We start from the raw sequence: 57141 nt of genomic DNA, 5'->3' as shown, positions 1-57141 counted from the left end.
ATAATAAAAATTATCTGCTTATAGTATTTCTTCATTCTACCTGAACAGATCGTTAATCAGATTTGCGAGCCTGTACCACAACCTGCACGAAACCACTGCAACAGCTGATGAAAAGCCGGAACGCGTACAGCATTGCGCACATTTCAGGGATGAAGTGAATATAAATTGAGCCGTAGTATCCACACCAAGCCGGAGTTATCCGGTGAGGCGCAATGTTGTGGGGGCTTTATCCCTGGCGGCATTGGTTGCTGGAAAGAGAAAACCCCTGCACGTTGAGAGGTCAAACCTGACAACAGAACGGGGGCTAATCTTGAACCAGAACAATTCAAGAATAGCCGCGAAATGTTGTCATTACAACAAAAAGGCGGTTATATGACGCTCGCGCAGTTTGCCGTGATTTTCTGGCACGACCTGGCAGCACCGATCCTTGCGGGAATTATTACCGCAGCGATTGTCAGCTGGTGGCGTAGCCGGAAGTAAGGTAAAACGAGCGTCAGGCTGCCGTAATGGCAATATGCGCCCGAAACCGGCCGCAGGGTTAACAGCCTGCGGCCTTTTTTGTATTTATCTCTTCCACAAGTAGACACTGGCAACCAGATCTGGAAGCTCATCCAGTGCACTCATGAAACGACTGCAACAGCTGATGAAAAGCCGGAACGCATACAGCATTGCAAACATTTCAGGGATGAAGTGAAGATGAATTGAGACGTAGTATCGACACCAAGCCGGAGTTATCCGGTGAGGCGCAATGTTGCGGGGGCTTTATCCCTGGTGGCATTGGTTGCTGGAAAGAGAAAACCCCCGCACGTTGAGAGGTCAAACCTGACAACAGAACGGGGGCTAATCTTGAAACCAGACACTTCAAGAATAGCCGCAAAATGTTGTCATTACAACAAGGCGGCTATATGACGCTCGCGCAGTTTGCCGTGATTTTCTGGCACGACCTGGCAGCACCGATCCTGGCGGGAATTATTACCGCAGCGATTGTTGGCTGGTGGCGTAGCCGGAAGTAAGGTGAAAACGGGCGTCAGGCTGCCGTGATGGCAATGTGCGCCCGAAACCGGTCGCAGGGGTAACAGCCTGCGGCCTTTTTTGTCTTCTTTGACCATGAAAAAAGCCCTATCGTATAACGATAAGGCTTTTGTTTTCAAAGCAGAAAAGATTACTTGCTGGTATCCAGTTCTTCGAAACCTTTAACCAGATCATCAATCGCTTTCATCTGCTTGAGGAACGGCTCCAGTTTAGCCAGCGGCAGCGCGGATGGACCGTCACATTTCGCATGTTCCGGATCCGGATGCGCTTCAATAAACAGACCAGCCAAACCTACAGCCATACCGGCACGTGCCAGTTCGGCAACCTGGGCGCGGCGACCACCAGAAGCTGCACCAAACGGATCGCGGCATTGCAGTGCGTGGGTAACGTCGAAAATTACCGGGGAGTTGCCAGAGACTTTCTTCATTATGCTGAAGCCCAGCATATCAACGACCAGGTTGTCGTAACCAAAGTTAGCGCCACGGTCACAAAGAATCACTTTATCGTTGCCGCCTTCTTTGAATTTATCAACGATATTACCCATTTGGCCTGGGCTCACGAACTGTGGTTTCTTGACGTTAATTACCGCGCCAGTCTTCGCCATTGCTTCCACCAGGTCAGTCTGGCGAGCAAGAAATGCTGGCAACTGAATAACATCTACCACATCAGCAACAGGCTGTGCCTGGCTTGGCTCGTGAACGTCAGTGATAATTTTTACGCCAAATGTCTGTTTCAGTTCCTGGAAGATTTTCATCCCTTCTTCCAGTCCTGGTCCACGATAAGAGTGGATGGAGGAACGGTTGGCTTTGTCAAAAGAGGCTTTGAACACGTAAGGGATACCCAGTTTCTGGGTTACGGTTACGTAGTGTTCGCAAATGCGCATCGCCAGATCGCGAGATTCCAGCACGTTCATACCACCAAACAGCACGAACGGCAGGTCATTTGCTACGTTGATGTCGCCAATGCTAACCACTTTTTGTTTCATAGGATCGCCTTAATCTTAAGTAAAGTGTCGATTAATTAATGCAGCACAATATGTTTATGCGCGATGTTGTTAATTTGCGCACGTATCATTTCGCTGATCGGGTCTTCCGGACACTGTTCAACGAAATAATTTAAATCATTCAACGCAACGTGTTCGCAATCCAGTTGCGCGTAAATCAACCCACGATCGCGAATTTCATACGGATCTTCCGGGTTAAATTGTAATAAGGCCTCGCTGGTGCGTAATGCCAGTTCCATCTGATTTTCTTCCATCAGCGACGCTTTCAGCGTATCCAACAGTTTACGGATAACCTCAATGTTATCGGCTTCATCCAGGTCTTCATAAAACAGTTCCGCAGACGGGCTGATATTTCCCTTTAACCACACATCCAGCATATGTTCGCTTAATGATTCACCGTTAAAAGGGTTAATCAGCCAGATTTCTCCGTCCGGGCATTCTATGCGCAATATAAGCTGCGTTGGGAATATCACCGGCAATAGTGGCAAATCGAGACGATTAGCAACCCACAATAAAACGGCGCCTAACGATACCGCACTGCCCTGCCGATTTTTTAGCACTTGATCAAGCCATAATGCATCGGAAAGACGATAAACACCACGTGAGGCTTTAAACCCCCATTCGCCGTAAAACAGCGCGATTAATTTTTCCAGCTGCTCTTCTAATGGCAGAAGCTGGCTAATTTCTTCCTTCGCCAGACTAACGAGACGCTCCAGTTCGTCGTAGACATCTTGCGAGGGAAAATCGCGGCGGATTGCTTCGCAAGCCAGGATCATGCCTTCGCACAATGGTGCTTTATTAAATTCGAAATCAGCTAACGATCTCATGACTTACCCCAGTAACGGTACTTTTGTGGTGGCGAGTTTAATGATGATGTACAGCACCACCAGCGCCAGCGGGAAGGCAATAATGCGCGCCTGCTGACTGTGCATCCGACGATAATCGAGTGCAATAAAACCCAAAACGATATAAATGATAACTCCAAACAGCTTTTCAGTCAGCCATTCAGCCTGCCCGGAAAATGGCAGGATGTGCGCTTTAGCCATCAGCGCGATGCCGCTAAGCAATAACACCGTGTCGACAACCGGCGGCACAATGCGCGTCCAACGAGCGAATGCCAGTGGATGCTCCTGGTAACGTAGCCAGAATCGTAGGGTTAAGAGCCCAACAGAAAGCGCAATGCTAATGAGATGAACGCTAAGCAGCGTAGTAAAACTTAACATCGATAATAGCGACCGAGCGTTACACGCTCGTTATCACCATAGTCCCGACAGGTTTTGACTTCATGATATCCCGCGTGGATAAATGCCTGTCGCACAGCTTCGCCCTGCTGCCAGCCATGTTCCAGAAGCAGAATACCGCCGGATACCAGCGCGTTACGCGACTGTTCGATGATATGCACGATGTCTGCCATTCCGCTGTCTGCCGCAACCAGCGCAGTGAGTGGCTCAAAGCGAACATCGCCTTGTTGAAGATGTGGATCCTGCTCGTCGATATACGGCGGATTGCTGACAATCATCGTAAACTGCTGCCCGGCTAGCGCGCTAAACCAGTCGCTTTGCAGGATGTGGATATTTTTGATTGCCAGATTTTGCGCATTGCGCTTCGCAAGAGCGATAGCGTCAGGCATTCGGTCAACCGCCGTAACATCGCAATCCGGGCGTTCGCTGGCCAATGCCAGTGCAATTGCCCCTGTGCCAGTTCCAAGATCGAGAATGCGACAAGGTTGTTCAGGCAATCGCGCCAGTGCCTGTTCCACCAGACATTCCGTATCCGGGCGCGGAATTAAGGTCGCTGGCGAAACAAATAACGGCAACGACCAGAACTCACGCACACCGGTTAAATGAGCAATAGGTTCACCGGCACGGCGACGGGCTAAAAGCGCGTCGAGTTGCTCACATTGCTCTTCAGTCAACTGCGTTTCACCAAAGGCGAGAATATAAGTGCGCCCCTTGCCGGTAACATGCTCCAGCAGGATTTCAGCATCGCGCCGCGGGCTTTCGCTCGCCTGAAGTTGGCTTATTGCTTCACGTAACCAGTGTTGATATTCCATTATTCCTGCTCGGACAACGCCGCCAGTTGGTCGGCCTGATGTTCCTGGACGATCGGTTCTATCAGCATATCCAGTTTACCTTCCATTACTTCATCCAGACGGTAGAGCGTCAGGTTGATGCGGTGATCGGTAACACGCCCCTGCGGGAAGTTATAGGTACGGTTACGATCGCTGCGATCGCCGCTACCCAGCAAGTTGCGACGGGTGGAAGCCTCTGCCTGCTGGCGTTTTGCCATTTCCGCCGCATGGATACGAGCACCGAGCACTGAAAGCGCCTTCGCTTTGTTTTTATGCTGCGAACGTTCGTCCTGACATTCAACAACAATACCGGTCGGCAAGTGAGTAATACGAATTGCCGAATCGGTGGTGTTGACGTGCTGACCACCTGCGCCTGAGGAACGGAAAGTATCGATACGCAAATCTGCCGGGTTGATATCCGGTAGTTCCGCTTCCGGCAGCTCTGGCATTACCGCTACGGTACAAGCAGAAGTATGAATACGCCCTTGCGATTCCGTCGCAGGAACACGCTGCACGCGATGGCCGCCAGATTCGAATTTCAAACGTCCATACACACCATCACCGCTAATTTTGGCGATGATCTCTTTATAACCGCCATGTTCACCCTCGCTGGCGCTCATGATTTCTACACGCCAGCGGCGGGCTTCGGCGTAGCGGCTGTACATACGGAACAGATCGCCAGCGAACAGCGCCGCTTCATCACCACCAGTTCCGGCACGCACTTCAAGGAAGGCGTTACGTTCGTCATCGGGATCTTTTGGCAGCAAAAGAACCTGTAACTGTTGTTCCAGTTGCTCGCTTTTTTCTTTGGCTTCACGCAGCTCGTCCTGCGCCATTTCACGCATTTCCGGATCGTCGAGCATTATCTGCGCGGTTTCGATATCTTCCTGAACCTGTTGCCAGTCGGTAAAACAGCGCGAAACATCACTTAATTGCGCATATTCACGTGATAATGCGCGAAAACGTTCCTGGTCGGCGATGGTTTGCGCATCACCCAGCAGTGCCTGAACTTCTTCATGGCGTTCATGCAGGGCTTCCAGTTTGGCAACGATAGAAGGCTTCATAGGCGTAAATGCACCCTGTAAAAAAGAAAATGATGTACTGCTACTCCAGCCCGAGGCTGTCGCGCAGAATATTCAGGCGTTCGTTATCCCCGTCACGGGCGGCCTGTTGAAGTGATTTCGTTGGCGCATGGATCAGGCGGTTAGTCAGTTTCCATGCCAGATCCTGCATTATGGCTTGCGCGTCGCCGCCCTGTTCCAGGGCCGCTAACGCTTTGGCGGTTAACTCATCGCGAACTTGTTCAGCCTGGCTGCGATAATCGCGAATGGTTTCGCTGGCGCTTTGTGCGCGTAGCCACGCCATAAATTCGCTGGTTTCCTGGGCGACGATAGTTTCCGCCTCAACTGCGGCGGCTTTACGTTGCGCCAGGTTGTGCGAAATAATGCTTTGCAGATCATCAACGCTGTAAAGGTAGGCATTCGCCAGTTTGCCAACTTCTGGCTCAACATCGCGTGGAACGGCAATATCGACCAGCAGCATCGGTTGGTTGCGACGACTTTTTAATGCGCGCTCCACCATGCCTTTACCGATAATCGGCAACGGGCTAGCGGTGGAACTGATGATGATATCGGCTTCACACAGACGCTCGTCGATATCGCTCAGGGCAATCACTTCCGCGCCGACTTCATCTGCCAGAATTTGGGCACGTTCGCGAGTACGGTTGGCGATAATCATCTTCTGTACTTTGTGTTCGCGCAGATGACGTGCCACCAGCTCGATGGTTTCGCCCGCGCCAACCAGCAATACGGTCACCGTAGAGAGCGATTCAAAGATCTGCCGCGCCAGCGTACAAGCCGCAAATGCAACAGATACCGCACTGGCGCCAATATCCGTTTCAGTGCGAACGCGTTTCGCCACGGAGAAAGATTTCTGGAACATACGCTCCAGTTCGCTGGCCTTCATATGGCCTTTTTGCGAATCGGCAAAGGCTTTTTTTACCTGGCCGAGGATTTGCGGCTCGCCCAATACCAATGAGTCCAGGCCACTGGCAACACGCATTAAATGGCTGACTGCGTCGTTATCCTGATGCCAATAGAGGCTATTACGCAGATCTTCTTCGTTGAGATTATGGTAATCGCACAACCAGCGAATGAGCGCCTCTTGCAGGTTATCCTGCTCTTCAACGCTAAGATAAAGTTCTGTGCGGTTACACGTCGACAGCACCACGCCGCCCTGCACCATCGGCTGCGCAAGCAGGCTGTCCAGCGCCTGATCGAGCTTATCCGGCGAAAACGATACACGTTCTCGCAGCGATACAGGTGCCGTTTTATGGTTGATACCGAGTGCTAAAAGGGTCATGTCTGCGGGAAATAATACCAACGTTGATATGGTTAGTCTGCTCGCATCATACAGGATGCGCGGGATCAATAAAAGAGAGCGCCCCCTTTTGGAGTAATTGCCTAAACCCGTTAGATTCTGGCAATTAAGACAACTTGAACATAGACGATGGCTGACGGTAACGCTAGCATTAAGGGTTATAACTGCAACGTATCTCAAGGACTTGTCATTATTATGCCCCTGCCCGATTTTCGCTTTATCCGCCTGCTACCGCTGGCTGCTCTCGTGCTCACGGCCTGTTCCGTTACGACGCCGAAAGGTCCGGGCAAAAGCCCGGATTCGCCACAGTGGCGTCAGCATCAGCAAGACGTGCGCAACCTGAATCAGTACCAGACACGCGGTGCGTTTGCCTATATTTCTGACCAACAAAAAGTGTATGCCCGTTTCTTCTGGCAGCAAACTGGCCAGGATCGCTACCGTCTGCTGCTGACTAACCCATTGGGCAGCACTGAGCTGGAGTTGAATGCCCAGCCGGGTAATGTGCAGTTAGTGGACAATAAAGGCCAGCGTTACACCGCCGATGACGCCGAAGAGATGATTGGCAAATTGACCGGAATGCCGATTCCGCTCAACAGTTTGCGCCAGTGGATTTTAGGTTTGCCAGGTGATGCAACCGACTACAAACTGGACGACCAGTACCGCCTGAGCGAAATTACCTATAGTCAGAACGGTAAAAAATGGAAAGTGGTATACGGCGGTTATGACACTAAAACGCAACCTGCGATGCCTGCCAATATGGAACTCACCGAAGGCGGTCAGCGCATCAAGTTAAAAATGGATAACTGGATAGTGAAATAATGCGGACTCAGTGGCCCTCTCCGGCAAAGCTTAATCTGTTTTTATACATTACCGGTCAGCGTGCGGACGGCTACCACACGCTGCAAACGCTGTTTCAGTTTCTGGATTACGGCGACACTATCAGCATTGAACTTCGCAACGATGGGGAAATCCGCCTGTTAACGCCAGTTGAAGGTGTGGAACACGAAGATAACCTGATTGTTCGCGCGGCACGGTTGTTGATGAAAGCAGCCGCCGCCAGTGGGCGTCTTCCGAAAGGAAGTGGTGCAGATATCAGCATTGACAAGCGTTTGCCTATGGGTGGTGGTCTGGGCGGTGGTTCATCCAATGCCGCAACAGTTCTGGTAGCTTTAAATCATCTGTGGCAATGCGGACTGAGTGTTGATGAGTTGGCAGAAATCGGTCTGACGCTGGGCGCAGATGTTCCGGTTTTTGTCCGTGGTCATGCTGCTTTTGCCGAAGGGGTCGGCGAAATATTAACGCCGGTGAATCCACCAGAGAAATGGTATCTGATTGCGCACCCTGGCGTGAGTATTCCTACACCAATGATTTTTAAAGATCCCGAACTCCCGCGCAACACGGCGAAAAGGTCAATAGAAACGTTGCTAAAATGTGAATTCAGCAATGATTGCGAGGTTATCGCAAGAAAACGTTTTCGCGAGGTTGATGCGGTGCTTTCCTGGCTGTTAGAATACGCCCCGTCGCGCCTGACTGGGACAGGGGCCTGTGTCTTTGCTGAATTTGATACAGAGTCTGAAGCCCGCCAGGTGCTAGAGCAAGCCCCGGAATGGCTCAATGGCTTTGTGGCGAAAGGTGTCAATCTTTCCCCATTGCACAGAGCCATGCTTTAAGCCGGGCAAGCTGAGTTTCGGTGACAACGTCACCTTGTTCCAGACGTTGCATCGCGCTCTTTAATACACCGCCTGGAAAGAATATTGCCTGGCCCGCACAGTTTTCGGCAGATTCTTTCCACCAATGGACGCATGCCTGAGGTTCTTCTCGTGCCTGATATGAAGCTTTTTGCTGGTAACGCCACCCCGGAACTAGCACAACGTATTGCCAACCGCCTGTACACTTCACTCGGCGACGCCGCTGTAGGTCGCTTTAGCGACGGCGAAGTCAGCGTACAAATTAACGAAAATGTACGCGGTGGTGATATTTTCATCATCCAGTCCACTTGTGCCCCTACTAACGACAACCTGATGGAATTAGTCGTGATGGTTGATGCCCTGCGTCGTGCTTCCGCAGGTCGTATCACCGCTGTTATCCCCTACTTTGGCTATGCGCGCCAGGACCGTCGCGTCCGTTCCGCTCGTGTACCAATCACTGCGAAAGTGGTTGCAGACTTCCTCTCCAGCGTCGGTGTTGACCGTGTGCTGACAGTGGATCTGCACGCTGAACAGATTCAGGGTTTCTTCGACGTTCCGGTTGATAACGTATTTGGTAGCCCGATCCTGCTGGAAGACATGCTGCAGCTGAATCTGGATAACCCGATTGTGGTTTCCCCGGACATCGGCGGCGTTGTGCGTGCCCGCGCTATCGCTAAGCTGCTGAACGATACCGATATGGCAATCATCGACAAACGTCGTCCGCGTGCGAACGTTTCCCAGGTGATGCATATCATCGGTGACGTTGCAGGTCGTGACTGCGTACTGGTCGATGATATGATCGACACTGGCGGTACGCTGTGTAAAGCTGCTGAAGCTCTGAAAGAACGTGGTGCTAAGCGTGTATTTGCGTACGCGACTCACCCGATCTTCTCTGGCAACGCGGCGAACAACCTGCGTAACTCTGTAATTGATGAAGTCGTTGTCTGCGATACCATTCCGCTGAGCGATGAAATCAAATCACTGCCGAACGTGCGTACTCTGACCCTGTCAGGTATGCTGGCCGAAGCGATTCGTCGTATCAGCAACGAAGAATCGATCTCTGCCATGTTCGAACATTAATCGAACCCGGCTCAAAGACCCGCTGCGGCGGGTTTTTTTGTCTGTAATATCCATTTGTATGACCTATGCCTCCTTCACCTGCCATTTAGTTGACAGATGATGCGCTCACGGATGAAACATTATTGTGAACAAAATATTTTCCTCACATGTGATGCCTTTCCGCGCTCTGATCGACGCTTGCTGGAAAGAAAAATACACTGCCGCACGGTTTACCCGTGACCTGATTGCCGGGATAACCGTTGGGATTATTGCTATTCCTCTGGCGATGGCGTTGGCAATTGGCAGTGGTGTGGCTCCTCAATACGGTTTATATACCGCTGCCGTTGCGGGGATTGTCATAGCTCTGACGGGTGGGTCGCGCTTTAGCGTTTCCGGTCCGACTGCAGCATTTGTAGTAATTCTCTATCCCGTTTCGCAACAGTTTGGACTGGCAGGCCTGCTGGTTGCGACGTTGTTGTCGGGGATCTTTTTGATCCTGATGGGTCTGGCGCGCTTTGGTCGTCTGATTGAATATATTCCGGTTTCCGTCACCTTAGGTTTTACCTCGGGTATCGGGATCACCATCGGTACCATGCAGATTAAAGATTTTCTCGGTCTGCAAATGGCTCATGTCCCGGAACATTATCTACAAAAAGTCGGCGCATTATTTATGGCGCTGCCGACCATTAATGTGGGTGATGCTGCTATTGGTATCGTGACACTGGGCATTCTGATTTTCTGGCCACGTTTGGGTATTCGTTTACCTGGTCACCTTCCGGCCTTGCTGGCTGGTTGCGCGGTGATGGGGATTGTTAACCTGCTTGGCGGACATGTTGCTACCATCGGATCGCAATTCCACTACGTTCTGGCCGATGGTTCTCAGGGTAACGGTATTCCGCAACTGCTGCCGCAACTGGTGCTGCCGTGGGATCTGCCTAATTCAGAATTCACGCTAACCTGGGATTCTATTCGCACTCTGCTGCCTGCGGCATTCTCAATGGCAATGCTCGGGGCAATCGAATCTCTGCTCTGCGCCGTCGTACTGGATGGTATGACCGGGACTAAGCACAAGGCGAATAGTGAACTGGTCGGTCAGGGGCTGGGGAATATCATCGCTCCATTCTTTGGTGGTATTACCGCTACTGCTGCCATCGCACGTTCTGCCGCTAACGTCCGTGCTGGGGCAACTTCCCCTATCTCGGCGGTGATCCACTCTATTCTGGTTATTCTCGCCCTGCTGGTACTGGCACCACTGCTCTCCTGGCTGCCGCTTTCCGCCATGGCTGCCCTGCTGTTGATGGTGGCGTGGAACATGAGTGAAGCGCACAAAGTGGTCGACTTGCTGCGTCATGCGCCGAAAGATGACATCATCGTCATGCTGCTGTGTATGTCACTGACCGTGCTGTTTGATATGGTTATTGCCATCAGCGTGGGGATTGTTCTGGCATCGTTGCTGTTTATGCGCCGTATCGCCCGTATGACTCGTCTGGCGCCGGTGGCAGTAGACGTTCCTGATGATGTGCTGGTCTTGCGTGTTATTGGCCCGCTGTTTTTCGCGGCGGCTGAAGGTCTGTTCACCGACCTGGAATCACGTCTGGAAGGAAAACGGATTGTTATTCTGAAGTGGGATGCCGTTCCGGTGCTTGATGCCGGTGGTCTTGATGCGTTCCAGCGTTTTGTGAAGCGCCTGCCTGAAGGGTGTGAACTGCGCGTGTGTAACGTGGAATTCCAGCCTCTGCGTACAATGGCCCGATCCGGTATTCAACCGATTCCGGGACGTCTGGCGTTCTTCCCGAATCGCAGCGCAGCGATGGCTGATCTGTAAGAAAGGCATTAAATTGACCAGTCAGCGCAAACTGACTGGTCAGCAAACTACTTTAGTTGTTAGCTATGACGGCGATTATCGCTACGGCGGCAACGTTTGTCATAGTGGCGAACCCACCAGTAACGGTCGCACACCTGTTCATGCCCGCCAACACGGGCTCCCGCCAGCCAGAGAATGGCACCGACGAAAATACTCAGCACTGCACCGTGTGCGAAATACTGGGGCATATCAAACTGTGGTAATTGGTTGAGGATTGAATACCCCACGCCGACCACCATCACCACCAGACCCAACCCCATAAGCACGTTACCGAGTAACGAAGCGTTTTTGCGTTTCATGTGTCACCTCCGGAACTTTCTGGGTTGTAACAGGGAATACCCCTCTTCCTTATGTGTAAAGTATAGACAACACCCTGTGGCTTATGTGCGGGCGTGATCACAATTACAACCCTTATTTCAACAAAACTTTACAAATAACCGTCTGAGCACCTTGACTTTCTAATAGTCGATACTGGCAATTATTATGTTATCTGCGTTTAACACGCTGTTTTTTGTCAAGCGGGGCCGCAACCAGTAAACTACGCGCCAGTTATGTACTCACTCAGGACAAAAAAACGTGACGATTAAATTGATTGTCGGCCTGGCGAACCCCGGCGCTGAATACGCCGCAACGCGACATAATGCTGGCGCCTGGTTCGTTGACTTACTGGCGGAGCGTTTACGCGCTCCCCTGCGCGAAGAGGCTAAATTCTTTGGTTATACCTCGCGAGTTACCCTCGGAGGCGAAGATGTCCGCCTGTTAGTCCCGACTACATTTATGAATCTCAGCGGCAAAGCCGTCGCAGCGATGGCCAGTTTTTTCCGCATTAATCCGGACGAAATTCTGGTTGCTCACGACGAACTGGATCTGCCTCCGGGCGTCGCCAAATTTAAATTGGGCGGTGGCCACGGTGGTCACAATGGACTGAAAGACATCATCAGTAAATTAGGTAATAACCCTAACTTTCACCGTTTACGCATCGGAATCGGTCATCCGGGCGATAAAAACAAAGTTGTCGGGTTTGTGTTAGGCAAACCACCTGTTAGTGAACAGAAGTTAATTGATGAAGCCATCGACGAAGCGGCGCGTTGTACTGAAATGTGGTTTACAGATGGTTTGACCAAAGCAACGAACCGATTGCACGCCTTTAAAGCGCAATAAGTCGTTGTCTGCGGCATTTTTGCCGAGTGCCGTGTATAATAGGCAAAGTTATTTCCATTTCTGCAATCTGTTTGTGATAACAGGTTGATTATTAAGATATTAAGGTGATTTAAATCATGGGATTCAAATGCGGTATCGTCGGTTTGCCCAACGTCGGGAAATCTACCCTGTTCAACGCGCTGACCAAAGCCGGTATTGAAGCGGCCAACTTTCCATTCTGTACCATCGAGCCGAACACGGGCGTCGTACCAATGCCTGACCCTCGCCTGGATCAACTGGCTGAAATCGTAAAACCGCAGCGTACGCTTCCCACGACCATGGAATTTGTCGATATCGCCGGTCTGGTAAAAGGCGCGTCGAAAGGTGAAGGTCTGGGTAACCAGTTCCTGACCAACATTCGTGAAACCGAAGCGATCGGCCACGTTGTTCGCTGCTTTGAGAATGACAATATCATTCACGTTTCCGGCAAAGTTAACCCGGCGGACGATATTGAAGTTATCAACACCGAACTGGCGCTGGCGGATCTCGACACCTGCGAACGTGCGATTCACCGCGTACAGAAGAAAGCCAAAGGTGGCGATAAAGACGCGAAAGCCGAGCTGGCGGTACTGGAAAAATGCCTGCCACAGCTGGAAAACGCAGGCATGCTGCGCGCGCTGGATTTAAGCGCTGAAGAGAAAGCGGCGATTCGTTACCTGAGCTTCCTGACGCTGAAACCAACGATGTACATCGCCAACGTCAACGAAGACGGTTTTGAAAACAACCCGTATCTTGACCAGGTGCGTGAAATCGCGGCGAAAGAAGGTTCTGTTGTGGTTCCGGTTTGTGCTGCTGTTGAAGCTGACATTGCCGAACTGGACGACGAAGAACGTGACGAGTTTATGCAGGAACTGGGACTGGAAGAACCAGGCCTGAACCGTGTGATCCGTGCCGGTTATAAACTGCTGAACCTGCAAACTTACTTCACCGCTGGGGTGAAAGAAGTACGCGCATGGACCATTCCGGTTGGTGCAACCGCGCCGCAGGCAGCTGGTAAAATCCACACCGATTTTGAAAAAGGCTTTATCCGCGCACAAACCATCTCGTTTGAAGACTTCATCACTTACAAAGGTGAACAAGGTGCGAAAGAAGCGGGCAAAATGCGTGCAGAAGGTAAAGACTACATCGTTAAAGATGGCGATGTGATGAACTTCCTGTTCAACGTCTAATTCCACGTAATATCCTGGCGGTTAATAACGAGCCATTATGTGAGTCGCACATAATGGCTTTTTTACGCCTGCTACGCTGCTTCTTTCAATTCTGAGTTACCGAAACCCATAATCAGACTCCTGGCAATATTAACAATGCGGCTTTTATGTGATAACAATCACAGTGCATTAACCGTTCAAGAGTTTGTCATGAAAAAAACATTTACCTTCAGTCTGTTAGCAATTGTCTTTGCGAGCCTGTTAAGTGCTTGTGTTCCTCACCATCATCACCGCCACAACGATGGCCCGCGTGGCCCTGCGGCTTCCGGTAAGCCAATGCCACCTTCAAATGGTGGGCCAAATCATGGCAGTCATGGTCGCTATTAATTAGCAAGTCATACGCGGGAGAGTGCCTACTTTCCCGCTATCCACGGCGCTTAAACTGACTCGCATCAATGCCGTATTGCTTCATTTTTCGCCACAGCGTAGTGCGACCAATCCCGAGTAAAACCGACATTTCCTGAATACGTCCGCCAGTAACCTGGGCCGCGTTAATAATCGCTTCTTTTTCAACTTCCGCGAATGACAGACTGGTAGAAAGGCGTGTAGCGCTGGCATCATCTGTCGCCTGTTCAGTAAACAGGTGTTCCGGCAAATCACTGACACGAATGCGTCCGTTTTCGCTACTCAGCGCAAGATTCTCGATGACGCTGTAAAGTTCAAAATCATTGCCAGGCCATGCGCAAGAAACCAGGCGAGTAAGCGCATCGTCATCAATTTTCAGACGCGTAGAGAAGCGTTTTTCAAGACTGCGTAATTTGTTATTCACCAGCGCCGGAATACTGTCGCGCCGCATCCGCAAAGGAGGGATGGTAATTTCAAATGCATGAAGCGCGTAATAAAGCTGGCGACTAAAGCGATTTTGCTCCACCAGCATCGCCAGGTCCGCTGTTGTAGTGGCAATCACTTTGACATCAATGGGTATTAAACGCCGCGCATCCAGTCTTGTGATGACGCCTTGTTTGATGACCTGGAGCAACGCAGACTGTAACTCTGCCGCCAGATATTCAATCTTTTCAAGGAACAACGTGCCGCCATGTGCCAGTTCCAACCGACTCAGACGACCATTTTCATTCTCCGTGCGATCGCCACCAATAAATTCTTCCGCCAGCGCCGCATCGCCATATAACTCGCAATTAACCGCGATATAGGGACCCGCCGCACGCTCGCTTTCATTGTGAATGGCCTGGCTTAACAGTGCTTTGCCAACGCCTTCTTCTCCACAGAGTAGCACCGGGAAACTGCTGCGCGCCGCCTGGCGGCCAAAATGGATCAACCGGCGGGTTTGCGGATCGTCCTGTGGCATATGAGCAAAGGTATGGCTGACTTTTCCTAATTGACTGGTCATCAACTGCCGCATCTGTTCTACCGGATGGAGCAACAGAATAAAGCTGGTCCCTTGCGTTTCAATTATCGGTTTAAGGGTAATGACCGCATCAATAAACTGGTGTTGACTTTCAAAAGTCGCTTCCACATGTTTGAGAGGATGAGCTTGCTTTATTGCCTGTTGCAATACGGTTGGTAGCGTTAATAGCTCAGTGATCGCCCTTCCCTGACTTGCCGTCGCGTCCAGACACAAAACACGCGCCGCCTGGGCATTGATAAATTGCAAATTACCCTGCTCATCCCAGCTAATCACGCCATCATCCATACTTTCCAGCAAGGCGTTAAGCTGATTTAAATGCCGGTTTGTTTCAGCCAGTAAACTGTCTGTCAGCAGTAAATTTCCTACCTCACGCGCAATTGCCAGCGTCAACGGCAAATCGGCTGCGGTGGTTTGCTCAACCGGACACGCCAGCGCTATCGTTCCCGTTAATCGGCCCTTGCTGTCAAACAGTGGCGTCGCACAAAATGCCCGATCCCATAGCGCCTGCTTGAAATGTTGATCGGCCATCGTTTTCACTGCCTGACCGGAGATAGCCGCTAACGATAGCGCACAAGTACCAATAATTCCCTCTGCGCAATACGTGCCGTCATTGAATCCCAGGACACTAAGCTGGTGCAACGTTTGTGGATCGCCATAACGACTAAGGATGCAGGCGGTTTCATCAAGGATGAACAGTCCGCACGCCCGCGATTCCATATATTCCCAGGCATCTTCCAGTGCCGCTTGCCCGAGTGCCAGCATCGCTTCCTTACGCCGATAGATAGAAGCAAATGTCACGCCCCGAGCCTGATGCGGTACGCTCCATGACTCCCGTTTCATCAGCTTGCGGCATCGCTCCCAGGATGCTGCTATCAAGGGAGATACGCTCTGTTGCTGGTTGTTAAAACCGTCATTCATATTTGCTGCCCTTATGACAAAAAGGTGTTCCGCATCGCAAATTTACTTATCCAGATTCGGCATTGTTCCGTTATGGAACATTTATTAAAGCATATGTTTCATTGTGAAACATAATTTGGGTTAATTTTCTTTTCCCCTCCCTGATGCACAATGGATTTATCGGCAGTCAGTGGTCGCCGTGTCGTTGAACATCATCCATGCCCTACCCTAATTGCTGGAGCAAAATAATGAAAAAATTGATCAATGATGTGCAAGACGTACTGAACGAACAACTGGCGGGACTGGCGAAAGCGTATCCTTCGCTGGCACTGCATCAGGATCCGGTGTATGTCACCCGAGCCGATGCGCCAATTGCAGGAAAAGTGGCGTTATTGTCGGGCGGCGGCAGCGGACACGAACCCATGCACTGTGGTTATATTGGCCAGGGTATGCTCTCGGGGGCGTGTCCGGGCGAAATATTCACCTCACCGACGCCCGATAAAATTTTTGAATGTGCCATGCAAATCGATGGTGGCGAAGGTGTACTGCTGATTATCAAAAATTATACCGGCGATATTCTTAACTTCGAGACAGCGACCGAATTACTGCACGATAGTGGCGTAAAAGTGACCACCGTGGTCATTGATGACGACGTTGCAGTAAAAGACAGTCTTTATACCGCCGGGCGGCGCGGCGTTGCCAATACAGTATTAATTGAAAAAATTGTTGGCGCAGCGGCAGAACGCGGCGACTCACTGGAGGCTTGTGCACAACTGGGGCGTAAGTTGAACAATCAGGGCCACTCTATTGGTATCGCCCTCGGTGCCTGTACCGTTCCTGCTGCAGGCAAACCTTCTTTTACGTTGGCAGATAATGAAATGGAATTTGGTGTTGGCATTCATGGTGAGCCGGGTATTGACCGCCGCCCCTTCTCCTCTCTTGATCAAACTGTCGATGAAATGTTCGACACGCTGCTGGAAAATGGCACATACCACCGCACGCTGCGCTTCTGGGATTATCGACAAGGTAGCTGGCAGGAAGAGACGCAAACTAAACAACCGCTTCAGTCTGGCGATCGAGTGATTGCGCTGGTCAACAATCTTGGCGCGACACCGCTTTCTGAACTGTATGGCGTCTATAACCGCCTGACCACGCGTTGCCAGCAAGCTGGCTTGACTATCGAGCGCAATTTAATCGGCGCGTACTGCTCCTCACTGGACATGACCGGTTTTTCCATCACCTTACTGAAAGTTGATGACGAAACGCTGGCGTTATGGGACGCCCCGGTCCACACCCCGGCGCTTAACTGGGGTAAATAAGGAGATAACCATGTCACTGAGCAGAACTCAAATTGTTACCTGGCTCACTCGCTGTGGAGAAATTTTCAGCAAAGAGAGCGATTATCTTACCGGGCTGGATCGTGAAATCGGCGACGCTGACCACGGGCTAAATATGAATCGTGGCTTTAGCAAAGTGGTGGAAAAACTCCCTGCCATCGCGGATAAAGACATCGGTTTCATTCTCAAGAATACCGGCATGACGTTGCTTTCCAGCGTCGGCGGTGCCAGCGGCCCACTGTTCGGTACGTTCTTTATCCGTGCGGCACAGGCAACTCAGGCACGTCAAAGCCTGACGTTGATAGAGCTTTATCAGATGTTCCGTGATGGCGCAGACGGCGTAATCAGCCGGGGGAAAGCAGAACCAGGCGATAAAACCATGTGCGATGTCTGGGGGCCGGTGGTTGAGTCGTTACGCCAGTCCAGTGAGCAAAACCTTTCTGTTCCGGCGGCGCTCGAAGCCGCCAGTAGCGTCGCGGAATCCGCCGCACAAAGCACGATTACGATGCAAGCCCGCAAAGGCCGCGCCAGTTATCTCGGTGAACGCAGTATTGGTCACCAGGATCCTGGTGCAACCTCCGTGATGTTTATGATGCAAATGTTGGCGTTAGCCGCAAAAGAGTAAGGAATTGGTGATGGTAAACCTGGTCATAGTTTCACATAGCGCCCGACTGGGAGAAGGTGTCGGTGAATTAGCTCGCCAGATGTTAATGGGCGATAGTTGTAAAATCGCCATTGCCGCAGGAATTGACGATCCGCAGAATCCCATCGGTACAGATGCCGTCAAAGTGATGGAAGCCATCGAATCCGTTGCCGATGCCGACCATGTGTTGGTCATGATGGATATGGGTAGTGCGTTATTGAGTGCAGAAACCGCACTGGAATTGCTGGCGCCAGAGATCGCCGCGAGGGTACGTTTGTGCGCTGCACCGTTGGTCGAAGGAACGTTAGCAGCCGCCGTCAGCGCAGCCTCGGGGGCGGATATCGACAAAGTCATCCATGACGCCATGCATGCGCTGGAAGCCAAACGAGAACAACTGGGTTTACCATCATCCGCCACTGAAATCTCCGACATATGCCCCTCGCACGATGAAGAAGCCCGTTCTCTGGCAGTGGTGATTAAAAACCGTAACGGACTCCACGTCCGTCCAGCCTCCCGACTGGTCTATACCTTATCGACATTTAATGCAGACATGTTGTTGGAGAAAAACGGTAAGTGCGTAACACCGGAGAGTATTAACCAGATTGCGCTGTTACAAGTCCGCTGTAACGATACGCTGCGCCTGATTGCAAAAGGGCCAGAGGCTGAAGAGGCGTTAGCCGCTTTTCGCCAGTTGGCTGAAGATAACTTTGGTGAAATGGAAGAGATAGCACCGCCAACTCTGCGTCCAGTTCCGCCTGTCACAGGCAAAGCCTTTTATTATCAACCGGTTTTATGCACAGTACAGGCAAAATCATCACTGAGCGTGGAAGAAGAACAGGAACGGTTACGCCAGGCAATTGACTTCACGTTGTTAGATCTGATGACGTTAACGGCAAAGGCAGAAGCAAGCGGGCTCGACGATATCGCAGCAATTTTTTCCGGCCACCATACACTATTAGACGATCCTGAACTGCGGGTAGCGGCAAGCGAACTCCTTCAGCATGAACATTGCACGGCGGAGTATGCCTGGCAGCAGGTTCTTAAAGAACTTAGCCAGCAATACCAGCAGATTGATGATGAATATTTGCAGGCTCGCTATATTGATGTGGACGATCTTCTGCATCGCACCCTGCTCCACCTGACACAGACAAAAGAAGAACTCCCTCAGTTTAGCGCGCCGACCATTTTACTGGCGGAGAACATTTATCCCTCCACGGTACTTCAACTGGATCCGACAGTCGTTAAGGGCATCTGCCTTAGTGCCGGAAGTCCGGTATCCCACAGCGCTCTAATTGCCCGTGAACTGGGTATTGGCTGGATTTGTCAGCAGGGAGAGAAGCTGTATTCGATTCAACCTGAAGAGACGCTAACGCTAGATGTAAAAGCACAATGCTTCAGGCATCAGAGTTAAATTAGATTTGTCTGTCAGTTCGCAGAAAAAGATTTCAATCATGCTCTTACGGCGATCCTGAACTAAGGTTTTCTGATACTTGAATACCGTTTTGTTCGGTATCGCCAAAGGAGAATGATTGATGAAACCACTTGTCCCTCGTCGCTCGCAGAAAGTGGCGTTAATACCTGCTGCCGTATTATTGTGTGCCACCGCGCTATCTGCACAGGCAGAAGAAACACCGGTGACGCCACAATCGCCTGATATTTTGTTAGGCCCTCTGTTTAACGATGTGCAAAACGCCAAACTTTTTCCTGATCAAAAAACTTTTGCCGATGCCATTCCTAACAGCGATCCATTAATGATCCTCGCAGACTACCGGATGCAGCAGAATCAGAGCGGGTTCGATCTGCGCCATTTCGTTAACGTCAATTTCACCCTGCCGAAAGAGGGAGAAAAATATGTGCCTCCAAAGGGGCAGTCACTGCGCGAACACATTGACGGACTTTGGCCGGTGTTAACCCGTTCTACCGAAAGTACCGAACAATGGGATTCTCTGTTGCCGTTGCCGAAACCCTATGTCGTGCCGGGAGGTCGTTTTCGCGAAGTGTATTACTGGGACAGTTACTTCACCATGCTGGGGCTTGCCGAAAGCGGTCACTGGGATAAAGTGGCGGACATGGTGGCAAACTTTGGTCATGAAATAGATACTTATGGGCATATTCCAAACGGTAACCGCAGCTATTATTTGAGCCGATCGCAGCCGCCCTTTTTTGCCTTGATGGTAGAGTTACTCGCGCAACATGAAGGTGACGACGCGTTGAAACAATATCTGCCGCAACTGCAAAAAGAGTACGCGTACTGGATGGACGGTATTGAAAACCTGCAGGCCGGGCAACAGGAAAAACGCGTTGTTAAACTCAAGGATGGCACTATTCTTAACCGCTATTGGGATGACCACGATACGCCACGCCCGGAGTCGTGGGTAGAAGATATTGCCACCGCCAAAAGTAATCCGAACCGCCCTGCCACTGAAATTTACCGCGATCTGCGTTCTGCCGCCGCGTCTGGCTGGGATTTCAGTTCACGCTGGATGGACAACCCGCAGCAGTTAAATACGTTACGCACCACCAGCATCGTACCGGTCGATCTCAATAGTCTGATGTATAAGATGGAGAAAATTCTCTCCCGCGCCAGTAAAGTTGCCGGGGATAACGCGATGGCCAGCCAATATGAAACGCTCGCCGACGCCCGTCAGAAAGGGATCGAAAAATACCTGTGGAACGATCAACATGGCTGGTATGCCGACTATGATCTGAAGAGCGATAAAGTACGCAATCAGTTAACTGCCGCCGCCCTGTTCCCGCTTTATGTCAATGCAGCGGCAAAAGATCGCGCGACCAAAATGGCTGCTGCCACTAAAACACATCTGTTGCAACCTGGCGGACTGAACACCACATCGGTTAAAAGTGGACAGCAATGGGATGCGCCAAATGGCTGGGCTCCGCTGCAATGGGTCGCGACCGAAGGGTTGCAAAACTACGGGCAGAACGAGGTGGCGATGGACATTAGCTGGCACTTCCTGACCAATGTTCAGCACACTTATGACCGGGAGAAGAAGCTGGTCGAGAAATATGATGTCAGTACCACCGGAACAGGTGGCGGCGGTGGCGAATACCCGTTGCAGGATGGCTTTGGCTGGACCAATGGCGTCACGCTGAAAATGCTCGATTTGATCTGCCCGAAAGAACAACCGTGTGACAACGTTCCGGCAACGCGTCCGACCGGTAAATCAACCACACAGCCGGTTAAACAAAAAGAAGCGGAACCTACGTCTTAACTTTGCTGTATATCGGGCAATGCCATTGCGCTCATAAAATTGGCATTGCTCTTTTTTTCCACGAAAAACCAAACATCGATTATTATACGATCTATGTCTTAATTTTCTTATATCAGAGAAGATATTAATTTTACATTATCAATTTATTAATCATTACTCTTCTATTTATATTTTTCCGCCACTCACGCATTCTCCCTGACAATTTTCTTGTTGAACAAAGCGTTGTTTAGCAAATAAGCAGATCATTCTGTTTCTTTAGACAAATCTTGACATCAAACATGATCTTTATCGGTATATATGTAAATATATAGCGGTTTTAATTGTCAGGATATTACTTATGTCACTAACCAGACGGATGTTTACGCAGGCTCTTGCGTCTACCTTGTTCCTGCATCATCTGCCGTCCTTTGCACAATCAGTTAAATTCTGGGCCTCATTGACGCTTCCTGAAGCCAAAAAAATTACGCGTATTGTCAGTGCCGGTGCGCCTGCCGATCTGCTTTTGCTGGCTGTCGCGCCAGAAAAACTGGTCGGTTTTTCTTCTTTTGACTTTGCTCGCGAGGCGGCAATTCCATTAACTCCGGCAATACGTCATTTACCTAAACTTGGACGACTCGCCGGGCGCGCCAGTTCGCTTTCAATGGAAGGGCTTATGGCATTGCAGCCCGATTTGGTCGTTGATTGCGGCAATACGGATGAAACCTGGCTCTCCCAGGCACGGCAGGTTAGCGAACAGACACAAATCCCCTGGTTATTGCTTAATGGGAAACTGGAGCAATCGGCAGAACAGTTAACAACGCTGGGCAAAACATTAGGCGAAGAGCACCGCACCGCAGAACAAGCCAATCTCGCCAGCCGCTTCGTCGGTGAAGCTCAGGCATTCTCCACCTCACCCGCCGCTAACCTCCGCTTTTATGCTGCGCGCGGTCCCCGAGGGCTGGAAACGGGCTTACAGGGTTCGTTGCATACCGAGGCGGCGGAATTATTAGGTTTGCACAACGTCGCGCAAATCGCCGATCGCCATGGCCTGGCACAGGTTTCCATGGAAAATCTACTGCGCTGGCAGCCGGATATTATTCTGGTTCAGGATGCTGTGACTGCAAACTTTATCCGTAACGATCCTCTCTGGCAGGGCGTAAAAGCCGTTGCGGAACATCGCATCCTGTTTTTGAGTGGCTTGCCTTTCGGCTGGCTGGATGCCCCGCCGGGAATCAACCGTCTTCTGGGATTGCGCAGACTCCACGCCTGGCTGGATCCCGCAGTCAACAGCCAGTTTAAAAACGATATGCAACGTTACGCTCAACTGTTCTGGCATTGCCCATTAAGTGACGCCGACTATCAAAAAATGGTGGCGAGCTAATGAGAACCGCGAACGGATGTATTCTGCTGCTGGCAGCTATCAGTATCACTTTTGCCGCCGTAAATGGGGCTTATCATCTCGATATGCAGCAACTGCTGGCGCTAATTCTTCGTCAAGAAGATGTTCCTGTGCAGGAACAAATTGTCTTCTGGCAAATCCGCGTGCCGCGCATTCTGGCGGCGTTGTTACTGGGCGCTGCGCTGGCAGGCGCCGGAACCACCTATCAGGGGATGTTTCGTAATCCCTTAGTTTCACCGGATATTTTAGGCGTCTCCGCCGGTGCCGGACTTGGTGCTTGCGCTGCAATCCTGTGGGGATTATCGATAGCTTACATCCAACTCTATGCATTTTTCGGCGGTCTGCTGGTGGTCGCGGGCGTCTGGCTGATTACATGTCGGGTGACTCGTCACGATCCGGTGCTCACGCTGGTGCTGGTCGGCATTGCGTTAGGAACGCTGTGTGGAGCGGGGATATCGCTAATTAAAACGCTGGCCGATCCCTATACCCAGTTGCCCTCGATTACCTTCTGGCTACTCGGTGGCCTGTCTACGGTAACCTTACGCGACCTTTACTACGCGGCACCGCTCATTCTGGCTGGCACCGTTCCTCTGCTATTCCTCCGCTGGCGCATGAATTTACTCACGCTTTCTGATGACGAAGCCCGTTCGCTGGGGCTGAATGTTGCGCGTCTGCGATTAGGATTGATTGTCTGCGCCACACTAATCACCGCCAGCACGGTAGCAATAGCGGGCATTATTGGTTGGGTTGGTCTGGTCGTTCCGCACATTGCCCGCTTGTTGACCGGTCATAACCATCAGCAACAGTTGCCCATGGCAATGTGTACTGGCGCGATTCTGCTCCTGCTTACCGATACGCTGGCGCGCAGCATTGGGACAACAGAAATCCCGCTCGGCATTCTGACCGCTTTTGTTGGCGCACCGTTTTTCCTGCTTTTGTTGTTACGCGGAGGTCGCCAGTGACTTTGCTTGCCGTCCGTCATGCGTCTCTGGGTTACTCCCGCCATCCGGTGCTAAGCGACGTTTCCTTCGCCCTGTCGCAAGGAACAATTTGTTGTCTACTTGGCGCCAATGGTTGCGGCAAAACCACACTCATGCGCTCCATTCTTGGCGTTATTCCGTTATTAAAGGGCGAGATCTTACTGGATAGCATCCCTGTTCAGACACTTAGCCATCGCCAGCGCGCGCAAGCAATTGCCTGGGTACCGCAGGCGCACGACGGTATTTTTGCTTTCAGTGTGCTGGATATGGTGTTGATGGGCCTGGCCCCCACCATGGGCGCTTTTTCCCTTCCCGGTAAGCAAGAACGCCTGAAAGCAACGGAACAACTGGAAAAGCTGGGTATTTTGCATCTGGCGACAAGACGCTGGAATACCCTTAGCGGTGGTGAACGCCAGCTGGCTTTAATCGCCCGTGCACTCGTCCAACAACCGCGCTTGTTGTTACTGGATGAGCCCGCCTCCAGCCTCGATTTCGGTCATCAGATCCAACTTCTGGACACGCTGGCGCAGCTAAAAAATAACGGCATGACAATGTTAATGTCGACTCACCATCCGCTCCATGCCAACGCCATTGCCGACAGCATTATCCAGGTAGAGCCAGATGGACGAGTAACACAAGGCTTACCGACCGAACAGTTAACAACGAACAAACTGGCGGCCCTGTATCGGGTTTCTGCCGACCAAATTCATCATCACCTCTCTGCAATTAGCCGCTAAGGAACAATCATGCTCATTGATGATATTGATTTTGCAGACCTTTATCTGCAGCAACTCAAACTAGCTCACCGCACAGAAAAAACGCCCGATCACTGGGATCAACGGGCGGAGAAAATGGCTGAAAATTGTGCCTCGCCAACGGACAGCTACCTGCAACAACTGATCGCTAAAATTGACCTGCAAGGCGCGCAGACCTTATTCGATATGGGCTGCGGACCAGGTACCGTATCGCTGGCGCTGGCTGACAAACTCACTACGGTTTATGGCGTTGATTACAGTCAGGGGATGCTGAACGTTGCCGCCCGCCGCGCCGCCGCGCTGAAGGCAGACAATGTCCACTGGATCCAGCGCGCCTGGGAAGAGGACTGGAGTGACCTGCCACGCTGCGATATTGCCGTGGCTTCCCGATCCACACTGGTGGCTGATATGCGCCAGGCAATGAGCAAACTGAATAATCAGGCACGGCTGCGCGTCTACACCACCCATCTGGTCAGCACCTCGTTCGTCTCCCCGGCCATTCAGCGGGCGGCAGGTCGGGAAGTGATCGAATTACCCAACTATATCTTTGCGCTCAACGTCCTGTATCAAATGGGAATTTATGCTCACGTCGATTTTATCCGTGGACAAAATTGCCAACAGGATAACAGCACCTGGGAACGTTTTGAGCAGAACGTCAGCTGGAGTCTTGGCGCGCTTAACGACGATGAGCGTGAACGGTTATATCGCTGGTATCAACAACAAGATGCTCGTGCCCTCGCCCCTGCCAGCCGCGACTGGGCGCTCATCTGGTGGGATAGCGTGCCGCCGGAGGCACTGCGATGATCTTCATTTCTCAGGCACAAATCGATGCGTTACTTCTGGAAGATATCCAGGGCGGTGACCTGACCACGCGGGCATTAAATATTGGACACCAGCCTGGCTATATTGCGTTTTTTCACCGCCAGGGCGGCTGCGTCAGCGGCGTTTCTGTCGCGTGTAAGATGTTAACCACGCTGGGGTTAACCATTGATGACGCGGTCAGCGACGGTTCACAAGCGGATGCAGGTCAGCGGCTGATCCATGCCCACGGCGACGCTGCTGCACTTCATCAGGGATGGAAAGCGGTCCAGAACGTACTGGAGTGGAGTTGCGGCGTCTCAGAGTATCTCGCGCAAATGCTGGCGTTGCTTCGTGAACGTTATCCTGACGGCAATATCGCCTGCACCCGAAAAGCTATCCCTGGAACCCGGTTGCTGGCAACACAAGCTGTCATTGCCGCTGGCGGGCTGATTCACCGTGCCGGATGTGCGGAAACTATATTATTGTTCGCCAACCACCGTCATTTTCTTGCTGACAATCAGGACTGGTCGGGCGCAATCGCCCAGTTACGTCGCCACGCCCCCGAGAAGAAAATTGTTGTTGAAGCCGACACGTCTGAAGAGGCTATCGCCGCGTTACGCGCGCAACCAGACGTACTTCAGCTCGACAAATTTAGTCCGCAGCAGGCAACTGAAATTGCGCAAATAGCGTCGTCGCTGGCTCCCCACTGCACGCTGGCTCTGACCGGCGGAATTAATCTGACGACACTCAAAAATTACCTCGACTGCGGCATTCGCCTTTTTATTACTTCCGCGCCTTATTACGCGGCACCGGCTGACATCAAAGTCAGTCTGCAACCCGCAGCCTCTTTTTAATTCTTTGTTAAACGGAATTTATTCTATGAGACTCAAAAAACGTTATCTCTGCACAGCACTATCACTTGCCTTTACCCAGCAGGCCGTAGCGGCTCAGGAGAGCGACACGCTGACCGTATGGTCCAGTCCGGTATCATCGACGACGACCACCGTTCTCGATCACCCCACCATGAAGGCCCTGGATAAGCAGAATGTCGCTCAGGCATTAAGCGTCGTCCCTGGCGTAGTGCTGCAAAAGTCAGGCAGCCGCAACGAAGAACAGGTCAAAGTTCGTGGTTTTGATAGCCGTCAGGTACCGGTCTATTTCGACGGCGTGCCGATTTATGTTCCCTATGACGGCAACCTCGATCTGGCGCGGATTCTGACCAACAATCTGGGCGCGGTCGAAGTTTCCAAAGGGTATTCGTCGCTGCTTCAGGGGCCTAATCAGATGGGCGGTGCCATTAATATCACCACCCAAAAGCCAACGAAACCTCTGGACGCAAGTCTGGGATATCGCCAGGGATGGAGCCGTAGCCAGGACAATGCCTACGATATGCATGCTTCATTTGCCGCCAGCAGCGATCTGGGGTATTTGCAAGTCAGCGGTAGCCAGCTAAAGCAGGATTTTCTCGGCCTGCCGCATGGTGTGAATAACGATATTGCAGGCAAACACGGCAAGATGATTAATTCATCGGCTGATGATAAACGCGGCATTGTGAAGCTCGGTTTTACACCGCGCGAAAACGATGAATACACACTGACTTACATTAAGCAGGATGGTGAAAAAGATAACCCGCCATACAGCGGAAACAGTGGTCAGAAATCACGCTACTGGCAGTGGCCGGAGTATGACAAAGAAAGTTTTTATTATCAGGGAACGACCCAGCTAAACGAGCGTTTTACTTTGAAAAGTCGGCTGTATCGCGACACCTTTGAAAATACGCTGATGATGTACAACTCGCTGGCTGATTTGAAAAATAAAAAAGGCAGCTACAGCCATTATTCCGATTACAGCGACGGTGCCGGATTACAACTGGCAGCCGATGTGCGTGAAAACGATCTGCTGTCGTTTGCCGTTAACTGGAAAGATGACGTACACCGGGAAAAAGGTGCGCCGCACGCCGCTTACGATCGCTATGAAGATCGCACCTGGTCGCTCGCCAGTGAATATCAATGGGCTGCCGCCGATAATGTCGATGTCGTGGCGGGAATCAGCTATGACTGGCGCGATAGCGTAGAAGCGAAAAAACATGAGAACGATGGCAGCATCACCCATTATGACGACAACAATCAGTCAGCTTTTAACTGGCAGGTGATGGGGAAATACCACTTTGCCAATGAAGACACGCTGGCGCTTTCGTACTATGACCGCACACGCTTTCCGACGCTGAAAGAACGCTATACCACGTCCAAACCAGCGTATAACCAGATAGCGATTGTTAACCCGCAGCTCAAGCCGGAACGCGCACGCGGGGTAGATTTAACCTGGAATGGTGCCTTCACGCGCGACTGGGGATTTGAGGTCAGCGTTTACTATAATCGGGTGAGTGATGCCATCCTCTCGCACAATATCGATGCCGATACCATTCAAAACCAGAACAGCGGCACGGTGGATTACAGCGGTCTGGACGCCGGTATTAAGGGGAAAATCAGCAATATACTGGATGTAGGGTTGAGCTACGCCCTGATCCACGCTGACGCCAAACGCAAAGACATCGGCAAGATAACCGATCTGCCAACGCAGACAATGACCGCATGGATGACTCTCAAACCGTGGGAGCCGTTAAGCGTAACACTGTCGGAAGAGGCGCGTTCCTCCAGCTACAGCAACAGTGACGGTTCACAAAAAGCCGCCGGTTTTGCGGTGACCCACATTCGAGCCGATTACGCCTTAGGTCATGGCTTCAGCGTCAATGCGTCGATCAATAACCTGTTTGATACCCAATATGCCTACAGTGAAGGGTTTATTGAAGAAGGTCGCAATTTCTGGGCAGGTGTCGAGTATACGTTCTGATGTGAAAGCGGATAGCGGCATCTGTATCGCTATCCGCCTTATGAAAATCTTATTCTCTTCGCAGGAGGCGGAATACGCCCAGAACGAGAATAGCTCCCACTACCGCCACCAGGAAGCTGTGCAGATTAAAACCGCTGATGGAGCCGCCAATGCCAAACATGGTCGCCAGCCAGCCGCCGACCACCGCACCGACTATCCCGAGAATACAGGTCAGGAAAAATCCACCACCATCACGCCCCGGCATGATTAGCTTGGCGATAATGCCGGCTATCAGGCCAAAAATAATCCAGGCAATAATTCCCATGTTCAGGCCCTCGTTTCTATGAACAGGACGCAAGAAATGCTTACGTCAACGCTCTAAGTATAGGCAAGGGTAAGTTTGATGTTGGGCGTCTGGCGGTTGATTTGCAGCCAATATGTAAAAAAAATTCTCATTTGTATAAAGTTTTGTTAATTGCTACCGATAAACCAAAGACAGTTTGTCGGTCAGGAGTTTTTCCGCGTGAGTCACTACCATGAGCAGTTCCTGAAACAAAATCCTTTAGCAGTGTTGGGCGTTTTACGCGATTTGCATAAAGCCGCAATTCCCTTGCGTATCAGTTGGAGTGACGGTCAACTGATCAGCAAAATACTGGCAATAACCTCGGATAAGCTGGTGCTGGATTACGGCAGTCAAGCAGAAGACAACAATACCGTGCTTAAGGCGCGGCACATTACCATTACCGCCGAAACTCAGGGTGCGAAAGTCGAGTTTACGGTTGAACAATTACAGCAAAGTGAATACCTGCAGCTTCCGGCCTTTATTACCGCACCACCTCCCGCGCTATGGTTTGTGCAGCGACGCAGATATTTCCGCATCTCCGCCCCGCTCCATCCGCCTTATTTTTGCCAGACCAAACTGGCGGATAACAGCACGTTACGTTTTCGCCTGTATGATTTGTCGTTAGGCGGCATGGGCGCATTACTGGAAACGGCAAAGCCTGCCGGATTGCAAGAAGGCATGCGCTTCGCACAGATTGAAGTCAACATGGGACAATGGGGCATTTTTCACTTTGATGCCCAGTTACTGACGATCAGCGAGCGTAAATTGATTGATGGTAAAAATGAAACCGTCTCCACTCCCCGTCTGAGCTTTCGTTTTCTTAACGTCAGCCCGACGGTGGAGCGGCAATTACAGCGAATTATTTTCTCACTGGAGCGGGAAGCCCGTGAGAAAGCGGACAAAGTACGCGACTGAGTTACATTGCGTCCAGAGCCTGCTCGAGTTTGTAGATATAGCGTGGAGCCTGCGGCGCGGGGTGATTTCTCGCGACGTGATCGAGGAACTCCTCAGCGTCCAGATCGTTGATTTTGCTGATCGCCTTTTTCCGATCTGAGGAGAAAGTCCGTAGCAGTGCGCCTGCCCCGTTAGCGTATGACACTACCAGCGCATATTGCAGTACTTTCGGATCTTCAATACCTGCCAGCGGGCCGGTTTCCAGAATATTCAGGTAAGCTGCCCCCATTGAGATATTACGCTCTGGATTTTTCAGCTCACTGGTCGTCGGCTCACCACTCCAGCCCATACGGCGATAAACATCGCGTCCGGACGTGGAGGCTTTTAACTGCATCAAACCAATGGCATTCGATTTACTCACCGCGTTCGGGTTACCGCCCGACTCGATAGCGATAATCGCCGTGATCAATTGTGGATCGACACCCCAGGCAGCACCGGCTTTCTGACTTATTGGCATCCACTTCATTGCACGTTGTACCGGAACTTTTGCGTTCCACGGAGGATTCGTATAGTCATGTTTTGATGAACAACCCGCTAATAACACAATCAAAAAGGCAAACCATCTCAATTTCACTTCATCTATCCTTATAGCCTGGAATCGCCGTTGAGGTGACAACGGCACACCTAAGCGGCATGATATACAATTCGTTTCTGTTGTCAGCAAGGAATTGCCATGTCTCAGTTTCACTTAATCGCCCCGTCGGGTTACTGCATTAATCAGCACGCCGCGCAGCGCGGTATTCAACGCCTGATGGATGCGGGTCATCAGGTCAATAACGTAGAGGTCATTGCCCGTCGCTGTGAGCGGTTTGCAGGTACGGAAACGGAGCGTCTGGCGGATATTAATTCCCTTGCAGGGCTGACATCACCCAACACTATCGTACTGGCGGTTCGCGGCGGTTACGGCGCCAGCCGCTTACTGGCGGATATTGACTGGCAGGCGCTGGTTGCTCGCCAACAACATAATCCGTTGCTGATCTGCGGGCATAGCGATTTCACAGCCATCCAGTGTGGACTGCTGACCCAGGGTAATGTCATCACCTTTAGCGGCCCGATGCTGGTGGCGAATTTTGGCGCGGAAGAGCTGAACGCCTTTACCGAGCACCATTTCTGGCTGGCATTACGCAATGAAACATTCACCATTGAATGGCAAGGGGAAGGCCCGACGTGTCGGACCGAAGGCACGTTGTGGGGAGGCAATCTCGCGATGCTGATTTCGCTGATTGGTACGCCGTGGATGCCGCAAATTGAGAACGGTATTCTGGTGCTGGAAGATATTAACGAGCACCCTTTCCGCGTCGAACGTATGCTGTTACAGCTCTATCATGCCGGAATTTTACCGCGTCAGAAGGCGATTATCCTCGGTAGCTTCAGTGGTAGCACGCCCAATAATTATGACGCGGGTTACAACCTGGAGTCGGTGTACGCGTTCTTGCGTTCCCGCCTGTCTATTCCACTCATAACTGGCCTCGATTTTGGTCATGAACAACGCACAGTTACGCTGCCGTTGGGCGCACATGCCATCCTTAATCACACCCAGGAAGGCACACAGTTGACGATTAGTGGTCATCCTGTTCTTAAAGTGTAAAAAAATCACGTTTCAGGGCTAAGTAAAACGCTGTTTCTGCCGCTAATATGGTAGGGTTTATATAAGAGACAGCGTAATCAGGAGTAACCGACCGTTGGATGCCACAACAATAATTAGCCTTTTCATCTTAGGATCCATCCTTGTCACCAGCAGTATTTTACTTAGTTCATTTTCTTCCCGTCTTGGCATTCCCATTCTGGTTATTTTTCTGGCGATCGGCATGCTGGCGGGGGTTGATGGCGTCGGCGGCATCCCGTTTGATAATTATCCTTTTGCTTACATGGTAAGTAACCTCGCGCTGGCGATTATTTTGCTCGATGGTGGGATGCGTACCCAGGCCAGTTCATTTCGCGTGGCGTTAGGTCCGGCGCTGTCACTGGCGACGGTGGGCGTGCTGATTACTTCTGGTTTAACCGGCATGATGGCGGCGTGGCTGTTTAATCTCAATTTGATTGAAGGCTTATTAATCGGCGCCATTGTCGGTTCCACGGATGCCGCTGCGGTATTTTCTCTGCTTGGCGGCAAGGGGCTTAACGAACGTGTTGGCTCGACGCTGGAAATAGAATCCGGCAGTAATGATCCGATGGCCGTGTTTCTGACCATTACCCTGATTGCGATGATCCAGCATCATGAGAGCAATATTAGCTGGATGTTCATTGTCGATATTCTGCAACAATTTGGTCTGGGCATTGTAATAGGTCTTGGTGGCGGTTATTTACTGCTGCAAATGATCAACCGCATCGCCCTGCCTGCCGGATTATATCCATTGCTGGCATTAAGCGGCGGTATTCTGATTTTCTCATTAACCACTGCGCTGGAAGGTAGCGGTATTCTGGCGGTGTATCTGTGCGGTTTTCTGCTGGGTAATCGCCCTATTCGCAACCGCTACGGCATTCTGCAGAATTTCGACGGCCTCGCCTGGCTGGCGCAGATCGCCATGTTCCTGGTGCTTGGGCTGTTGGTTAACCCAAGCGACTTACTGCCTATTGCCATTCCGGCGCTCATTTTGTCCGCATGGATGATTTTCTTCGCTCGTCCCCTTTCGGTATTTGCCGGATTGCTGCCGTTCCGTGGCTTCAATTTGCGCGAGCGCGTATTTATCAGTTGGGTCGGGCTGCGCGGCGCGGTGCCAATTATCCTGGCGGTGTTCCCGATGATGGCGGGCCTGGAGAATGCACGGCTGTTCTTTAATGTCGCCTTCTTCGTGGTTCTGGTTTCGCTGTTGTTACAGGGAACGTCGCTCTCGTGGGCGGCGAAAAAAGCCAAAGTGGTGGTTCCGCCCGTCGGACGCCCGGTATCACGCGTTGGCCTTGATATTCATCCGGAAAACCCGTGGGAACAGTTTGTTTATCAGTTGAGTGCCGATAAATGGTGCGTGGGCGCGGCGCTGCGCGATCTGCATATGCCAAAAGAGACGCGTATTGCGGCACTATTTCGTGATAACCAATTGCTTCATCCCACTGGCAGCACCCGACTGCGTGAAGGCGACGTCTTGTGCGTGATTGGTCGGGAACGCGATCTCCCGGCGCTCGGTAAACTGTTCAGCCAGTCACCGCCAGTCGCGCTGGATCAACGCTTCTTTGGTGACTTCATTCTTGAAGCCAGTGCCAAATATGCCGATGTGGCGCTGATATATGGTCTGGAAGACGGTCGGGAGTATCGCGATAAACAGCAAACGCTGGGGGAAATTGTCCAGCAATTGTTAGGCGCGGCTCCGGTTGTCGGTGATCAGGTGGAGTTTGCCGGGATGATCTGGACGGTGGCCGAGAAAGAAGATAATGAAGTGCTGAAGATTGGCGTTCGGGTAGCGGAGGAAGAAGCCGAATCTTAAGTTTGATCCGTCTTGTATCGCCGGATACGACATTGGTCGCATCCGGCTACAACAAGTTACACCGTCACAACAGGCACACGTAACGCCAGCGCGCACATCAACTCATAGCCAACGGTTCCGGCAGCGGCGGCGACATCATCAATTTTGATCTCTCTGCCCCACAGCTCAACCGGTGTACCAATACCCGCCTGCGGGCAAGGCGTTAAATCGACCGCCAGCATATCCATCGAGACAGTCCCTACCGTCATGGTGCGTACGCCGTCGACTAAAACCGGCGTACCGGTTGGCGCGTGACGCGGATAACCGTCAGCGTATCCGGCGGCAACAATGCCAATTCGCTGTTCATCGCGCGCGGTATAGCGACCGCCATAGCCCACACGATCTCCCGCTTTTAGCGTCTGGATACCAATAATCTCGCTGCTTAACGTCATTACCGGACGTAATCCGGTATTGGCGATATCGCGCCACTGACCGGACGGCGATGCACCATACAAAACAATCCCCGGACGCACCCAGTCAAAATGCGCTTCCGGATGCCACAGCGTCGCGGCCGAGTTAGACAACGAACGTCGACACTCAAGCCCTTCCGCCGCCTGGTCAACACGCGCCATCGCCTCGGTAATCCCATCAGGATGCTCGGCCTCGGCAAAATGCGACATCAGGGTCATTTCGCCAACATTCGCCATCGCCAGCAGCTGCTGCCAGACGGTGGACACGCGATCGGGCAGGAAGCCCAGCCGATTCATTCCACTGTTCACTTTAAGATAAATATCCAGTGGTGCTTTTAGTCGCGCGTTTTGCAACGCTTTGAGCTGCCAGTTACTGTGAACGCAGGTAGTCAGGCGATACTGGTCATAAATCTCCAGATCCTGGGCGTGGAAAAAACCTTCCAACATGAGGATCGGCCCTTTCCAGCCGCGCTCACGTAGGGTAATGGCCTCTTCCAGATTAAGTAAGGCAAAGCCATCAGTCGCCCCGAGCGCACTCCAGATACGTTCAATACCATGCCCATACGCGTTCGCTTTTACCACCGACCAGACGCGCGCATGCGGCGCGGCCTGGCGGACAATGTTCAGATTCTGTTTTAATGCCTGTAGATCGAGGCTGGCCTGTATCGGTCTGGTCATCTCGATTCCTTAGCTGTGCGCGCCATGTAAATGGCCCGGGCGTGATGGCGTAAATCCACGGCTGTAGCGCGCTACGCTTAAATCCTCATACGGGATAGCAGGCGTGCGCCCCGAGAGCAGATCGCTTAACAGCTGACCGGAACCGCAAGCCATCGTCCAGCCGAGCGTACCGTGACCGGTATTCAGCCACAGATTTTTAAAGCGTGAACGACCAACAATCGGCGTGCCGTCTGGCGTCATCGGGCGCAGACCGGTCCAGAAAGTAGCCTGCTCGACATGACCACCGCGCGGATAGAGATCGCGAACGACCATTTCCAGCGTTTCACGACGCGGCTGTAACAGTTCAGTGTTAAAGCCAACAATTTCCGCCATTCCGCCAACGCGGATGCGGTTATCGAAACGGGTAATGGCGATTTTGTAGGTTTCATCCAGAATGGTGGATACCGGCGCGCCATCTTCCTGCGCAATTGGAATGGTCAGGGAATACCCCTTCAGCGGATATACAGGAATATCAACAATGCCTTTAAGCATCGCCGTCGAGTAAGAACCAAACGCCATCACATACGCATCGGCCTTAATCACTTCATCACCACACTTCACGCCATAGATTTGTTCGCCGTCACAAAGCAGCTGATCAACTGGCGTATTAAAGCGGAATTTAACCCCTGCCTGCTCCGCCATCCGCGCCAGATTCTGGGTAAACAGCTGGCAGTCTCCGGTTTCGTCATTGGGCAGTTGCAGACCGCCAGTCAGTTTGTGCGCCACTTCTGCCAGCGCGGGCTCCACCTCCGTCAGGCGGCTGGATTCCAGTAATTTGTACGGCACACCAGCATCTTCCAGCACGGCGATATCGCGAGTGGCATTTTCATACTGTTGTTCGGTACGGAACAGTTGCAGCGTCCCGCCCTGCCGACCTTCATACTGGATATTTGTCTCTGCGCGTAATGCTTTCAGGCAATCACGGCTGTATTCCGCCAGGCGCACCATCCGCCCTTTATTTTCCATATAGTGGCTGGTGTCGCAGTTACGTAACATTTGCCACATCCATTTCAACTGGAACTGCGTACCGTCGAGACGAACGGCCAGCGGCGCATGGCGCTGAAACATCCATTTAATCGCTTTTAAAGGCACGCCTGGTGCTGCCCACGGCGCGGCATAGCCGGGGGAGATTTGCCCGGCATTCGCTGCGCTGGTTTCAAGAGCCGCCCCCGGTTCCCGATCAATGACGGTGACCTCATGTCCTGCCTGATTCAGATACCAGGCGCTGGCAACGCCTACCACACCACTTCCCAGTATGACAACTCGCATAGCCACTCCGATAACGGTAGATACAGTAAAAGAATAATAATCTAATTACATCTTGATAACTCAGTTGAAAATATTATTCAACATATGGGTTTTTTATGGTGAGCCAGCTCACATCTCCCTGACACAGCGGGAATATGCTGTCTTTGGCATCTCCTGCTGAACGTGCTTTTTATCCAGCAGAAAATTCCGTTGAGACGCTAATTATTGGCACTCCGATAATAAGAAATCGCAAAGAAAAAAATTCTCCGGCGACGCGGTTTTTAACAGGTGTTCTATGCTTGAAATGAGGCGTTCCACACAGAGAGCGCCGACAACAATGAGGTGCGCGTATGGCGACGATCGATTCTATGAATAAGGACACCACACGTTTGAGCGATGGACCCGACTGGACGTTCGACCTGCTGGATGTTTACCTTGCAGAGATAGACCGGGTGGCGAAACTCTATCGGCTGGATACCTACCCGCACCAGATTGAAGTGATCACTTCGGAACAGATGATGGATGCCTACTCCAGCGTCGGCATGCCGATTAACTATCCGCACTGGTCATTCGGTAAAAAGTTTATCGAAACCGAACGTCTGTATAAGCACGGTCAGCAAGGGCTGGCCTATGAAATTGTCATTAACTCTAACCCGTGCATCGCTTACCTGATGGAAGAGAACACCATTACCATGCAGGCGCTGGTGATGGCACACGCCTGCTATGGTCACAACTCTTTCTTCAAAAACAATTACCTGTTTCGCAGCTGGACTGACGCCAGTTCCATTGTCGATTACCTGATTTTTGCCCGTAAATATATTACCGAGTGCGAAGAGCGTTATGGCGTTGATGAAGTAGAAAAGCTGCTGGACTCCTGTCATGCCCTGATGAACTACGGCGTGGACCGGTACAAACGTCCGCAAAAAATCTCTCTCCAGGAGGAAAAAGCCCGGCAGAAAAGTCGCGAGGAGTATCTGCAAAGTCAGGTCAACATGCTGTGGCGTACCCTGCCGAAGCGCGAAGAAGAGAAAACAGTCGCCGAAGCGCGCCGCTATCCTTCCGAGCCGCAAGAAAACCTGCTTTATTTTATGGAGAAAAATGCCCCACTGCTGGAATCATGGCAGCGTGAAATCCTGCGCATCGTGCGAAAGGTGAGCCAGTATTTTTATCCGCAAAAACAGACCCAGGTGATGAATGAAGGCTGGGCGACCTTCTGGCACTATACCATCCTTAACCATCTGTATGATGAAGGGAAAGTAACGGAACGTTTTATGCTGGAGTTTTTGCACAGCCACACCAATGTGGTCTTCCAGCCGCCCTATAACAGCCCGTGGTACAGCGGAATAAATCCGTATGCGCTTGGTTTCGCCATGTTCCAGGATATTAAACGGATTTGTCAGTCGCCGACGGAAGAAGACAAATACTGGTTCCCGGATATCGCCGGTTCTGACTGGCTGGAAACATTGCATTTTGCGATGCGTGATTTCAAAGATGAGAGTTTTATTAGCCAGTTCCTGTCACCGAAAGTGATGCGTGATTTCCGCTTCTTCACCGTGCTGGATGACGATCGCCATAATTATCTGGAAATTTCTGCCATTCATAATGAGGAAGGTTATCGGGAGATCCGTAACCGGTTATCGTCGCAATATAACTTAAGTAATCTGGAGCCGAATATTCAGATCTGGAACGTGGATTTACGCGGCGACCGTTCACTGACGCTGCGCTACATTCCGCATAACCGCGCTCCGCTGGACCGGGGGCGTAAAGAGGTGCTGAAGCATGTGCATCGCCTGTGGGGATTTGATGTGATGCTCGAACAGCAAAACGAAGACGGCAGCGTCGAGTTGCTGGAACGTTGCCCGCCAAGAATGGGTAATCTGTAAAAACAACAAAAAACCCCTCGTTTGAGGGGTTTGCTTTTTAAACGGAAGGGATTATCGCCCCTGAATGGCTAAATCACCCGGCAGATTTTTCTGCATCCGGTGCCATATCTCGCCACTCTCATGCCCATAGCGGCGCACTGTTTCGTAAACCTGATCATGCGCGCCTTCAGTGCACAATGCCGATAGCTTGTGATAGAAGCCCAGTGCCAGACTGCGCGCCTCCGGATTAGCGAAATAGTGACGACCAATTCGCGTATACAGCCCTTTCATCCCGTTAATGATCAGACCGTAAATTGGGTTACCGGAAGCAAACGCCAGACCGCGGAAAATGTTGTAATCCAGATCAGCAAAGGCGTCGGCGTGATCGGCCACTTCATTGGCGGTTGCCAACACTTCTTGCGCTTTATCAGGATGCTGACGAAACGCGGTGCGAATAAAAATGGTTGAAATATTGGTACGCACCGACAGCAAATTATCAATAAGCTGCGGCACACTTTCGTGATCCAGTCGCGCCAGCGTCTCAAGAATATTCAACCCGGAGGTTTCCCAGAAATTATTCACCTTCGTCGGTTTGCCGTGTTGAATAGTCAGCCAGCCGTCTCGCGCCAGGCGCTGCAACACTTCGCGTAACGTAGTACGCGTTACGCCAATTAATTCTGAAAGTTCACGTTCTGCGGGCAAAATAGTCCCGGGAGGGAAGCGGTTATTCCAGATACTTTCAATAATGTACTCTTCCGCGAAACCCGCCGGGCTTTGCGCCTTAATGACCATAGTGAGATTTCCATAACACAGCAAAACAAAGTTGCACTCATCATACCAGAGGGCTAATCACGCTGATAGCAGACAAAAAGAAGAAAAAAGGGATCAAGGCTTCATTTTCTGCATCTCTTTCTCCTTGATCATCAATACTTGCCTCACTCCTGCCCGACCGTTAAGCTTTGCGCTTAAACATAAAAACATCATTGATTATTACTAAGGTAAGGGAAACCATCATGGAAATCTCCTGGGGCCGCGCGTTATGGCGCAATTTTTTAGGCCAGTCACCCGACTGGTACAAACTTGCCCTCATCATTTTTTTAATTATTAACCCGCTCATTTTTCTCGTCAGTCCTTTTGTTGCTGGCTGGCTGCTGGTAGCGGAATTTATTTTCACGCTGGCAATGGCCCTGAAGTGCTATCCGCTACTGCCAGGTGGTCTGTTGGCTATCGAAGCCGTATTTATTGGCATGACCAGCGCAGGACATGTTCGGGAAGAGGTGGCTGCAAACCTTGAGGTTTTGCTGCTACTGATGTTTATGGTTGCGGGGATCTATTTTATGAAACAGCTATTGCTGTTCATTTTTACCCGCTTGCTGTTAAGCATTCGCTCCAAAATGCTGTTGTCGCTCTCTTTTTGCATTGCGGCAGCATTTCTCTCCGCGTTCCTTGATGCCTTAACCGTCGTGGCGGTGGTGATCAGCGTCGCTGTCGGTTTTTATGGTATTTATCACCGCGTAGCCTCTTCCCGCACGGAAGATACCGACCTGCAAGACGACAGCCATATCGACAAACATTACAAGGTGGTGCTGGAGCAGTTCCGTGCTTTTCTACGTAGCCTGATGATGCACGCGGGCGTCGGTACCGCATTAGGCGGCGTGATGACTATGGTAGGCGAACCGCAAAACCTGATTATCGCCAAAGCCGCTGGCTGGCATTTTGGCGATTTCTTTCTGCGCATGTCGCCGGTAACCGTTCCGGTCCTGATCGGCGGCATGTTAACCTGCCTGCTGGTGGAAAAAATGCGTTGGTTTGGCTACGGTGAAACACTGCCGGAGAAAGTCCGCGAAGTGCTGCAGCAGTTTGACGATCAAAGCCGCCAACAGCGTACCCGCCAGGATAAAGTTCGCCTGATTGTCCAGGCCGCCATCGGCGTCTGGCTGGTTATCGCGCTGGCACTACATCTGGCAGAAGTTGGCTTAATTGGTTTGTCTGTGATCATTCTGGCGACATCACTGACCGGTGTGACTGATGAACACGCTATCGGCAAAGCCTTCACCGAATCACTTCCGTTTACCGCATTGTTGACGGTCTTTTTCTCGGTAGTTGCGGTGATTATCGACCAGCAATTGTTCTCGCCAATTATTCATTTTGTCCTACAGGCATCGGAACACGCCCAGTTGTCACTGTTCTATATTTTCAACGGCCTGCTGTCATCCATTTCGGATAACGTCTTCGTGGGGACGATTTATATCAACGAAGCGAAGGCAGCTATGGAGAGTGGCGTTATCACCCTGAAGCAATACGAGCTGCTGGCGGTCGCTATTAACACCGGGACCAATCTGCCCTCCGTCGCTACACCGAACGGACAGGCTGCATTCTTGTTCCTGCTGACCTCCGCACTCGCGCCATTGATTCGCCTCTCTTATGGCCGCATGGTGTGGATGGCCCTGCCTTATACCCTCGTACTGACTCTCGTCGGACTGCTCTGCGTCGAGTTTACTCTTGCCCCTGTAACCGAATGGTTTATGCAAATGGGGTGGATAGCAACGCTTTGATAACAACTTACCGGGCATATTTATGCCCGGTTTGCCTTTTCGCCCGATAATTGTTCAATTACATCCTATTTTTACTCCCTCCTGGTGGCGCAACGAATGAATTGGTTTAAACTGCGCATTCGATGCATATTGCAGGGAAATTATTATGTTGCGATTTTTGAACCAATGTTCACAAGGCCGGGGTGCGTGGTTGTTAATGGCGTTAACCGCTCTGGCACTGGAACTGACGGCGCTGTGGTTCCAGCATGTGATGTTACTAAAACCTTGCGTGCTCTGTATTTATGAACGTTGTGCGTTATTTGGCGTTCTGGGCGCTGCACTCATTGGCGCCATCGCCCCGAAAACTCCGCTACGTTATGTAGCAATGATTATCTGGTTATACAGTGCGTTCCGCGGTGTACAGTTAACTTACGAACACACTATGCTTCAACTCTATCCCTCACCGTTTGCGACCTGTGATTTCATGGTTCGCTTCCCGGACTGGCTGCCGCTGGATAAATGGGTGCCACAAGTGTTTGTCGCCTCTGGCGATTGTGCCGAGCGTCAGTGGGAATTTTTAGGTCTGGAAATGCCACAGTGGTTGCTCGGTATTTTTATCGCTTACCTGATTGTCGCGGTGCTGGTGGTGATTTCCCAGCCATTTAAAGCGAAAAAACGTGATCTGTTTGGTCGCTAATCAATTCGGCGCTCCTGCGGGAGCGTCTTTTTCCTGCCGCTATGTTTATTTGACCCGCAGTAAATCAGAACTTCGCGTTGTATAACGTGGTGAAAGCATGGCTCGCTTCATCTGCCATTGTTGCTGGATCCCCTGCCCGGCAAAATAGAGTGTTCCCCTGCCATCCTTAGCATTCAGCATATCCATTACCGCCATCAATTGTTCACTACCGGGACGCGGTGCGTTGTCATCGAACAAATTTAGCTGCGCCACTCCCTGACTGAAAAAATCGCCCAGCATCACTCCCGCTTTTTGGTAGCGATGGCCCGCTTGCCAGATGGCGTCCAGAGATCGCGTAGCCGCGTTAATAATGTCTCTGCTGTCCTGGGTAGGCGTCAGCAGTTTTACCGACGCACTATTACCGTAATAGGATTCATTGAGCGCAAATGGCGACGTTTTAATAAACGTGGAGATAAACCGACAATATTGATGCTCACTGCGGAGTTTTTCTGCCGCCCGGGCGGCGTAACTACAAATGGCCTGCCGCATCGATTCATAATCCGTGATACGTTCGCCAAACGAGCGGGAACAGATAATTTCCTGCTTCGTCGGTGCAAACTCTTCCAGCTGCAAACAGGGTTCGCCGCGCAGTTCACGCACCGTTCTTTCGAGCACGACATTAAAATGTTTACGGATAAACCGGATATCAGTATCCGCCAAATCCAGAACGGTTTTGATACCCATCGTGTTCAATTTTTTGCTGATGCGCCGTCCAATTCCCCAGACTTCATCTACGGGTAAAGCGGCCATTAATTTACGCTGGCGTTCCAGATTAGATAAATCCACCACCCCACCGGTCTGCCGCTGCCATTTTTTTGCCGCATGATTGGCAAGTTTTGCCAGCGTTTTGGTCTGAGCGATACCCACCCCCACGGTGAGATGCGTTCGTTGCAGTACCGTTGCGCGAATTTCTCTGCCAAAGTCAGTGAGATCGCGGCAGTTACGTACCCCCGTCAAATCGCAGAACGCTTCATCAATACTGTAAATCTCCACGCGAGGAGATAGCTCTTCCAGCGTCGACATCACCCGATTGCTCATGTCTGCGTAAAGCTCATAATTGCTGCTAAAGCAGACAACGCCACAGCGACGAAACAGCTCTTTTTGTTTGAACCAGGGATCGCCCATTTTAACGCCCAGCGCCTTTGCCTCAGCGTTTCGGGCAATAACGCAACCGTCATTATTCGATAGCACAACCACCGGTTTACCCCATAAGTCAGGGCGAAACACCGCTTCACAACTGGCATAAAATGAGTTCACATCGCAAAGGGCAAACATCAGCGCATCGCCTTTATTACATGGACAACTACGCCAAAGACATCCAGCGTATCCTCGCTGCCGAGGGTAATCGGCGAGTACGCGCTATTCATGGGAATAAGCTGTACCGTCGGGCGCAACTGCAATTTTTTCACCGTAAACTCGCCATCGACAGCAGCGATGACGATATCACCGTGGCTGGCGGTAATAGCGCTATCGACAATCAATAAATCACCGTCACTAATCCCACCGTCAATCATGGAGTCTCCGCTCGCTTTGACGAAGTAAGTCGCGCTGGGATGCTGAATAAGCAATTGGTTCAGATCGATACGCTGTTCAACGTAATCCGCTGCCGGTGAAGGAAAGCCACACTGAACAAGATCGCTAAATAGCGGAAAAGTCACAATTTCGCGGAGATCCGCAGGCTTGATAAACAACATAATAATCTGCCTGAAGCTATACTGTTTTTATATACAGTAGTCTGTTCTTACCAGCAGATCAATACTGATTCAGACTATCAATATCTGTCGCTGCGTAGGCTGATCCTTAAGGATTGCCGCCCCACTGTTAACCGTCTGAACGCGGTATGGATATGTCGGTAAGCATTACCTAAAAATACGGTTAATTTTATAGTTTAAACCTTTTTTAGTTATTAGTAAGATACCTGTGCTTCCAAAAAAGCTGGGAAATTCAACGACTCTTGGAAATTTTTGGACCTTGTCCCGCGGCTACAATCCGACAGCCGCGTTTCTTTTTACTATCTAACCCACCGTAAACCTACGGACCTTGCTCTACGGCTCATCCTGTACCCGTGTGATCCTGGCCACGTAATGAATGGATAGCAGTGAGTTATCCGGTTACGACATCAACCAGTTCTTTGGTTTCATCACTTTGGACTCTGCCCACCACAATAAATCTGAGAAGATGGACAACGAGAGCAATAACACAGACCATAAATAAGCCTCAAAAAAAAAATAATAAAAGAAGCCATTTGTTTTATTAACAACGAGGATTTAATGATCAATAGAATTACAGATGTTTTAGTTAATGGGATATCTTCGATATTAAAATAATATAAAGAGTAGTTATTATTTTCCTGACACATTATTCCCGGTGGCGGCCTTCAAGATGGTCATTGATAATGATCAAGTCAATAATATCTTCCGATATTTATATTTTTATCGTGAAGCGTTTTTACTATAGCCCTAAAGTTTATCGATCAGCTAAAGACACGTTACCATGGATTAACAGTATGAATGGAGCTTTTTCAGCACGGCGTGATATTAATCACGCCAGAGTTGGATAATGAAAAGCAATATGACAGACAAAAAGTTAATGCAGGACTTTTCCATGCGTGGGGGGGAGTTGCGTAACGTTGGGTATTTACGCTCAGGAAGATGGGGGTATTTATTATGTTGAAAATCATAGGGTAGATCAGGATCTTGCTGTGGCCTATCCTGCTCAGGTAGTAGCATTCTACGGCGAATCCATCGCCTGATGGCGCTTCTTTGTCCACTGTCATTTGCATTATTGTAGAGTAAACATAGACTGGAATTGAACAATCTCACGTAATCAGAATCACCCATTCTCAGTTTCAACCGCCAGTGCATAGCGCTAAATAAAGCTAACAATATAAAAGGACTTTATGAATTTTTTACATATTCTACAAGCATATTCACGAGTATTTTTATATCAACTACCTGTATCTCGGATATATAACGGCGTCGTTTGATGTCCGAATTTACCGTCTTTCATTTTATACCCACCAGAACACCTGAGTAGAATAAGCATGCATGTTCAGGCAGTCTAATAAATGTGTCCATTGGTTACGGCATTTAAATTATTGTCATACCGTAGATTATCTTTTTTCGCGTGCTGCAATTTACTTAGAAACAGCGATGACGCTCTCACTTTTTAGCTCGAAAATTTTTTGCAGGATTCAGGATTAATACGTCAGCCCACCAGTACAAAATATTTCATACTTCCAATATACCGCCAGCCCAAACTTCATCGTGGCACTCTGGCGACACGTCTGGGAAATCGGTTCATTTCTTCCCGGGTAGCAAATCTCTAATACACTGTGCGCCAGACCTTGTTATTGATGACCAGAAAACCGCAAGGACCATTTTCGCGGCGGTTTGACTGATGCGGATTATTGCGCCCAGTCAGGTTTATTTAAGATATGGTCCTGCCAGTCAATCACTTCCGACTCTTTCACCGCGATATGGCGCACTGAAATGCGTTCGCCATGCATGGCTGCTTTTGAACCGGTAAGTAGCGGATGCCACGCAGGTAAATCTTTACCCTCCGCCAACAAGCGATAAGCACAAGTCATCGGTAGCCATTCGAACGTGGGCAGATTTTCACGAGTTAATTTAATGCAGTCGGGTTCAAACTCGAAGCGGCGTTCGTAGTTCCGACATTGACAAGTTTTAATATTGAGCTGACGGCAGGCAACGTTAGTGAAGTAGATTTCGTCGGTGTCTTCATCCATCAGTTTATGCAGGCAGCACTGACCACAACCATCACACAACGACTCCCATTCTGCATCGCTCATTTCGTCCAGGGTTTTACTTTGCCAGAAAGGTATATCGCTCATCAGGTGTTCCACCATTACGTTAAAACGCACCTTATAACCAGTCTGGCACGGCGATGCAAGCTTTGCCGCCCCTTTCAGGCGGCAAAAGTATTACAAAACGCGAGTTGTCAAAGAATGACCGCCGAAAGTAACCGTCAATTCATCGCCACTGTGCAGCGGACCAACACCATCAGGCGTGCCTGTCAGCACAACGTCACCGGCCTTAAGGGTAAAAAACTTGCTCATATAAGCAATCAGTGGAACGATTTTGTGGATCATGTCCGCAGTCGTACCTTGTTGGCGTTGTTCGCCGTTTACACTTAGACCCAGCGACGTATTTTGTGGATCACCGCTGAACTCTACTGCAGGAATGAATCCGGAAAGTGGACACGAGTTATCAAACCCTTTGGCCTTTTCCCACGGCTGTCCGGCTTTCTTCATTTTTCCCTGAACATCACGTAATGTCAGATCGAGCGCCACACCGTAACCTGCAATAGCTTTGCGCACATGCTCTTCCGTGGCCTGACGTAGCGTCGCGCCAATCAACACCGCCAGTTCAACTTCATGATGAACCGAGCCGAAATCAGAGGGGATAGCCAGGGGCTGGCGCAGATCACACAGTGCCGTTTCAGGTTTAATAAACAACACGGGCTCTTCGGGCACTTCACTCCCCATCTCTTTAATATGTTTGGCATAGTTACTGCCAACACAGACGACCTTACTCACCGGATAATCCAGCAGCGCACCTTGCCAGTTGTGATGTTGATACATAACGTTCCTCTCACTTCATCGTGGTTCTTAAAGTCCGCTCCAACGAATATGATGCCACCGCCGGATATCGGTTATTTGTCAGTACTGTCTGTATTTTTCGCCATCACAGAAAGATGTTGTTTAAGCAAATCTTCAGGTGGTGGTGGTAACTGGAGATAATAACCTTGCTCGGCTAATGCCTGCTTAACTTTCTCAATATCGGCATTAACCAGTTTTTTCCGCCCATCCAATGGCAGAATCATCGCGAGTTGAGGTTGGCCAAACCCTTTCATCAGCTCCTCTGGAACACGCGAAAAATCGTCTTTTTTTTCGACATATAAATAGGTCTGGTCACGTTTGCTACTTCGATAGATCACACAAAACATAATTTTACTCTGAATAAATGTGGGGGTGACTTGCCTCAATATAATCCAGACTATAACATGCCTGATAGTCTTCGTAATATCATCGCTCGCTGATGATGATAATTAGCTAATTGAGTAAGGCCAGGATGTCAAACACGCCAATCGAGCTTAAAGGTAGCAACTTCACCTTATCCGTGGTTCATCTGCATGAGGCAGAGCCTAAGATTATTCATCAAGCGCTGGAAGACAAAATCGCTCAGGCCCCGGCATTTTTAAAACATGCACCCGTCGTACTCAATGTCAGTGGCCTCGAAGAACGGGTCAACTGGTCAGCAATGCACAAAGCTATCTCAGCAACTGGCTTGCGGATAATTGGCGTCAGCGGTTGCAAAAATGCGAAACTGAAAGCTGAAATAGAAAAGATGGGGCTACCAATCCTGACTGAAGGAAAGGAAAAAGCGCCACGTTCAGCTCCCGTTCCCCAGGTTCCAGCGCAAAATACGATCCCGGACACAAAAACACGTTTAATAGATACTCCTGTACGTTCCGGTCAGCGCATTTATGCTCCACAATGTGATTTGATTGTTACAAGTAATGTAAGTGCAGGAGCAGAATTGATCGCAGATGGTAACATTCATATCTATGGCATGATGCGCGGTCGTGCGCTGGCCGGGGCAAGTGGTGACCGGGAAGCGCAAATATTTTGTACTAACCTGATGGCCGAACTAGTATCTATTGCTGGTGAATACTGGCTGAGTGATAAAATCCCAGTAGAATTTTATGGCAAAGCGGCACGGCTGCAATTAGTCGAAAACGCTTTGACCGTTCAATCGTTAAATTGATCCCTTTTTAACAAGGAATTTTTATGGCACGCATTATTGTTGTTACTTCGGGGAAAGGGGGCGTTGGAAAGACCACCTCCAGCGCGGCCATCGCCACTGGTTTGGCCCAGAAGGGAAAGAAAACTGTCGTGATCGATTTTGATATCGGCTTGCGTAACCTCGACCTGATTATGGGTTGTGAGCGTCGGGTCGTGTACGATTTCGTCAACGTCATTCAGGGCGATGCAACGCTAAATCAGGCGCTAATTAAGGATAAGCGTACTGATAACCTCTACATTCTCCCGGCATCGCAAACTCGCGATAAAGATGCCCTCACCCGCGAAGGGGTGGCCAAAGTTCTTGATGACCTAAAAGCGATGGACTTTGAGTTTATCGTTTGTGACTCACCGGCGGGTATTGAAACCGGTGCATTAATGGCTCTTTATTTCGCTGATGAAGCCATTATTACCACGAACCCGGAAGTCTCATCAGTTCGTGACTCTGACCGTATTTTAGGTATTCTGGCGTCGAAATCACGTCGCGCAGAAAACGGCGAAGAACCCATTAAAGAGCACCTGCTGTTAACGCGCTATAACCCTGGTCGCGTGCACAAAGGAGACATGCTGAGTATGGAAGACGTGCTGGAAATCCTGCGCATCAAACTCGTCGGTGTGATCCCAGAGGATCAATCCGTATTGCGCGCCTCTAACCAGGGTGAACCGGTCATTCTCGACATCAATGCCGATGCGGGTAAAGCCTACGCAGATACCGTAGAACGCCTGTTGGGTGAAGAACGCCCTTTCCGCTTCATTGAAGAAGAGAAGAAAGGCTTCCTCAAACGCTTGTTCGGAGGATAAGTTATGGCATTACTCGATTTCTTTCTCTCACGGAAGAAAAACACGGCCAACATTGCAAAAGAACGGCTGCAGATTATTGTTGCTGAACGTCGTCGCAGCGATGCAGAACCACACTATCTGCCGCAGTTGCGTAAAGATATTCTTGATGTCATTTGTAAATACGTACAAATTGATCCCGAGATGGTAACCGTACAACTCGAGCAAAAGGATGGCGATATTTCCATTCTTGAGCTTAACGTGACCTTACCAGAAGCAGAAGAGCTGAAATAAGCTGTATTAGCTCAAACCTGATCTGACAGTTACCGGTTGTTTATACTGGTATCTGTCAGATTGCATTTGGTCTAAATTTTGTTCTCCCCTTCTATTGTCAGCTCAAATCGCCGCTAATTCACACTATTGCCACCAGAGCGAAATTACTTATCCTGCCTTTTTTGATAAATATTTTTTACATTTAAATCACACAACAATATTGATATTTCAGATCGCATAACCTTTACAATACCATGTTAACACCTGATGACATTTCTTGAAGAAAATATTTCAAATCAATGAGTTAATCCTTATTTAAGATTATTCCCATTCAAGCATAAAACACAATTACTATTATACCATTCGCGCTCATTTTGAATTATCTGAATAATAGCGAGCGTTCTTTAGTTAAGTTAATATTAATTAAAGACGAAATTATTGTGTGTGCAACTTACTTAATACCGGACATCTAAGTTGAAGAAAAAAATACTCGCCTTCGGGCTTATCTCAGCATTGTTCTGCTCCGCACCAGCAATGGCGGATATGAATCGCACCACGAAAGGTGCGCTGTTAGGTGCAGGCGTAGGTTTACTGACTGGCAATGGCGTTAATGGTGTGCTGAAAGGCGCTGCTGTGGGCGCTGGTGTTGGTGCAGTAACTGAAAAAGGTCGTGACGGTAAAAATGCCCGCAAAGGTGCGAAAGTGGGTGCTGCCGTTGGTGCAGTCACTGGCGTGTTGACCGGCAATGGTCTGGAAGGCGCGATTAAAGGTGCTGTAGTTGGCGGCACAGGTGGTGCCATTCTGGGTAAAATGAAATAAGGAATGATGATGAAAAAATTTGCATTACTGGCTGGTCTGTTTGTTTTCGCACCAATGAGCTGGGCGCAGGACTACAATATTAAGAACGGTTTGCCAGCAGAAACCTATATTACTTGTGCTGAAGCCAACGAAATGGCAAAAACTGACAGCGCACAGGTTGCAGAAATTGTGGCTGTAATGGGTAACGCCAGCGTTACGAGCCGTGATTTAAAAATCGAGCAATCTCCGGAACTCAGTGCCAAAGTGGTAGAAAAACTGAACCAGGTTTGTGCTAAAGATCCGCAAATGCTGTTAATTACCGCCATTGATGACACCATGCGTGCCATTGGCAAAAAATAATCATTAATGTCGTACCGCGCCGATTGATTCGGCGCGTTTTTTTAGCAGGCGAAGGAATCAGAACTTATATTTCAATCCCACCATAACTGCGGTGTCATTGTAGCCATTATCACCGAGTTGAACGCCAACATTTCCCCAGACGCTGGCCGCTGGATTCAGATTGCCATTTACGCCAAGTTTAATTTCCCCCAGATTACGCGCACTGCCAGCAACTCATTTAGCCGTTTTCTGACAGTGATAACAGAAGGATTAATGCTGATCCCTATGGCTAACGAGTTTTTCCCTTAACCGATTAACCACATTGATCGCCAACCAAACCAACGCATTTAGCAAATTTATAGTAACAAGCACTTCTCCCAGCCAGGTGCTGGGTTTGGCAAAAAGGATAACCAGGAAAGTGATTAGCATAAATGCAATGGAGAAAATGATATATAAAGTAAAATAATCCAGATTATTACTCTTGTTCATGCTACTGATGGTAATCCTGTCAAAAATTTCAGACAATTATAGCAAACAAAATAATGAACAATAGTAACAAGACGAAACGAGCTAATTAGCTGTCTATAATTACGTCACCTCACGCTCAGGCGATCATTTTTCACTCAACCACCACTTTCACCTTCGGTTTTGAGAGAATAATTTTGACCAGCTCAATATATGTCACCGGTTTATAGAAATAGTATCCCTGTTGGAACGTGATGTTGTTTTGGTTCAGGTAATCGAGCTGCTCCTTCGTCTCAACACCTTCAGCGACAATACTGATAGAAAGTTTGCGCGCCAGATCCAGCACGCAGTCCAGGATCCGGGTGGAATCTGGATCTGCGTTGACCCGCCCGACGAAGCTGTGATCAATCTTAATATAATCAATATGTAGATCATGGAGATAAGAAAGCCCCGAGTATCCAGTACCAAAATCATCCAGTGCGATGACAAAACCATTTTCATGCAAAATGTTTAGTCGCTGGACCAGACTTTCATCAACATGCAAAGGCTCACGCTCAGTGACTTCAAGCACGAGATTCAAATCACGGCGCGTGAAGCTGTCCTTGTATTTCAGGCATTCTTCAACAAATGTCGGCGAAATAATATGCGAGGCGCTGAAATTTATCCCAACGTGAAAACCTTCTGGCAGTTTACTTTCGATCGCATTCATTTGTTTGGCGACCTGGCTCATCAAACTTTGGGTGAGCGGAACTATCAACCCTGATTTTTCAGCAAGAGGAATGAAAGCCGCAGGAGAGATATATCCTCCCCGAGGGTGTTTCCAGCGGGCAAGGACTTCCACGCCGCGTAACGTCCCTTCCAGCCCATTTACCACTGGTTGATAAAAAGGCACAATTTCACCGTTATGTATTGCCCGCCGCAGGATCTCTTCCGGTGTCGCGCTTTTGTTGAAATATTTATCAAGCAGGAAGACAACGGCGCAGGAAATCAACAAAATGAATATCAAAATCCCCAGACCTTTATCGATAAGTCTGCTAAAGCTAAATAGAGGCGGCTGGTTATAAATAATACTGAAATGATATTTTGTGGAACTGACTCGTCCAGAAAAATGATTTTTACCATTGAGAGCTGTCACATCTCCCGACGGGCCAATAATGCTACCGCCAACGAGTAAAGTATATTTCGCCCCCTTCAACGGCACATTGAGCGCGCCACGAATATGTTGATCGCTAATAGTCACCAAAACTCGGGTATCTGCGAACTGATTCTGATAAAGCAAAATGGGCATTTTATTAACAGTATCGATTGCCGGAGCTAGCAGTAAATTGCTTTCAGGAATCACGGGTATACGTGATAGCAGTACGCGGTTCCCCGGCAGTGAAGTACACCAGACCGCATCTTGTTTGAGAATGATGATCGTACGCAGATGTGGCTTGAGCGCTGCTTCTGTACCTAGTTGATATTGTTCATCCAGATCACACCCTTTTCTGGCTATTTCCCGTACCGTTTGAATCGCCTGTGACGCTTCCTCAAGTATATAATTGATATTGTTTGCGGCATATCTCGCCCCTGCCAGGCTCTCCGCTTTTGCGGAATACCAGAGCTGGATGTTCAAAATAGAGACGCCGGTAATAAACAGGCAAACCGCAGCGAGGATAGGGATAAGTGTATTGCGCATCTGCGTGTCCCTGACAACAGGTTAATAGAGGGGGTTGACATTCATTCGCTCAATCTGGCGTCTACAGAGAGCATGGTCGAGAGAATCAGAAATATCCACGCATCAGATGAAATTTTGCCCAACATGCCGCAAGTCTTTCAATGACTGATGAAAAACTAATGTCCGCGCTGATCAATGGGTCTTTAAGCAGACAAGAGGCATGGGGTAATAATTCGGGAACAAAAATATAGGTTGAGCACGTTTCTGTTTAGCTTTAACCTTCGCCTTTATACATATGTGAATCAATAGGTTGAATGCATTTCTGTACCAGCAATTCCAGCTTTTTCAGCGTTTGTATCGCCGTTGAGTCAAGTCCATAACATTTCAATTCTTCTGCCGAATGAAATCTAACGTTGACCTGACCTCCGGGCAGCTGGCGAAGGAGTACCCTGAAAGGTAAATCCAGAGCGAGGTCTGGATGTTCCAACATCAAAGGCGTTCCCTTTTCAGGATTACCAAATACCAGAACAGTCGTTGGCGGCATTACAAGACCTGCATTACTGGCAGCTTTCGCGTGGTCAAACTCGCCAAATAAAACCAGACCATTATTTGATACCGCCTTAAGAAGACGTGTTCTGGTATGCTCGAAGTCAAATGCACTATTGAATTGAATCATAACGTTTTTACCATTAACACAATAATCAATGTGAACGATGAGACAACCGTAATATAAATACAAAATATTATAACCTGAGCTTGCTCATATTTTTGAACATCAGAGAAATAACATTTTCTGATGAGTCCCTTTAATCAACCAGAATTAAAACAATCACAATATCCACTATGCTTATAAAATCATCCTATAGTAACAAGATAATGTAGACTCTGATTCCATAAAGCACTCCCTTCCTAAACCCTGTAGTTACAAATTGTAAAGATTAATTTACTCTGTTTATATTTTGACTATCTGGTTATATCTCAGTGGATATGTAAAATTAATAACAGCTGGTGATCATTCAGTAGTTGACTATAGAAAATTCACCAGCCGGTCACAGACACGCATCTTTACAGGGCGTGTCTGCATTTTTTGTTATGATGTATTGTGATGTATATAGTAGTACTGGTGAATTATGAGCAATCTGAATCCATGCCTGGCGTGTGGTGCCTGTTGTGCATTTTTCCGCGTCTCTTTTTACTGGGCCGAAGCAGATGATGCAGGCGGCACTATCCCGGCTCATCTTACTGAGCAAATATCCCCTTACCACCGATGTATGAGCGGTACTAACCAGAAGGATCCACGTTGTGTCGCCCTGGCAGGAACGCCTGGAAAAAACGCATGTTGCACCATATACAAGAATCGCTCATCGACATGTCGAGAATTCGCCATGTCTGGCGAGGATGGGAAGATTAATGAGGCATGTAATCGCGCCCGCGCAAAATATGGGCTACCGCCAATTTAAAAAGCACTTTTCATTTTTAATGGGCGCTATAAAACTGCGTATCCATGATTATATTCTGATGTAACATGCCCATTGCCCGAGTATCAAGAATACAATGCCATATGTTCCTGGTACCGGGCAACGTTTTGGTGAAAACTGCCATTTTAAAAATTCAGTTCTTGATGATCATTCTTGATATTTTACGTAACAATCAACAGGCATTACATTCTGATATTTCGACTGTAAACCATTATGTTTTTCGCGCAATTCCCACCCATCGGATGATCCTTTGCCGTTAATCATGAGATAGTTAAAATCAGTAATTTCGATTAGTCTTATTTTTTAGATGAGAGTCTTTTTATATGCTTTTAAACATTCTTTAAGAATAAGAAATCTGCCATAAAGACAGATTTCTTTAATTTATAATTAGAGATTTGCAACGTTATGATATACTTTTTGAACATCGTCGTCATCTTCGAGGGCATCAATAAGTCCTTCAAAGATTTCTAAATCTTCTGGTGAAAGCTCAACTTCTGATTGAGCAATCATTTCTAATTCTGTTGTTGAGAACTCAGTAATTCCAGCTGCTTTTAGAGCTGCAATTCCTTTGTGAAGGTCTGTAGGCTCAGTATAAATAACGATGTTTCCTTCTTCTTCGGTCACATCACGGACATCCACTTCAGCTTCAAGCAAAATTTCAAAAATACGGTCAGGGTCAGTTCCTTTAAATACAATCACGCCAGTATTGTCAAACATATAGCTGACAGAACCTGCCGCGCCAATGTTACCGCCTTTTTTATTGAAAATTGTACGAACGTTAGCAATCGTACGGTTAACGTTTGAAGTCAACGTTTCAGCGATAATCATTGAACCATTGGGTCCAAAGCCTTCATAACGTCCTTGTACGAACGTTTCGTCTCCGCCACCTTTGGCTTTATCAATAGCTTTATCAATAACGTGTTTTGGAACTTGCGCCTGCTTCGCGCGTTCAATAACGAACTTTAAAGAAGTGTTTAATTCTGGGTCTGGTTCACCTTGTTTAGCCGCAGCATAGATTTCCACACCGAATTTTGCATATACTTTAGACGTTGCCCCGTCTTTAGCCGTTTTTTTAGCTACGATATTGGCCCATTTACGTCCCACTGGAATAATCTCCTCGAAATTTATTTACATCAATAACAGGTTGATAACCTGCGATTTTCGTCATATTATATCATAACATGAAAAATTTCGTCTATGAGAATTAGAAATAAGATAAACATATAGCAGCACTTTAATTTTCCATTATTTAAAAATGTTACCAGATTATTTTTCGGATTTAGTTTTAGCTTTTTACTCTTAATTATTGAAACGCTATAATAATACCTAAGGCAAAAATAATGTGTTGATATATAAATTATTTTTTCTTATGTTAATTCATTCCAACCTGGGCTCAAGCACTCTTTCTTAACAACGAAAGGCCATAAAATGAATATCGAAGCATTTGCTTTTGGCACCACCAACTGGGGTGAAGTCGAAAAAACAGAACATCCCGGGGAAACAGGCATGGCCTACTGGCGCACACAATTTTTTGGTCACAAGCCGAACCAAATCCGTGTGCGAATGGTTGAATATACCCCAGGTTACCTGGCGGATCATTGGTGCAGTAAAGGTCATATCCTTTTATGCTTGGAGGGAGAACTCGAAACACTGCTCGCAGATGGCCGCAAATTCACTTTAACTGCGGGGATGAGTTATCAGGTTGGTGATAACGCAGAGCCACATCAGTCCAGAACGGAGACAGGAGCAAAACTCTTTATTGTGGACTAACGGATTCGTCGTTGTTGCGATTGCGACGTCCGATTCTGGCACAGAATTGGAACCTGGCATTAGAACAACCATCTGACCATCCCCCAACTACCTGGGGGTTTTGATAACTTATTTTGATAACCGTTAGCATCCTGACAAAAATAACGGGAGCGTTACGCTCCCGTTAATGGATTTAATAAATTACCGAATTACATGTTCTTGATGATCGCATCACCAAACTCTGAACATTTCAGCAGTTTAGCGCCTTCCATCAGACGTTCGAAGTCATAGGTTACGGTCTTGGCATTGATTGCGCCTTCCATACCTTTAACAATCAGGTCTGCGGCTTCAGTCCAGCCCATATGGCGCAGCAGTATATAAAAATTATGTATTCAACTCGCTGATATTTAATCATAAATATTATTTTCTTGTCTTTTTATTAGCCAAAATCAACTTTATTCAACCGTTTGATTTCATTGACGTTCGTTTTTATTTTGGGGAAAGGTTTTCTCTACCATTTATATCAAAATCACAAGTCTACATTTTATTAACATCTCAATGCATGTGTGGCCTTGCAAGCCACTGTGAGGCCTTATGTGTCTCAGTTTTTTCCCACCTTTGTGCTATGAATTACTGCATAGTAAAAAATACTCTGATGCAGTGTTATTCACCGTCCTTACCATAGTAAAGTTTGCCGAGTTTAATGAGCGGCCTGCCCTGCGACTTACGATACATATTCACATCACGTAGTGAATAGACGCAGCCACAATACTCCTGCTGGTAAAACTGCTCACGCTTGCTAATCTCAATCATGCGCGATGAACCGCCCTGCTTACGCCAGTTGTAATCCAAGTACACCATTCCCGGATAACGCGCAGCAGCTCGTCGGCCACTGTCATTAACCTGTTGCAGGTTCTTCCAACGAGAAATTCCAAGCGAACTGCTAATCACGCTGAACCCATGTTCCGCGGCATACAATGCAGTGCGTTCAAGGCGCATGTCAAAGCACATTGTGCAACGAACACCACGTTCAGGTTCCCATTCCATTCCTTTCGCACGTTCAAACCAGTTTTCGGTATCATAATCAGCATCAACAAAAGGCACGCCATGTTTTTCAGCAAAACGCATATTCTCTTCCTTACGGATAAGGTACTCCTTCTGCGGGTGAATATTAGGATTATAAAAGAATATAGTGTAATCAATTCCCGAGGCTTCAATCGCCTCCATAATCTCTCCAGAGCAGGGTGCACAGCACGAGTGTAACAGCAGTTTGTTTGCTCCATTCGGCAATGTTAATTGTGGACGTTTGAAATCAGTGTTATTCATAAATGTATTTGTTAGCAATAGTGTAGTCAGAAATTATGGTATTAACATCCGCTATAATAAAAGTAAGAGGACGTAATTGCCGTCATTGTACGAAGAAGAAACAACGACCAAAACGTCGAAAATAACCGTCAATACGTTAAGGGAGAAATTAAATTAACGTATCAGAACTAAACAACACCTTTATACTTCACTCTATCTATAAATAATGAGAATGCCGAGCCAGCATGTCGACGATGCGGATAGTACAGGTGATAACCGGGTAAATCTGGTGTAAATTTATCCAGAACACGTATCAGTTTTTTTTCTTTAATAGCCCGTTCAACCTGATCATAAGGTAGATACGCCAATCCATGCCCATCAATTGCAGCATCAATGATCAGGTCTATCGTATTCAGTAAAAGCTGACCTTCCATGCGAACACGAACTTCGCGTCCACCGCGTATTAATCTCCAGCGATTTGCTGTACCCGATGTGGGAAGATACAAATTAACTGCCTGATGATCTATTAATTGTGACACTGACGTTGGAACACTTCGGCGGGAAAAATAATCCGGTGAGCCAACAATAGCCATTGGTATATCTGGCCCGATTCGAATGGCGATCATATCTTTATCCATCTCCCCACCCAGACGGACGCCTGCATCAAAACGCTCAGAAACGACATCAGTCAAACCATAATCAATGATAAGCTGAATATCAATTTCAGGGTGTGATTTCAGGAATGTGCGCATGGCTGGTAACAATATCGTTTTTGCTGCATGTTCTACAGTAGTAATACGTATTGTCCCGGATGGGCGGTTCTGCAGATCGCTCAGGGATGCCAGGGCAGAATCTATGTCATGCAGCATAGGGCCAAGAACAGACAAAAGATGCTCGCCCGCTTCAGTGGGTACAACACTGCGCGTGGTTCGCGTCAGAAGCCGCAATCCCAATCGTTCTTCTATACGGCGCACTATCTGGCTTAAAGCTGACTGCGCCATGCTCAGGCGGGCTGCTGCGCGAGTGAAGCTACGCTCCTCTGCAACGACGACAAACGCCATCAGATCAGCGATTTCTTCACGCTTCATTCAGTATCTCCATACAATCTATTAATCATTTAAATGATAGGTCTAATCATGATTTTGGGTCTAATCAACTTAATGATCAATATCTATAGTGATATCACCCACCGTTAACAACTCCATGAGGAACGGAATGATGAATAATAAAGTCAGCTTCACTAACAGCAATAATCCAACCATCTCTTTGTCTGCAGTGATCTATTTCCCTCCAAAATTTGATGAAACCCGTCAGTATCCGGCAATTGTGGTATCTCACCCAGGTGGGGGCGTTAAAGAGCAAACGGCCGGAACCTATGCCGAAAAACTGGCGGAAAAGGGATTTGTCACTATTGCTTATGACGCATCTTATCAAGGTGAAAGTGGCGGCGAGCCGCGTCAGTTAGAAAACCCATACATTCGTACTGAAGACGTCAGTGCCGTGATTGATTACCTGACAACGCTTTCTTATGTCGACAATACCCGAATTGGTGCGATGGGAATTTGTGCCGGTGCAGGATATACAGCCAATGCTGCAATTCAGGATCGCCGCATCAAGGCCATCGGTACCGTTAGTGCGGTCAATATTGGTTCGATGTTCCGCAATGGTTGGGAAAACAATGTGAAATCTATTGATGCTCTGCCACACATTGAAGCTGGCTCAAACGCCCGAACCAGCGATATTAGCAGCGAAGAATACGCCATTATGCCACTGGCTCCAATGAAGGAGGCCGATGCGCCGAACGAAGAACTGCGTCAGGCCTGGGAGTATTACCACACACCTCGTGCGCAGTATCCAACAGCACCGGGTTACGCTACTTTGCGCAGCCTTAACCAGATTATTACCTATGATGCTTACCATATGGCGGAAGTGTACCTGACTCAGCCGATGCAGATTGTGGCGGGCAGCCAGGCAGGGAGCAAATGGATGAGTGACGACCTGTACGATCGGGCATCAAGCCAGGATAAACGCTATCACATTGTTGAAGGCGCAAACCATATGGATCTTTATGACGGCAAAGCCTATGTGGCTGAAGCAATTTCAGTATTAGCTCCGTTCTTTGAGGAAACTCTGTAATGAAACATATTCAAATCCGCAATAGTGATATGGCCTGGCATATTGCTGCCAATATTCAGTTTCCACCAAATTTTGATGAGTCAAAACAGTATCCGGCGATTATCAGCGTCCATCCTTTTGGCAGTTGTAAGGAGCAGACGTCTGGCAATATCTATGGCAAGGCATTGGCTGAAAAAGGCTATGTCGTTCTCGCTTATGACGCCAGTTTCCAGGGAGAATCTGGTGGGGAGCCTCGTTGGATAGAAGATCCGACACAGCGCGTAGAGGATATTAGCCGTGTTATCGATTATGCAGTAACTCTGCCATATGTTGATGCTGAACGCATTGGCGTGCTGGGTGTGTGTGGGGGGGGGGGGGG

Annotated in this window: 58 protein-coding genes and 3 pseudogenes; 35 read left to right on the top strand and 26 right to left on the bottom strand. The window is 49.2% G+C overall.

All coding sequences use genetic code 11. From position 1 onward, the window contains the following. Positions 1 to 372 precede the first annotated feature (372 nt). A complete protein-coding gene (locus FEK66_RS20760; protein WP_064528728.1) occupies positions 373 to 480 on the top strand; it encodes a type I toxin-antitoxin system toxin Ldr family protein in 108 nt (35 codons plus the stop codon). A 425-nt stretch (positions 481 to 905) separates the two neighbouring features. Next, a complete protein-coding gene (locus tag FEK66_RS20750) occupies positions 906 to 1013 on the top strand; it encodes a type I toxin-antitoxin system toxin Ldr family protein (protein WP_016265910.1) in 108 nt (35 codons plus the stop codon). Between the two features lie 149 nt (positions 1014 to 1162). Here FEK66_RS20750 and kdsA read toward each other — a convergent pair whose 3' ends face one another. From kdsA to hemA, 6 genes are read right to left on the bottom strand one after another with little or no spacing between them, the layout of a single operon-like run. Next, positions 1163 to 2017: a 3-deoxy-8-phosphooctulonate synthase gene (gene kdsA / locus FEK66_RS20745; RefSeq protein WP_000811058.1), complete on the bottom strand. Its 855-nt coding sequence runs from the start codon at positions 2015 to 2017 to the stop codon at positions 1163 to 1165. Positions 2018 to 2052: 35 nt separating this feature from the next. Beyond that, positions 2053 to 2862, bottom strand: a complete 810-nt coding sequence (gene sirB1, locus FEK66_RS20740; RefSeq protein WP_001764444.1) for an invasion regulator SirB1 — start codon at positions 2860 to 2862, stop codon at positions 2053 to 2055. 3 nt (positions 2863 to 2865) lie between these two features. Then, positions 2866 to 3258, bottom strand: coding sequence for an invasion regulator SirB2 (gene sirB2, locus FEK66_RS20735; protein WP_130259705.1), 393 nt, complete (start codon positions 3256 to 3258; stop codon positions 2866 to 2868). After that, positions 3252 to 4088: a peptide chain release factor N(5)-glutamine methyltransferase gene (gene prmC, locus FEK66_RS20730; protein ID WP_135493816.1), complete on the bottom strand. Its 837-nt coding sequence runs from the start codon at positions 4086 to 4088 to the stop codon at positions 3252 to 3254. Before prmC ends, sirB2 begins: the two co-directional genes overlap by 7 nt. After that, on the bottom strand, positions 4088 to 5170 hold the full coding sequence (gene prfA, locus FEK66_RS20725; protein WP_130222817.1) for a peptide chain release factor 1: 1083 nt from the start codon (positions 5168 to 5170) through the stop codon (positions 4088 to 4090). Before prfA ends, prmC begins: the two co-directional genes overlap by 1 nt. A gap of 40 nt (positions 5171 to 5210) precedes the next feature. Continuing rightward, positions 5211 to 6467 carry a glutamyl-tRNA reductase gene (hemA, locus tag FEK66_RS20720; RefSeq protein WP_130205671.1) on the bottom strand — a complete coding sequence of 419 codons (1257 nt, stop codon included), beginning with the start codon at positions 6465 to 6467 and terminating at the stop codon, positions 5211 to 5213. A gap of 213 nt (positions 6468 to 6680) precedes the next feature. Between hemA and lolB the strand changes: the two genes are divergently transcribed. The 4 genes from lolB to dauA all read left to right on the top strand — a co-directional run bounded on the left by lolB (position 6681) and on the right by dauA (position 11057). Continuing rightward, positions 6681 to 7304 carry a lipoprotein insertase outer membrane protein LolB gene (gene lolB / locus FEK66_RS20715; RefSeq protein WP_130205669.1) on the top strand — a complete coding sequence of 208 codons (624 nt, stop codon included), beginning with the start codon at positions 6681 to 6683 and terminating at the stop codon, positions 7302 to 7304. Next, positions 7304 to 8155: a 4-(cytidine 5'-diphospho)-2-C-methyl-D-erythritol kinase gene (gene ispE / locus FEK66_RS20710; protein ID WP_130205667.1), complete on the top strand. Its 852-nt coding sequence runs from the start codon at positions 7304 to 7306 to the stop codon at positions 8153 to 8155. The genes lolB and ispE overlap by 1 nt, the downstream gene beginning before the upstream one ends. A 150-nt stretch (positions 8156 to 8305) precedes the next feature. Further along, positions 8306 to 9253: a ribose-phosphate diphosphokinase gene (gene prs / locus FEK66_RS20705; protein ID WP_001298109.1), complete on the top strand. Its 948-nt coding sequence runs from the start codon at positions 8306 to 8308 to the stop codon at positions 9251 to 9253. 124 nt (positions 9254 to 9377) lie between these two features. Further along, positions 9378 to 11057 (top strand): C4-dicarboxylic acid transporter DauA, encoded by a 1680-nt coding sequence (gene dauA, locus FEK66_RS20700; protein WP_130205665.1) that lies wholly within the window; start codon positions 9378 to 9380, stop codon positions 11055 to 11057. Between the two features lie 59 nt (positions 11058 to 11116). Here dauA and ychH read toward each other — a convergent pair whose 3' ends face one another. After that, entirely contained in the window at positions 11117 to 11395 is a 279-nt protein-coding gene (gene ychH / locus FEK66_RS20695) for a stress-induced protein YchH (RefSeq protein ID WP_064528711.1), read from the bottom strand. A 277-nt stretch (positions 11396 to 11672) separates the two neighbouring features. Between ychH and pth the strand changes: the two genes are divergently transcribed. The 3 genes from pth (at position 11673) to FEK66_RS20680 (ending at position 13831) form a co-directional block, all read left to right on the top strand. After that, positions 11673 to 12257: an aminoacyl-tRNA hydrolase gene (pth, locus tag FEK66_RS20690; protein ID WP_000152933.1), complete on the top strand. Its 585-nt coding sequence runs from the start codon at positions 11673 to 11675 to the stop codon at positions 12255 to 12257. A gap of 116 nt (positions 12258 to 12373) precedes the next feature. Then, on the top strand, positions 12374 to 13465 hold the full coding sequence (gene ychF / locus FEK66_RS20685; RefSeq protein ID WP_000505866.1) for a redox-regulated ATPase YchF: 1092 nt from the start codon (positions 12374 to 12376) through the stop codon (positions 13463 to 13465). Between the two features lie 189 nt (positions 13466 to 13654). Next, entirely contained in the window at positions 13655 to 13831 is a 177-nt protein-coding gene (locus tag FEK66_RS20680) for a hypothetical protein (protein WP_165383448.1), read from the top strand. 37 nt (positions 13832 to 13868) lie between these two features. Here FEK66_RS20680 and dhaR read toward each other — a convergent pair whose 3' ends face one another. Then, a complete protein-coding gene (gene dhaR, locus FEK66_RS20675) occupies positions 13869 to 15788 on the bottom strand; it encodes a dihydroxyacetone kinase operon transcriptional regulator DhaR (RefSeq protein WP_135493814.1) in 1920 nt (639 codons plus the stop codon). Positions 15789 to 16015: 227 nt separating this feature from the next. Between dhaR and dhaK the strand changes: the two genes are divergently transcribed. The 10 genes from dhaK to FEK66_RS20625 all read left to right on the top strand — a co-directional run bounded on the left by dhaK (position 16016) and on the right by FEK66_RS20625 (position 27741). After that, positions 16016 to 17086 carry a dihydroxyacetone kinase subunit DhaK gene (dhaK, locus tag FEK66_RS20670; RefSeq protein ID WP_135493812.1) on the top strand — a complete coding sequence of 357 codons (1071 nt, stop codon included), beginning with the start codon at positions 16016 to 16018 and terminating at the stop codon, positions 17084 to 17086. A gap of 10 nt (positions 17087 to 17096) precedes the next feature. After that, positions 17097 to 17729: a dihydroxyacetone kinase subunit DhaL gene (dhaL, locus tag FEK66_RS20665; RefSeq protein WP_130205657.1), complete on the top strand. Its 633-nt coding sequence runs from the start codon at positions 17097 to 17099 to the stop codon at positions 17727 to 17729. Between the two features lie 10 nt (positions 17730 to 17739). Further along, entirely contained in the window at positions 17740 to 19158 is a 1419-nt protein-coding gene (dhaM, locus tag FEK66_RS20660; RefSeq protein ID WP_130205655.1) for a dihydroxyacetone kinase phosphoryl donor subunit DhaM, read from the top strand. Positions 19159 to 19279: 121 nt separating this feature from the next. Continuing rightward, positions 19280 to 20977: an alpha,alpha-trehalase gene (locus tag FEK66_RS20655; RefSeq protein WP_130205653.1), complete on the top strand. Its 1698-nt coding sequence runs from the start codon at positions 19280 to 19282 to the stop codon at positions 20975 to 20977. 337 nt (positions 20978 to 21314) lie between these two features. Further along, positions 21315 to 22337 carry an iron ABC transporter substrate-binding protein gene (locus tag FEK66_RS20650; RefSeq protein ID WP_130205651.1) on the top strand — a complete coding sequence of 341 codons (1023 nt, stop codon included), beginning with the start codon at positions 21315 to 21317 and terminating at the stop codon, positions 22335 to 22337. Beyond that, positions 22337 to 23317: an iron ABC transporter permease gene (locus tag FEK66_RS20645; protein ID WP_135491169.1), complete on the top strand. Its 981-nt coding sequence runs from the start codon at positions 22337 to 22339 to the stop codon at positions 23315 to 23317. Before FEK66_RS20650 ends, FEK66_RS20645 begins: the two co-directional genes overlap by 1 nt. Next, the gene (locus FEK66_RS20640; protein ID WP_135493810.1) at positions 23314 to 24072 is read left to right on the top strand and encodes an ABC transporter ATP-binding protein; all 759 of its coding nucleotides are present in this window, start codon (positions 23314 to 23316) and stop codon (positions 24070 to 24072) included. Before FEK66_RS20645 ends, FEK66_RS20640 begins: the two co-directional genes overlap by 4 nt. Before the next feature lie 9 nt (positions 24073 to 24081). Next, positions 24082 to 24894 carry a class I SAM-dependent methyltransferase gene (locus FEK66_RS20635; protein ID WP_130222835.1) on the top strand — a complete coding sequence of 271 codons (813 nt, stop codon included), beginning with the start codon at positions 24082 to 24084 and terminating at the stop codon, positions 24892 to 24894. After that, positions 24891 to 25745 (top strand): ModD protein, encoded by an 855-nt coding sequence (modD, locus tag FEK66_RS20630; RefSeq protein WP_135493806.1) that lies wholly within the window; start codon positions 24891 to 24893, stop codon positions 25743 to 25745. The genes FEK66_RS20635 and modD overlap by 4 nt, the downstream gene beginning before the upstream one ends. A 25-nt stretch (positions 25746 to 25770) precedes the next feature. Next, positions 25771 to 27741, top strand: a complete 1971-nt coding sequence (locus FEK66_RS20625) for a TonB-dependent receptor (protein ID WP_135493804.1) — start codon at positions 25771 to 25773, stop codon at positions 27739 to 27741. 49 nt (positions 27742 to 27790) lie between these two features. Here the strand turns inward: FEK66_RS20625 and FEK66_RS20620 are convergent, their stop codons facing one another. Next, positions 27791 to 28045 (bottom strand): GlsB/YeaQ/YmgE family stress response membrane protein, encoded by a 255-nt coding sequence (locus tag FEK66_RS20620; protein WP_000511315.1) that lies wholly within the window; start codon positions 28043 to 28045, stop codon positions 27791 to 27793. Positions 28046 to 28243: 198 nt separating this feature from the next. On the opposite strand from FEK66_RS20620, the gene FEK66_RS20615 reads away from it, so the two are divergent. Then, positions 28244 to 28978, top strand: a complete 735-nt coding sequence (locus FEK66_RS20615; protein WP_135493802.1) for a flagellar brake protein — start codon at positions 28244 to 28246, stop codon at positions 28976 to 28978. Position 28979: 1 nt separating this feature from the next. Here FEK66_RS20615 and emtA read toward each other — a convergent pair whose 3' ends face one another. Beyond that, positions 28980 to 29591: a membrane-bound lytic murein transglycosylase EmtA gene (gene emtA, locus FEK66_RS20610; RefSeq protein ID WP_130259693.1), complete on the bottom strand. Its 612-nt coding sequence runs from the start codon at positions 29589 to 29591 to the stop codon at positions 28980 to 28982. Positions 29592 to 29690: 99 nt separating this feature from the next. Between emtA and ldcA the strand changes: the two genes are divergently transcribed. Both ldcA and FEK66_RS20600 read left to right on the top strand, forming a co-directional pair. Next, entirely contained in the window at positions 29691 to 30605 is a 915-nt protein-coding gene (gene ldcA, locus FEK66_RS20605; protein WP_130205635.1) for a muramoyltetrapeptide carboxypeptidase, read from the top strand. A 94-nt stretch (positions 30606 to 30699) separates the two neighbouring features. Continuing rightward, complete coding sequence (locus FEK66_RS20600; protein ID WP_064528688.1) at positions 30700 to 32436, top strand: potassium/proton antiporter; 1737 nt, start codon at positions 30700 to 30702, stop codon at positions 32434 to 32436. 56 nt (positions 32437 to 32492) lie between these two features. Here FEK66_RS20600 and dadX read toward each other — a convergent pair whose 3' ends face one another. Both dadX and dadA read right to left on the bottom strand, forming a co-directional pair. Beyond that, positions 32493 to 33563 (bottom strand): catabolic alanine racemase DadX, encoded by a 1071-nt coding sequence (gene dadX / locus FEK66_RS20595; protein ID WP_135493800.1) that lies wholly within the window; start codon positions 33561 to 33563, stop codon positions 32493 to 32495. Positions 33564 to 33572: 9 nt separating this feature from the next. Beyond that, entirely contained in the window at positions 33573 to 34871 is a 1299-nt protein-coding gene (dadA, locus tag FEK66_RS20590) for a D-amino acid dehydrogenase (protein ID WP_135493798.1), read from the bottom strand. 329 nt (positions 34872 to 35200) lie between these two features. On the opposite strand from dadA, the gene FEK66_RS20585 reads away from it, so the two are divergent. Continuing rightward, a complete protein-coding gene (locus tag FEK66_RS20585) occupies positions 35201 to 36733 on the top strand; it encodes a SpoVR family protein (RefSeq protein WP_130205627.1) in 1533 nt (510 codons plus the stop codon). Positions 36734 to 36784: 51 nt separating this feature from the next. Here the strand turns inward: FEK66_RS20585 and fadR are convergent, their stop codons facing one another. After that, positions 36785 to 37504, bottom strand: a complete 720-nt coding sequence (fadR, locus tag FEK66_RS20580; protein ID WP_130205625.1) for a fatty acid metabolism transcriptional regulator FadR — start codon at positions 37502 to 37504, stop codon at positions 36785 to 36787. 221 nt (positions 37505 to 37725) lie between these two features. Here fadR and nhaB point away from each other — a divergent pair, with 221 nt between their 5' ends. Both nhaB and dsbB read left to right on the top strand, forming a co-directional pair. Next, positions 37726 to 39267, top strand: coding sequence for a Na(+)/H(+) antiporter NhaB (gene nhaB, locus FEK66_RS20575; protein WP_130259690.1), 1542 nt, complete (start codon positions 37726 to 37728; stop codon positions 39265 to 39267). Between the two features lie 145 nt (positions 39268 to 39412). Beyond that, entirely contained in the window at positions 39413 to 39943 is a 531-nt protein-coding gene (dsbB, locus tag FEK66_RS20570; protein WP_130205621.1) for a disulfide bond formation protein DsbB, read from the top strand. Positions 39944 to 39988: 45 nt separating this feature from the next. On the opposite strand, the gene umuC is transcribed toward dsbB, so the two are convergent. The 5 genes from umuC to FEK66_RS20540 all read right to left on the bottom strand — a co-directional run bounded on the left by umuC (position 39989) and on the right by FEK66_RS20540 (position 44950). Further along, the gene (gene umuC, locus FEK66_RS20565; RefSeq protein WP_135491162.1) at positions 39989 to 41257 is read right to left on the bottom strand and encodes a DNA polymerase V catalytic protein; all 1269 of its coding nucleotides are present in this window, start codon (positions 41255 to 41257) and stop codon (positions 39989 to 39991) included. Then, positions 41257 to 41676 carry a translesion error-prone DNA polymerase V autoproteolytic subunit gene (locus tag FEK66_RS20560; RefSeq protein ID WP_130205617.1) on the bottom strand — a complete coding sequence of 140 codons (420 nt, stop codon included), beginning with the start codon at positions 41674 to 41676 and terminating at the stop codon, positions 41257 to 41259. The genes umuC and FEK66_RS20560 overlap by 1 nt, the downstream gene beginning before the upstream one ends. A 1712-nt stretch (positions 41677 to 43388) precedes the next feature. Next, positions 43389 to 43835, bottom strand: a complete 447-nt coding sequence (locus FEK66_RS20550) for a YcgN family cysteine cluster protein (protein WP_205712811.1) — start codon at positions 43833 to 43835, stop codon at positions 43389 to 43391. A 90-nt stretch (positions 43836 to 43925) separates the two neighbouring features. Continuing rightward, complete coding sequence (locus FEK66_RS20545) at positions 43926 to 44585, bottom strand: fumarylacetoacetate hydrolase family protein (protein ID WP_135493796.1); 660 nt, start codon at positions 44583 to 44585, stop codon at positions 43926 to 43928. Positions 44586 to 44656: 71 nt separating this feature from the next. Further along, positions 44657 to 44950: a YcgL domain-containing protein gene (locus FEK66_RS20540; protein WP_130205736.1), complete on the bottom strand. Its 294-nt coding sequence runs from the start codon at positions 44948 to 44950 to the stop codon at positions 44657 to 44659. Positions 44951 to 45075: 125 nt separating this feature from the next. Here FEK66_RS20540 and minC point away from each other — a divergent pair, with 125 nt between their 5' ends. From minC to FEK66_RS20510, 6 genes and pseudogenes are all read left to right on the top strand, one after another. Beyond that, positions 45076 to 45771, top strand: a complete 696-nt coding sequence (gene minC, locus FEK66_RS20535) for a septum site-determining protein MinC (protein WP_135493794.1) — start codon at positions 45076 to 45078, stop codon at positions 45769 to 45771. Positions 45772 to 45794: 23 nt separating this feature from the next. After that, positions 45795 to 46607, top strand: a complete 813-nt coding sequence (minD, locus tag FEK66_RS20530) for a septum site-determining protein MinD (RefSeq protein WP_000101043.1) — start codon at positions 45795 to 45797, stop codon at positions 46605 to 46607. Positions 46608 to 46610: 3 nt separating this feature from the next. Further along, positions 46611 to 46877 (top strand): cell division topological specificity factor MinE, encoded by a 267-nt coding sequence (gene minE / locus FEK66_RS20525; protein WP_001185664.1) that lies wholly within the window; start codon positions 46611 to 46613, stop codon positions 46875 to 46877. Positions 46878 to 47176: 299 nt separating this feature from the next. After that, positions 47177 to 47329: pseudogene (locus FEK66_RS20520) on the top strand (hypothetical protein). Between the two features lies 1 nt (position 47330). Continuing rightward, positions 47331 to 47675 carry a YMGG-like glycine zipper-containing protein gene (locus FEK66_RS20515; RefSeq protein WP_130205610.1) on the top strand — a complete coding sequence of 115 codons (345 nt, stop codon included), beginning with the start codon at positions 47331 to 47333 and terminating at the stop codon, positions 47673 to 47675. Positions 47676 to 47678: 3 nt separating this feature from the next. Next, on the top strand, positions 47679 to 48014 hold the full coding sequence (locus FEK66_RS20510) for a YmgD family protein (protein ID WP_074399524.1): 336 nt from the start codon (positions 47679 to 47681) through the stop codon (positions 48012 to 48014). Positions 48015 to 48071: 57 nt separating this feature from the next. Here the strand turns inward: FEK66_RS20510 and FEK66_RS20505 are convergent. The 4 genes and pseudogenes from FEK66_RS20505 to FEK66_RS20490 form a co-directional block, all read right to left on the bottom strand. Further along, positions 48072 to 48215 (bottom strand): annotated as a pseudogene (locus FEK66_RS20505) (autotransporter outer membrane beta-barrel domain-containing protein); the annotation flags it as partial. Positions 48216 to 48263: 48 nt separating this feature from the next. After that, positions 48264 to 48482: a cell division-associated protein YmgF gene (gene ymgF, locus FEK66_RS20500; protein WP_130205608.1), complete on the bottom strand. Its 219-nt coding sequence runs from the start codon at positions 48480 to 48482 to the stop codon at positions 48264 to 48266. A gap of 130 nt (positions 48483 to 48612) precedes the next feature. Next, complete coding sequence (locus FEK66_RS20495) at positions 48613 to 50136, bottom strand: cyclic diguanylate phosphodiesterase (RefSeq protein WP_130205605.1); 1524 nt, start codon at positions 50134 to 50136, stop codon at positions 48613 to 48615. A gap of 253 nt (positions 50137 to 50389) precedes the next feature. After that, the gene (locus FEK66_RS20490) at positions 50390 to 50791 is read right to left on the bottom strand and encodes a DUF302 domain-containing protein (RefSeq protein ID WP_130205603.1); all 402 of its coding nucleotides are present in this window, start codon (positions 50789 to 50791) and stop codon (positions 50390 to 50392) included. A 454-nt stretch (positions 50792 to 51245) separates the two neighbouring features. On the opposite strand from FEK66_RS20490, the gene FEK66_RS20485 reads away from it, so the two are divergent. Further along, positions 51246 to 51575, top strand: coding sequence for a YkgJ family cysteine cluster protein (locus FEK66_RS20485; protein WP_130205601.1), 330 nt, complete (start codon positions 51246 to 51248; stop codon positions 51573 to 51575). 405 nt (positions 51576 to 51980) lie between these two features. On the opposite strand, the gene FEK66_RS20480 is transcribed toward FEK66_RS20485, so the two are convergent. Then, on the bottom strand, positions 51981 to 52697 hold the full coding sequence (locus tag FEK66_RS20480) for a YebC/PmpR family DNA-binding transcriptional regulator (protein WP_130205599.1): 717 nt from the start codon (positions 52695 to 52697) through the stop codon (positions 51981 to 51983). A 324-nt stretch (positions 52698 to 53021) separates the two neighbouring features. Here FEK66_RS20480 and FEK66_RS20475 point away from each other — a divergent pair, with 324 nt between their 5' ends. Beyond that, positions 53022 to 53363 carry a DHCW motif cupin fold protein gene (locus FEK66_RS20475; protein WP_130205597.1) on the top strand — a complete coding sequence of 114 codons (342 nt, stop codon included), beginning with the start codon at positions 53022 to 53024 and terminating at the stop codon, positions 53361 to 53363. 188 nt (positions 53364 to 53551) lie between these two features. Here FEK66_RS20475 and FEK66_RS20470 read toward each other — a convergent pair. The 3 genes and pseudogenes from FEK66_RS20470 to pgrR form a co-directional block, all read right to left on the bottom strand. Further along, positions 53552 to 53719 (bottom strand): annotated as a pseudogene (locus FEK66_RS20470) (isocitrate/isopropylmalate family dehydrogenase); the annotation flags it as partial. Positions 53720 to 54005: 286 nt separating this feature from the next. Next, complete coding sequence (locus FEK66_RS20465) at positions 54006 to 54668, bottom strand: epoxyqueuosine reductase QueH (protein WP_135486241.1); 663 nt, start codon at positions 54666 to 54668, stop codon at positions 54006 to 54008. A 167-nt stretch (positions 54669 to 54835) separates the two neighbouring features. After that, on the bottom strand, positions 54836 to 55735 hold the full coding sequence (gene pgrR / locus FEK66_RS20460) for a DNA-binding transcriptional regulator PgrR (RefSeq protein WP_138211532.1): 900 nt from the start codon (positions 55733 to 55735) through the stop codon (positions 54836 to 54838). A gap of 127 nt (positions 55736 to 55862) precedes the next feature. Between pgrR and FEK66_RS20455 the strand changes: the two genes are divergently transcribed. Then, positions 55863 to 56783, top strand: coding sequence for an alpha/beta hydrolase (locus tag FEK66_RS20455; RefSeq protein ID WP_000981715.1), 921 nt, complete (start codon positions 55863 to 55865; stop codon positions 56781 to 56783). Then, positions 56783 to 57141 (top strand): alpha/beta hydrolase (locus FEK66_RS26055; protein WP_140439036.1); only part of this gene is annotated, 359 nt, incomplete at its 3' end. The genes FEK66_RS20455 and FEK66_RS26055, both read left to right, overlap by 1 nt.

The organism is Escherichia sp. E1130, assembly GCF_005781065.1.
Classification (GTDB): Bacteria; Pseudomonadota; Gammaproteobacteria; order Enterobacterales; family Enterobacteriaceae; genus Escherichia.
Note: the sequence above shows the minus strand (reverse complement) of the source record. Positions and strands in the feature narration are given on the sequence as shown.

Bases quoted from the DNA above. Each gene is read 5' to 3' on its own strand.
- FEK66_RS20760 (WP_064528728.1), top strand. From the start codon at position 373: ATGACGCTCGCGCAGTTTGCCGTGATTTTCTGGCACGACCTGGCAGCA.
- FEK66_RS20750 (WP_016265910.1), top strand. From the start codon at position 906: ATGACGCTCGCGCAGTTTGCCGTGATTTTCTGGCACGACCTGGCAGCA.
- kdsA (WP_000811058.1), bottom strand. From the start codon at position 2,017: ATGAAACAAAAAGTGGTTAGCATTGGCGACATCAACGTAGCAAATGAC.
- sirB1 (WP_001764444.1), bottom strand. From the start codon at position 2,862: ATGAGATCGTTAGCTGATTTCGAATTTAATAAAGCACCATTGTGCGAA.
- sirB2 (WP_130259705.1), bottom strand. From the start codon at position 3,258: ATGTTAAGTTTTACTACGCTGCTTAGCGTTCATCTCATTAGCATTGCG.
- prmC (WP_135493816.1), bottom strand. From the start codon at position 4,088: ATGGAATATCAACACTGGTTACGTGAAGCAATAAGCCAACTTCAGGCG.
- prfA (WP_130222817.1), bottom strand. From the start codon at position 5,170: ATGAAGCCTTCTATCGTTGCCAAACTGGAAGCCCTGCATGAACGCCAT.
- hemA (WP_130205671.1), bottom strand. From the start codon at position 6,467: ATGACCCTTTTAGCACTCGGTATCAACCATAAAACGGCACCTGTATCG.
- lolB (WP_130205669.1), top strand. From the start codon at position 6,681: ATGCCCCTGCCCGATTTTCGCTTTATCCGCCTGCTACCGCTGGCTGCT.
- ispE (WP_130205667.1), top strand. From the start codon at position 7,304: ATGCGGACTCAGTGGCCCTCTCCGGCAAAGCTTAATCTGTTTTTATAC.
- ychH (WP_064528711.1), bottom strand. From the start codon at position 11,395: ATGAAACGCAAAAACGCTTCGTTACTCGGTAACGTGCTTATGGGGTTG.
- ychF (WP_000505866.1), top strand. From the start codon at position 12,374: ATGGGATTCAAATGCGGTATCGTCGGTTTGCCCAACGTCGGGAAATCT.
- FEK66_RS20680 (WP_165383448.1), top strand. From the start codon at position 13,655: ATGAAAAAAACATTTACCTTCAGTCTGTTAGCAATTGTCTTTGCGAGC.
- dhaR (WP_135493814.1), bottom strand. From the start codon at position 15,788: ATGAATGACGGTTTTAACAACCAGCAACAGAGCGTATCTCCCTTGATA.
- dhaK (WP_135493812.1), top strand. From the start codon at position 16,016: ATGAAAAAATTGATCAATGATGTGCAAGACGTACTGAACGAACAACTG.
- dhaL (WP_130205657.1), top strand. From the start codon at position 17,097: ATGTCACTGAGCAGAACTCAAATTGTTACCTGGCTCACTCGCTGTGGA.
- dhaM (WP_130205655.1), top strand. From the start codon at position 17,740: ATGGTAAACCTGGTCATAGTTTCACATAGCGCCCGACTGGGAGAAGGT.
- FEK66_RS20655 (WP_130205653.1), top strand. From the start codon at position 19,280: ATGAAACCACTTGTCCCTCGTCGCTCGCAGAAAGTGGCGTTAATACCT.
- FEK66_RS20650 (WP_130205651.1), top strand. From the start codon at position 21,315: ATGTCACTAACCAGACGGATGTTTACGCAGGCTCTTGCGTCTACCTTG.
- FEK66_RS20645 (WP_135491169.1), top strand. From the start codon at position 22,337: ATGAGAACCGCGAACGGATGTATTCTGCTGCTGGCAGCTATCAGTATC.
- FEK66_RS20635 (WP_130222835.1), top strand. From the start codon at position 24,082: ATGCTCATTGATGATATTGATTTTGCAGACCTTTATCTGCAGCAACTC.
- modD (WP_135493806.1), top strand. From the start codon at position 24,891: ATGATCTTCATTTCTCAGGCACAAATCGATGCGTTACTTCTGGAAGAT.
- FEK66_RS20625 (WP_135493804.1), top strand. From the start codon at position 25,771: ATGAGACTCAAAAAACGTTATCTCTGCACAGCACTATCACTTGCCTTT.
- FEK66_RS20620 (WP_000511315.1), bottom strand. From the start codon at position 28,045: ATGGGAATTATTGCCTGGATTATTTTTGGCCTGATAGCCGGCATTATC.
- ldcA (WP_130205635.1), top strand. From the start codon at position 29,691: ATGTCTCAGTTTCACTTAATCGCCCCGTCGGGTTACTGCATTAATCAG.
- dadX (WP_135493800.1), bottom strand. From the start codon at position 33,563: ATGACCAGACCGATACAGGCCAGCCTCGATCTACAGGCATTAAAACAG.
- dadA (WP_135493798.1), bottom strand. From the start codon at position 34,871: ATGCGAGTTGTCATACTGGGAAGTGGTGTGGTAGGCGTTGCCAGCGCC.
- FEK66_RS20585 (WP_130205627.1), top strand. From the start codon at position 35,201: ATGGCGACGATCGATTCTATGAATAAGGACACCACACGTTTGAGCGAT.
- fadR (WP_130205625.1), bottom strand. From the start codon at position 37,504: ATGGTCATTAAGGCGCAAAGCCCGGCGGGTTTCGCGGAAGAGTACATT.
- nhaB (WP_130259690.1), top strand. From the start codon at position 37,726: ATGGAAATCTCCTGGGGCCGCGCGTTATGGCGCAATTTTTTAGGCCAG.
- dsbB (WP_130205621.1), top strand. From the start codon at position 39,413: ATGTTGCGATTTTTGAACCAATGTTCACAAGGCCGGGGTGCGTGGTTG.
- umuC (WP_135491162.1), bottom strand. From the start codon at position 41,257: ATGTTTGCCCTTTGCGATGTGAACTCATTTTATGCCAGTTGTGAAGCG.
- FEK66_RS20560 (WP_130205617.1), bottom strand. From the start codon at position 41,676: ATGTTGTTTATCAAGCCTGCGGATCTCCGCGAAATTGTGACTTTTCCG.
- FEK66_RS20550 (WP_205712811.1), bottom strand. From the start codon at position 43,835: ATGAGCGATATACCTTTCTGGCAAAGTAAAACCCTGGACGAAATGAGC.
- FEK66_RS20545 (WP_135493796.1), bottom strand. From the start codon at position 44,585: ATGTATCAACATCACAACTGGCAAGGTGCGCTGCTGGATTATCCGGTG.
- FEK66_RS20540 (WP_130205736.1), bottom strand. From the start codon at position 44,950: ATGTTTTGTGTGATCTATCGAAGTAGCAAACGTGACCAGACCTATTTA.
- minC (WP_135493794.1), top strand. From the start codon at position 45,076: ATGTCAAACACGCCAATCGAGCTTAAAGGTAGCAACTTCACCTTATCC.
- minD (WP_000101043.1), top strand. From the start codon at position 45,795: ATGGCACGCATTATTGTTGTTACTTCGGGGAAAGGGGGCGTTGGAAAG.
- minE (WP_001185664.1), top strand. From the start codon at position 46,611: ATGGCATTACTCGATTTCTTTCTCTCACGGAAGAAAAACACGGCCAAC.
- FEK66_RS20510 (WP_074399524.1), top strand. From the start codon at position 47,679: ATGATGATGAAAAAATTTGCATTACTGGCTGGTCTGTTTGTTTTCGCA.
- ymgF (WP_130205608.1), bottom strand. From the start codon at position 48,482: ATGAACAAGAGTAATAATCTGGATTATTTTACTTTATATATCATTTTC.
- FEK66_RS20495 (WP_130205605.1), bottom strand. From the start codon at position 50,136: ATGCGCAATACACTTATCCCTATCCTCGCTGCGGTTTGCCTGTTTATT.
- FEK66_RS20490 (WP_130205603.1), bottom strand. From the start codon at position 50,791: ATGATTCAATTCAATAGTGCATTTGACTTCGAGCATACCAGAACACGT.
- FEK66_RS20485 (WP_130205601.1), top strand. From the start codon at position 51,246: ATGAGCAATCTGAATCCATGCCTGGCGTGTGGTGCCTGTTGTGCATTT.
- FEK66_RS20475 (WP_130205597.1), top strand. From the start codon at position 53,022: ATGAATATCGAAGCATTTGCTTTTGGCACCACCAACTGGGGTGAAGTC.
- FEK66_RS20465 (WP_135486241.1), bottom strand. From the start codon at position 54,668: ATGAATAACACTGATTTCAAACGTCCACAATTAACATTGCCGAATGGA.
- pgrR (WP_138211532.1), bottom strand. From the start codon at position 55,735: ATGAAGCGTGAAGAAATCGCTGATCTGATGGCGTTTGTCGTCGTTGCA.
- FEK66_RS20455 (WP_000981715.1), top strand. From the start codon at position 55,863: ATGATGAATAATAAAGTCAGCTTCACTAACAGCAATAATCCAACCATC.